The organism is Kitasatospora sp. NPDC058444, from assembly GCF_042721415.1.
Classification (GTDB): Bacteria; Actinomycetota; Actinomycetes; order Streptomycetales; family Streptomycetaceae; genus Kitasatospora.
Genome location: NZ_JBHXLL010000017.1, coordinates 1 through 54,291, shown reverse-complemented (window position 1 = coordinate 54,291; position 54,291 = coordinate 1). Strand labels below are relative to the sequence as shown.

Below are 54,291 nucleotides of genomic sequence, written 5' to 3'. Positions count from 1 at the left end.
GGCGTTCGGCCTGGCGCCACACCGACTCGCTCTGCGGCTCGACGCCGGCGACCGCGTCGAACACCGCCACCGCGCCGTCGAGCACGCGCAGGGAGCGTTCGACCTCGTCGGCGAAGTCGACGTGGCCGGGGGTGTCGATCAGGTTGATCCGGTGTCCGGCCCAGGCGCAGCTGACGGCGGCGGCGAAGATGGTGATGCCGCGGGCGCGTTCCTGGGGGTCGAAGTCGGTGACGGTGGTGCCGTCGTGGACCTCGCCGCGCTTGTGGGTGGTGCCGGTGAGGTAGAGGATCCGCTCGGTGACGGTGGTCTTTCCGGCGTCGACGTGGGCGAGGATGCCGAGGTTGCGGACGGCGGCGATCGCGGTGGTGCTGTTCGCGGCGGTGGCGGCGTTCGCGGTGGCGGCGGTGTTCGCGGTGGTGGTGTGGGTGCGCATGGCCCGGGTGCCTTTCGAGGCGGTTCGGCTCTGGGGTGGGCGCGCGATCGTGCAGTGCTGCCGACGGTCCGTCGGACCGGGTGCCGTGGAAGGCCGTGGTGCGGGGCGCAGCGGGGCGCCGGTGGGGTCAGACGGTGGCGGCACTGCTCCGGTGCCGGCCGCGCAGCGGGCACCGGGAGAGCGAGGACACCAGGATCACCTCGTACCGCGACGCGGGAGAGGGGGCGGCGGCGCTGTGCTTCGGCATGGCCGCTCGCCCTCCTCTCCTGGTCTCGTCCGTCGTCGCGGTCGTCGCGGTCGTCGTGTCCGGGCCGCGCTCGGGGCGCGGCCGCGTGGCGAGTGTAGGGAAGGCGGGGCGGGTGGGGCGAGGGGTTTTACGGTGTGCGGTTCACGGTGTCCGGAAGCGCAGCACCGGGTCGGACCAGCCGTCGTCGCTCACCCCGGCGTCCAGGGCGGCGGCGATGGCCCGTTCCTCGTAGGCGAAGTGGGATTCCATGATGGCGGCGAGTCCGTCGAGTTCGCGTCCGATGGCTTCCGGGCCGGCGTGGGGGGCGGCGTCGGGGGCGGTGTGGGCGGTCTGGTCGGCGAGGTGGCGTACCCGGGTGAGGATGTGGGTGATGAAGCCGTGGTCCTCGACGAGTTTGCCGATGGTGGGGGCCAGGTCGGGTCGTTCGCGCAGGAGTTGGGCGAACAGGCCGGTGTCCTCGCCCTGGTGGTGGTTGGTCAGGGCGGTGCAGAAGGCGAGGCAGTGGGTGAGGAGCCCGCCGTCGTCGCCGCTGCCGTCCGGGAGGTCCGGGCCGCCCGGGCCGCCCGGGTCGCGGGGGTGGCGGGGCCGGTCGAGGCCGGCGCGCAGGTCGGTGAGGCGGCGGCGCAGTTCCTGGTGTGCGCGGGCGAGTTGCAGGCTGAGGGCGGCCGTACGGCCGGTGGAGGGGGAGGCCACGGGGGCGGTCCCTTCGGTTGCGCACCTCCATGCCTGACGCGGTCCGTCACCGGCACGCGATGCTCGTGCCATCCGATCACGTGCCGGGGCGGGCGGGCAAGCGCGGTGCCGGTGCCCCGGGTGGGGTCCGGGGGCGCCGTCACTCCGTCACGACGTCATGCCGCCCGCCGCCCGCCGTCACGCTCCGCCGGCGAGGGCGCGAAGTGTCGCCCCGGCCTTCGGGGTCAGGACGAGCGGCCCCTGCCCGTTGGTCCACACGGCCCGCACGTCGAGGCTGCGCAGGCGCCAGCCGTCGGGGGTGCGCACGGCCTCGCCGGTGAAGGTGGCGCCGACGTCGAAGTGGCCGCCGGGTTCCCCGCCGCGTGCCTGCTGGGTCGAGGCGAGGTGGACGTGTGTCATGACGGCGTTCCAGCGCACCTCGGCCCGGTCCCCGTCCAGGTCGATCATGTGGTTGGCGCCCACGTGCTGGGTCCGCTCGAACTTCCCGAGGGTCGCCTGCTCGGACTCGGCCAGCCCGTCGATCCCCTCGTGGTCCCCCACCGGCGTGGTGATCCGCACGTCGGGGGTGAAGTAGCGCCGCGCCCACGCCTCGTCGAACCGCCCGCTGCCGTGGGGCAGTGTGTCGAGGCTGAGCAGGTAGCCGTCGATGAGGCCGGTGATGTCGGCGCGGTCGGTGAGGACCCGGACCTGCTGTTCGAGTGCGGCGAGGTTCGCGGTGGCGGTGGTGCTGGTGCTGGTGCTGGTGCTGGTGGTGGTCATGGCGGTGGTTCCCCGTGGTCGTGGTGGGTGCCGCGGCCGGTCCGGTCGCGCACCACGGAGGCTAGGACTTCAAGTCGACTTGAGATCAAGGTCTCGGTCCGCAGTCCGGCGGACCCCGCGCCGTCCGTTCACGCGGCCCGCCCGCAGGGCAGGCGGGCGGTATCGGGGCCGGGGCCGGAGTCGGGCTCGGTGGCCGGGGGCTGCCCGGCGGCCGTGTCGGCGCGCGGGCGACCGAGCAGGATTCCGGCGGCCACCAGCGCCAGCCCCGCCCCCTGGCGCACCCCGAAGGCGTCGCCGTCCAGTGCGGCGCCCAGCAGTACGCCGGTGAGCGGGTTGAGCAGTCCGAGCAGGCCGACCGTGCCGGCCGGCAGGTGGCGCAGTCCGGCGAACCAGCAGGTGAAGGCGAGCGCGGTGGCGACCACGGCGGAGTAGCCGAAGGCGAGCAGGGTGGGTGCGTCCACGGGCGCCGGCGCGCCCTCGGCGGCGGCGGCCGCCGGCAGCAGCATCAGGCCGCCGGCGGTGAGCTGCCAGGCGGTGGCGGTGAGCGGGTCGGCGCCCTCGCGCCAGCGGGCGGCCAGCACGTAGCCGACGGAGGAGACCAGCATGGCGGCCGCGGAGGCCGCCGGCCCGGCCCAGCCGATCCCCTCCCCCGGTCCGGCCAGCGCGAGGGCGACCCCGGCCAGGCCCACCGCCGACCCGGCCAGGTGGGCGCGGCGCGGGCGCTGCCCGGCCAGCGCCCAGGCGGTGAGCAGCAGGGCCAGCGGGGAGGCGGCCATGAGGGTGGCGGCGGCGCTGGTGGGCAGCAGTTGGGAGGCGAGGTAGAGCAGGACGAAGAAGGCGGCGGTGTTGAGCAGGCCGAGCAGGGCGCTGCGCCACCACCAGGGGCCGTGCGGGCGGCGGCGGGCGAGGGCGAGCAGCAGCAGGCCGGCGGGCAGGGCGCGCAGGGCGGCGCCCCACAGGGGGTGGTCGGCGGGCAGGTGGGCGTGGGTGATCCAGTAGTTGGCGCCCCAGGCGATGGGGGCGAGGGCGGTGAGCAGCACCCATCGCAGGTTGGCTTCCATGGAAGGCAATATAGCTTCCTGGGAAGCTATCGGAGTAGGGTGGCGTCCATGGAGCACGGACAGCACGAGGACCGGTACGAGGAGCAGCGCCAGGACCGGGACCGGGACCGGGACGAGGACCACGTCGCCCGGATCCAGGCCGCGTGGCGGCGCGAGCGCCCGGACCTCGACGTCTCCCCGCTGGGCGTCATCGGGCGCCTGCACCGCCTCGCCGACCGCCTGACCGCCGAGCTGGTCCTCGTGTACCAGCGTTTCGGCCTGGGCGAGGGCGAGTTCGACGTGCTGGCCGCGCTGCGCCGCGCCGGCGCCCCGTACGAGCGGGCCCCGGGCGAGCTGGCCGCGCACACGATGGTGACCACCGGGGCGATGACCAAGCGGATCGACCGGCTGGAGCGCGCCGGGCTGGTCACCCGCCGCCCGGCGGTGGACGACCGGCGCGGGCGCGTGGTCGCCCTCACCGACGCCGGCCTGCGCCTGATCGACGAGGCGTTCACCGCCCACCTGCGCAACGAGCACCGCCTGCTGGCGCACCTGAGCCCCGAGGAGGCCGCCGCCCTGCGGGGGCTGCTCACTGCCTGGCAGCAGCGGCTGGACCACGGCGCCGGGTCCGGCGGCGGGGACGGCACCGGGGACGGCACCGGGTCCGGCGGCCGTACGGGGCGGGGCGGTGACGGCGGGCGGCCGTGAGAAGCTGACGCATGACCAGCGCTCCTCCCCCGCCGGACGCCCCGCGGCCCGGCCACCGGCCCTCCCCCGCTCCCCCGCCCGGCTGGGAGAACCCCGAGGTGCGGGCCGACCGGCGCCTGGTGGAGATGCTCCAGGAGCTGCGGGTGCTCCAGACCGGTGTGCAGATCGTCTTCGCGTTCCTCCTCGGCGTCGCCTTCACCCCGCGCTTCACCCAGCTCACCGACGCCCAGCAGGACATCTACGTCGTCACCCTGCTGCTGTCGGTCGTCGCCGCGGCCGTCCTGGCCACCCCGGTCGCCCTGCACCGCGGCCTGTACCACCACCCCGGCAAACAGCGGATCGTCACCGTCTCCGTGCGCATCGCCCAGGCGGGCCTGCTGCTGCTCGCCTCCGCGCTGAGCGGCGCCGTCCTGCTGGTCCTCGACGTCGTCCTCGGCACGGCGCTCGCGGTGCCGATCACCTGCGCCATCGCGCTGATCTTCACCGTGCTGTGGTTCGTCCTGCCCTGGGCGGTGCGCCGCTCCGCCACCCGCGACCGGGACTGACCCGCCCTTCCCTTCCCCGCCCGCTGCCGGTGCCGGGCGCCGGCGGCGCCCGGTGCCGCCGGCGCCCCACCCCGCGGAGCCCGCCCGCGCCCCGGACCGTCTACGGTGCCGGTATGCATACCGACGAAAGCCCGTGGGACGTCCTGCTGATCGGCGGCGCCTCCGGCCTCGGCAAGAGCCGTGCCGCCGCCCGCCTGTCGGCCCGGCACGGCGCGTTCGTGGTGGAGTTCGACGACGTCGTGGCCGCGCTGCAGGCCGCCACCACCCCCGCCGGGCACCCCGGCCTGCACCACTTCACCACCGCGGCCGACCCGGACACGCTGGGCGCCGACCGCGTCCTGGAGCTCCAGATCGCCACCGCCCGCGCCCTGGACGACGCGCTGCTCGGCGTCGTGCGCAACCGGCTCACCGTGGACGTGCCCGCGATCGTGGAGGGCGACTACCTCACCCCGGCCGCCGCCGCCCGCGCCGTGGCCGAGGCCGCCGGGCAGGGCCGGCGCGTGCGCGCGGTCTTCCTGCACGAGGACGACCCGCGGCGCATCGGCGCCAACTACGCCGACCGCGAGCCCGGTTCGGGCCCGCAGCCCGAGCGCGCCGCCGTCAGCGCCCGCTACAGCGCCTGGCTCGCCGACCAGGCCCGCGCCCACGCGCTGCCCGTGGTCGACTGCCGCCCGTACGCCACCCTGCCCGAGCGCCTGGCCGCCGCCCTGGCCTGACGGCGGACGGAACCCCGACGGCAGACGGAACCCCGACGGCAGACGGGACAGGGGGCCGGGTGGCGGGACAGCGGGCCGGGCGACGGCCGGTCAGGCGTCCTCGATGTCCGAGATCAGCCTGGTGCTCAGGTCGCTCTGCACGGCCAGCCGGGTGTGCCCGGCGTCGGGGCCGGTGCCCCAGGTCAGGGTGACGGTGGTGAACAGGTGCCCGGCGCCCGCGTCGTGGTAGCGCACCTCCCAGCGGGTGGGCACGTCCTGGGCGCGCAGCACGCCGTCGGCGTGGTTGGCCTCCTCCCAGGCCGCCAGCCGCCGGCGGAAGTCCTCGGTGAGGTAGTGGGCGCGCAGTTCGCCGCTCAGGTCGTCGGTGCCGTCGGACACGGCGTCGATGTAGGCGCCGTAGAAGTCGGCCACCCGGTCCGCCGCGGAGTCCGGGCTGCCGCCGCGGACCGCGGAGCCTTCGGCGGTGTCGGTGTCGGTCATTGGCCGCCCTTCCTGTGTCGGGCCGGGGCGCGCGTTCACGCCCCGGCCACTCCCTCGACCTGCCCGGATCAACGAGCCGGCTCCGGGAAGGTTGCGCCCCGGCCGCCGCTTTCTCCCGCGCCGCTCGCGGTGGTCACTCCCGCGCCGGCTGCCCGTCGTCGTACGCGGTGCGCGCCGCCAGCACCTGGGGCATGTGGCACTCGGCCCAGGCCTTGATCTGCCGCACGAGCGGCAGCAGGTCGCGTCCGAGCGCGGTGAGCGCGTAGTCGACGCGGGCCGGCACGGCGGCGGTGACGGTGCGGTGGAGCAGGCCGTCGCGTTCCAGGGCGCGCAGGGTCTGAGTGAGCATCTTCTCGCTCACTCCGGCCAGGCGCCGGCGCAGGTCGCTGTAGCGCAGGGGGCCGTCGGCGAGGGCGTTGACGACGAGGCTGGTCCACTTGTCGCCTATTCGGTCGAGGAGTTGGCGGGCCGGGCATCCGGCGAGGTAGGCGTCGTAGGCGGCCGCCTCGGCGGCGCGGCGCCGGGCGGCGGTCGTGGTGGGCACGGGCCCACTCTCCTTTCCGTGCGGTACGCACTTTCGGGTGTGTCCTTCCCGCTGGAGAGTAACTCTCCTTAGGCTGGGTGGTGTTGCCGATCCGTGAGGAGTGTGGGTGCGATGCGAGCCGTGGTGGTGCGGGAGTTCGGCGGTCCCGAGGTGCTGGAGCTGGCGGAGGTGGCGCTGCCGCAGCCGGGGCGCGGGCAGGTGCGGGTGCGGGTGGCGGCGGCCGCGGTCAACCCGGTGGACGTGGTCACCCGTTCCGGGGTGCTCGCCGGGGCCGGGCTGATGGCGCCGCGGGCGGTGACCGGCATCGGCTGGGACGTGGCCGGGACGGTGGACGCCGTGGGCCCCGATGTGACGCGGTTCGCGCCCGGTGAGCGGGTGGTGGGCCTGCACGACCGCCTGGACACCGACCTCGGCACCTACGCCGAGCAGGTCGTCCTGGACGCGGACGCCCTCGCCCTCGCCCCCGCGGGCGCCACCTTCGCCCAGGCCGCGACGCTGCCCCTGAACGGCCTCACCGCGCTGCAGGCCCTCGACCTGCTCGGCCTGCCGGCCGGCTCCACCGTCCTGGTCACCGGTGCCGCGGGCGCGGTCGGCGGCTTCGCCGTCGAACTGGCCGCCCTGCGCGGCCTGCGGGTGGTCGCGCTCGCCGGGCAGGGCGACGAGCAGCTGGTGCGCGAGCTGGGCGCCGAGTGGTTCGTGCCGCGCACCGCGCCCGATGTGGCCGCCGCCGTACGGGAGTTCGCGCCCGGCGGGGTCGACGGCGCGATCGACGCCGCCCTGCTCGGCGTGCGGGCCCTGGGCGCGGTGCGCGGGCGCGGCGCCTTCGTCGCGGTCGCGGCCGGCAGCGCCCCGGTGGCCCTGCGCGGCATCCGCGTCGCCAACGTGTGGATCACCGCCGACGGCCCCGCCCTGGCCCGCCTGTCCTGCCTCGCCGCCGACGGCCGCCTCACCCTGCGGCTGGCCGACACCCTCCCCCTGGCCCACGCCGCCCACGCCCACCGCCGCCTGGAGGCCGGCGGCCTGCGCGGCCGCCTGGTCCTCACCCCCTGACCCGGCACCCCCCCGGGGGGCGGAAAGAAGGCCTGCCCCGGGACGGGACAGGCCTTCTTCGATGTGATCCGCGTCACTGCGGGGCTGCGGCAACAGCGCTCCGCCTCGGGAGACCGTCCGGGTTGAGGGGAAGGGCTCTCGGGTTGCACTGTCGCAGCCGGCGGGGCCGCGGCCAAGCCGGCCGGACGGCTTCGGACGCTCCCGGACGCTCTCGGACGCCTTCGGACGCCGGATCGCTGTGAGCAGGCGTGATCCCGCGACCGCGCCCGCGGGCGCGCGGAAGGCTTCGGACGAACCCGGACGGGCGAGCGCCGGTGCCGGCGCGGCGGTGTCCGAAGCCGTCCCGAAGGACCGTCACATCCCCTCGCCGGGTGCGCCTTTGCCGCTCACGGCGCCCACCGGCAGGAACTTGCGCGGGTCTTCGCGGCCCGCGCATGATCTGAGCCGGCCGCCCGCCGGGCGGCCCAGGGGACGGCAATCCCCGCGTCCGGGTTGAGGGTTCAGAAGGGACCACCCGTGTTGTTCGAGTTCCGTTGCGCGGTGCGGCGCACGCCGCCGCCCGCCCCGTACGCCGAGGGCCACGGCCTTCGGCGCGCCGCACCGTCCGCGGCATTCCTCGCGATCGCCCTGGCCGGCGTCATCGCCCTGATCGTCCTCGGATACACCGTCGAGGCGCTGGTCACCGTCATCGTCACCGCCGCCACCGAGGCCTGCCGCGCGCCGGGACGCCGGCCCCGGGCGGCCGTCGGCACGGCCGTGCGGGGGCGGCGATGAGCACGCCGGCCCACGTCGAGGACTCGCCCGCCCACCTCCGGTTCTTCTACGAGCTGAGGGAACAGCACCGGCTCGCAGGCCATCCGGACCTGACCGCACTCGCCACGACGAGCGCCCTGCCGGCCACCACCGTGCGCAGGGTGCTCCGGGGGGTCGCCCTTCCCTCGGTGCCGGCACTGCGAGCCCTGCTGGAAGCGATGGACCTGGACGACCACACCAAAGGGCGCCTGCTGCTCCTCCACGAGATGGCGTCCAGGGAAGCGCACGCCGCCGCGGAGCGGGCCGACGAACGCCCCGCCCCCGACTGGCGCGTGCCGGTCCCGGCCGCGGGCGAACCCGACCCCGTGATGTTCTCCACCGTGCAGGAGTTCGTCGCGGGCCTGGAGGCCGTCAGGACCTGGGCCGGCGAGCCGTCGCTGCGCCGGCTGGAGGAGCGCAGCGAGAGGCTGCACCGCCAGCGGAACACGGCCTACGGCAAGGTCCTGCGGCGCAGCACGATCTGCGACATGCTCAACGCCTCGGTGCTTCCGCAGATGGAGAAGGTGCGGCACTACCTGCAGATCTGCGGGGTGCGGGACATCGACGCGTGGGTGTACACGTGGCGGCGGATCCGGACGATGGAGAAGGCCGCGCTGCGCGGGGCGGCCTGAGCCCGTCACGGCCGCGGAGCGGGAAGTCGGCGGGTCCGACTTCCCGCTCCACGGTGTCCTACTCCCGGCTGTCGTCCTCGGGTGTCGTGGCGGGTGTGGTGTGGAGGACTTCGCGGGCCTGGTCGGCGGCGCGCACGATGCTCTCGCTGATGAAGTCGAGGAAGCGGGCGATGTTCTCCAGGCGGACGGCGGCGGGGGTGCCGGGGCCCAGGACGGTGACGCCCTGGCGGGCGGCTTCGACGACGCGGTCGTTGGCGCGGGCGCTGGCGATGACCGACTGGTAGTAGAGCTCGTCGTCGACGATGTAGCGGTCGCGGCGGCGTTCGTCGCGTTCCCGGCGTACCAGGCTCTGGCTTTCCAGGAAGGCGATCGCCTTGGAGATGGAGGCGGGGCTGACCTGGAGGCGCCGGGCGAGTTCGGCGGCGGTGAGGCTGCCGGCGTCGGTGGTGGACAGGCAGGTGATCACGCGGGCCGCCATCCGGTTGAGGCCCGAGGCCATCAGGACGGTGGTGAGCTGTTCCTCGTAGGCGGCGACGGCCTCGCTGTCGCGTCCGTGCGGCTGGGGGCCGGGCTGCGGGCCGCCGGGGGCGGTGGGGCGGCGGCGTTGGGCGCGGTGTTCGGTGGCGCGGTGGGCGAGGTCGGCGCGGTAGGCGAGGGGGCCGCCGTTGCGCGTCACCTCGCGGGTGACGGTCGAGGTGGGGCGTTCCAGGCGCCGGGCGATCTCGGCGTAGGGGAGGCCGTCGGCCAGCCCCAGTGCGATCTGCCGGCGTTCCTGCTGGGTGAGCCTGCCTCCCGGCATCGCGTTCTCCTCGGTGGTCGTCGCCGTGTGGTTCCCGTGCGGTTCCCGGCGCGGGTGCCGGGCCGGGTCGGGTCCACCCTAGCGTTCACCTTCCACCCATTGCAATGATCGCAACGGTCGTCGTTGCATTACCCGGCATGCCCGTTGCAACAGTTTCCCGGCATTCACCTGCAATGATGCTGTTCTGACGCAACGAACTAGTTGCCGGGATCTTGAAAGCAACGTAGCGTTTCCAATGTCGGAAACACCGATGGGGCGGGCCCGGGACCGGGTCCGCGCCCGTGTCCGGGCCTGGGCCCGCACCCGTGGAGGAGCGCACGATGCACACGTTCGACACCGCCGCCCCGATCACCGTCGTCCTGGACGTCCCCGGCGGGAGCGTGCGGCTCATCGCCGCCGAGCGCGGTGACACCACCGTCGAGGTCCGCCCCGCCGTACCCGGCCGCACCCGCGACGTCCAGGCCGCCGAGCAGACCGCCGTCGCCTTCGCCGACGGCGTCCTGCGGATCGCCACCGCCGCGGCCGGGCACCAGCCGCTGGGGCCCACCGGCTCCCTGGAGGTCACCGTCCGGCTGCCGGCCGGCTCCGCCGTCCGGGGCAGGGCCGCCGCCGCCGAACTGCGCGTCGTCGGCCGCCTCGGCGACGTCGCCTTCGACGGCGCGTACCGCACCACCAAGATCGACGAGGCCGCGAGCCTGGAGCTGACCGCCGTCGACGGCGACGTCGAGGTCGGCCGCCTCACCGGCCCCGCCAAGATCAGCACCACCCGGGGCGACATCCGGATCACCGAGGCCCGGCGCGGCACCGTCGAGCTGACCACCCAGTCCGGGAGCATCACCGTCGCCGCCGCCGCCGGCGCCGGCGCCGCCCTGGACGCCGGCACCGGCCACGGCCGCATCGCCGACGCCCTGCGCAACGACGGCACCACCGTGCTCGACATCCGCGCCACCACCTCCCACGGCGACATCACCGCCCGCAGCCTCTGACACCCGCCACCCCACACCCGCCACCCCACACCGGCGTGCGGTCCACGCCACCGAGACCCCAGGGGGACACCATGACCACCGACACCACACCCACCACCACGCCCGCCACCGCCGCGACGGCCTGGACCGGCATGGTGCCGGTCGACGACACCGCCCTGGCCGTCACCGACACCGGCGGCCCCGGCCTGCCCGTGCTCTACCTCAACGGCCAGTTCGCCACCCAGGGCTACTGGCGCCGCGTCCTCGCCGAACTCGGCCCGCACCTGCGGCACATCACCTACGACGAGCGGGCCCGCGGCCGCAGGTCGAAGCGCTCCGCCGACTACTCCTTCGAGGCCGCCCTGCGGGACGTCGACGCCGTCCTCGCCGCCCGCGGCGTGCAGCGGGCCCTGCTCGTGGGCTGGTCCTACGGGGCGTTCCTCGCCGCACACTGGGCCTCGCGCAACCCGCAGCGCACCGTCGGCGCCGTCCTGGTCGACGGCGCGCAGCCCTACGACTGGCTCACCGAGGAGATGGAACAGCGCATCCGCCGGCAGTTCCGGCGGTGGGCCCCGCTCATGGCGCTGGCGCGCCCCACCGGGCTGACCCCGCGGATGACCCCCGAGCAGATGGCGGACTGCAACATCGAGCTCGGCCGGATCGGCGGCGCCCGCGAACTGGGCCCGGTACTGGACGCCGTCACCGTCCCGACCCGCTACGTGCTCGCCTCCGGATCGTCCCTGGGCAGCAAGGGCGACGAGCAGGAGACCATCCGCGCGGCCCTGCCCGCGGTGACCGCACGCAACCCGCACATCGAGGTCTTCGCGAAGGTCCCCAGCAACCACGGCGCGATCCTGAAGAAGGACTTCCGCACCGTCGCCGACGCCGTGCGCGCGGTCGCCGCCCTCGACCACCCCACCGGGCCCACCCACTGACACCCCACCACCCCCGCACCCACCACCCGCCACCCCCGGGCGGCCCGCCGCGGCCGCGCGGCCGCCCGACACCGCACCCGACACCGCGCCCCACGAGCGGCCCGGCCGAAGCCGCGCGGACGGCGCCGCTGTCAGTGGTGTGGCGCATGATCGGCACGCCGGTTCCACCGCACGGACGCAGACGGGAAAGCGCCATGCCGATCACCCACCAGCAGGTCGCGGACCGCGCGTTCCTGCGGCGAATGTACGAGGACCCGTACTTCCCCGACCACATCGTCGAACGGGGCGAGGCGATCCTGCTTCGGCTGTGCGAGCGGATCGAGACCGAGCAGCCGCCGGACCCGGCGGCCCTGTGTGTGCTCACCCGGGCCGCGACCGAGCAGTTCAATCTCCTGGACAGGGAGTTCGCGGCCGCCGGGAGCGGGATCGAGACGGCCGCGCGCGAGTGGATCGCCGAGGACTTCGAGTTCGTAGCGTCAGCCTACGGGTTCACGGATGTGGAAGCCCGGGATCTGATCGCCGGCCGCGACTGGTGAGCGGGAGCGCGGGGCTGTGGACGGCCCTGCGCCCCGTCACCACCGGGCGGCCCACCGCCCCGCCACGCCGGGTCGGGTCGGGTCGGGCACCGTACTGCCGGGCGCCCGATCAGGGTGTGGGTGAGGGTTCCGGCGGCCGGGGTCGCGGCCGACGCCAGCAGGACGGCGAGCGGGCCGGGCAGGTGCGATCGCCGAAGACCAGCGGGCGGCCGTGGAAAGAACCGAACCCTGGCACAGGGGTGGAAGCCGTAGGAGACACCGCCCGACCACTGGACCAGGCGGCGCGGCGCGGGATTTGTGGCGCCACTGCGCAGGTCGTGCCGGGCGGCGGCGCAGATGACCGGGGAGAGCGACAGCGCTATCGGCAGGACGAGGCCGTAGGGCGAGAGGACGACGAGGGTGAGCGCGCAGGCTGCCGCGACGAGGAGGGCGGCGGAGCAGCGCCGGAAGGTGAGGGTGGGCAGGCGACGCGGGGGTGGTGATTCTCCGACGAGCCGAGCACCAGTTCATACACTCATCGCATGGCCACAGGTGACTGTGCGTCACGTTTGTTCACCGGCCGGTGTCGCCCGGGAGGCGGAAATGGCGGTGCGGGCCGTGCGCCCGCTGGGCACACTGGTTCGGTGATCGTCGACCACTGGCCCCTGCGGGGGCTGCGCGTGACCTCCCCGCGCCTGGAGCTGCGCCCGCCCACCGAGGACGAGCTCGCCGAGGTGGCGGACGTCGCCGCGCGCGGCGTCCACCGCCCCCAGGACCGTCCCTTCCTGACGCCGTGGGGCGAACTTCCGCCGACCGAGCGCGCCCGGCACGTGGTGCAGTCGCACTGGATCCGGCTGGGCCGCTGGAGCCCGCGGGACTGGGCGCTGGACCTGGTCGCCTTCCACGAGGGACGCCCGGTGGGGATCCAGGACATGCGGGCCAAGGAGTTCGGCGTGCGGCGCGAGATCGTCTCCGGCTCGTGGCTCGGCCTGGAACACCAGGGCAAGGGCCTGGGCACCGAGATGCGAGCCGCGATGCTCCACCTCGCCTTCGCCGAGCTCGGCGCACGGTCGGCGACCTCGCTCTCCTTCACCGACAACCACTCCTCCCTCGCCGTCTCCCGCAGGCTCGGCTACCGCGCCGACGGCATCGAACGCGACGTCCTGGACGGGCGGGTCGTGGCCTCGAAGCGCCTGCGCCTGAGCCCCGAGGACTGGGCCGAACACGCCCGCACCCCGGTCACCGTCACCGGCCTGAACGACGACTGCCGCACCCTGTTCGGCCTCACCGACTGACCGACCCGCCGACCCGCCGCGCCCCGGGTGGGCCGCGCCCCGGGCGACGGGCACGACCCACCCGCACACGCCGACGACACACGCGCCCGCACCCCGCCCCGCCCGGACCGCTCCCGCTCCCGCTCCCGCTCCCGCTCCCCGCAACGACGCCCTGACGAACGAGTGCCGTGCCGAACCGGTCCGCGCCGAACGGCCAGTGCCGAACGGGCCTGTACCGAACGGGTGTTGCGGCGGCCGGGCGGTCTCGCGGGCCTCAGGCGGCGGACAGGGCGGCGGGCAGGTCCGTGAGGGTGTGCAGGACGCGGATGCCGTCGCCGGCCGCGGTGGCGGTGGCGGTGGCGGTGCGGTCGAGCCAGAAGGGGTGCAGGCCGGCGGCGCGGGCACCGAGGGCGTCGAGGGCGTGGTCGTCGCCGACGTAGGCCACCTCGTGCGGAGGCAGGCCCAGGCGGGCGCAGCCGGCCAGGAAGATGCCGGGGGCGGGTTTGGCTTCGCCGTGTTCGTCGGAGCAGACGAGGGCGGTGTCGTCGAAGTGGTGGAGCAGGCCGGTGGCGTGGAGTTTGCGGCGCTGGTGGGCGGTGGCGGAGTTGGAGACGATGCCGAGGCGGTGGGTGGGGGCGAGGGCGGCGAGGGTGGGGGCGGCGTCGGGGAAGGCGGCCTGGGCGGCGTCGCGGTGGGCGCTGTAGCCGGCGAACCAGGCGGCGGCCGTCTCGTCGGGCATGGCGGTGGTGTCCTCGCCGAGGCGGGCGAGGAAGCGGCGGGTGCGCTCGTGCTGCTGCGCGGCGAAGGTGAGTTCGCCGGCGAGGAAGCGGGCGTAGCTCTCCTGCATGACCTCGCGCCACAGCGCCACCGCGGCCTGCGGGGTGGGGAGGCGGTGCAGGAGGCCGAGGTGGTGCAGGTGGGCGAGGATGCCGGCCCGTTCGGAGCCGGAGTAGTCGAGCAGGGTGTCGTCGACATCGAAGAGCACGCCTGTGATCGGCACGCGGGGGTCCTTTCGTCCTGTCGTGCTGGGCTCGGGTCCGTGGCCGTCCTACGCGGGATCCGGCGCCCCGTCCCCTGCGGCCGGGGCGGCCTCACCGACCAGGGCAGGCGGGGCGGCCGGGGCGGCCTCGCCGACCGGGGCGGCCAGGCGGTGGCGGGCGGCGGCCAGGAACTCCCCGGACAGCGCGGCGTCGTCGCTGGCGCGGGCGAGCAGCAGTGCCCCGACCAGGGTGGACAGGTCGGCCAGCGTCTCCTGCCGGCCGGCGCCCTCGGGCAGGGCGGCCAGGGCGTCGAGGAGTTCGCGCAGTCCGGCGGTGTAGGCGGTGCGCAGCGGGGAGCCGGGTTCGGTGCGGGCGGCGTCGGCGGCCAGTGCTGCGGCGGCGCAGCCGTGGCCGGGGTGGTCGCGGTGGGGTTCGGAGAGGTAGCGGTGGAGGAACTCGGCGCGGGGGGTGCGTTCGGCGGGGGGCTGGTCGGCGAGGTGGTCCATGGCTTCGCGGCGTTCGGTGAAGGCGGCGGCGAGGGCGTGGGCGAGGAGGTCGTCCTTGGAGGTGAAGTGCCGGTAGAAGCCGCCGTGGGTGAGTCCGGCGGCGGCCATCGCCTCGGGGACGCTGACCTGGTCGGGGCCTTTCTCCCGGATCAGGCGGGCGGTGTGGTCGATGACGCGGCGGCGGCTGCGTTCGGCCTCGGCGCGTGAGACGCGGGGCATGCCGCGGCTCCTTCCCTCTCGATGCGACACGTGGTGCTCCGACTGTGCGACACGTGGTGTTCCCACTTTCCCATCCCCTTTAGATGATGGTAATAATCTAAATGCTGCGGTGCCGCCCCGCCACACCCGCGCAGGGGCCTGCCGCCCGAAGAGCGAGGAGATGCACCATGACCGTGATCGAAGGCTCCACCGCCCTGGTCACCGGAGGCCGCCGGGGCCTGGGACGGGCGTTCACCGCGGAACTGCTGGCCCGCGGCGCGCGGAAGGTCTACGCCACCGCCCGGGTCCCCGACACCGCCGGGGACCCGCGGGTGGACGTCCTCGCGCTGGACGTCACCGACGACGCCTCGGTGGCCGCCGCGGCCGCCCGGGCCGACGACGTCGACATCGTCTTCAACAACGCCGGCGTCCTGTACCCGGCACCGCTGCTGACCGGCGACCTCCAGGACGTCCGGGCCACCTTCGAGACCAACGTCCTCGGCCCGCTGCGCGTGGCCCGGGCGTTCGCGCCGGTACTGGCCGCGCGCGGCGGCGGCGCGCTCGTGGACATCCACTCGGTACTGTCCTGGGGCGCGGGCGCCGGCGCCTACGGGGCGTCCAAGGCGGCACTGTGGTCGCTGACCAACTCCCTGCGCCTGGAACTCGCCGGCCAGCGCACCCAGGTCCTCGGCGTGCACCTGGGCTTCGCGGACACCGACATGGTCGCGGCGCTCCCGGTCGGGAAGGTCCCGCCGGCCGAGGTCGCCCGCACCGTGCTGGACGCCCTGGCACGCGGCGACAGCGAGGTACTCGTCGACGACGTCACCCGGGCCCTGAAGGCCGCCCTGTCGGGGCCGGTGGAAAACCTGAACATCCTCGGCACCCACTGAAGCACCCCGACCCCCGGCCCCCGCCCACCGCCCACCGCCCACCCGGACCGTCCGCGAAGCCCCCCGCAACCACCGACCAGGAGGAACCGCCATGCCCCTGTGGCACGTCTACCACCCGCCCGGCGCCTACGACCCCGGCCACAAGCAGCGGCTGTCCGCCGACGTCACCGGGTTCTACACCCGCGTCGGACTGCCGAAGTTCTACGTGATCGTCCTCTTCCACGAGGTCGCCGCCGACTCCTTCCACGTCGGCGGCGAGCCCCACGGGCAGGCCGTGCGCGTCGTGGTCGAACACATCGCCCGCCACACCCAGGACCCACGGCACCGGCGCCACACCCGCGAGACACTCGCCGCCCTCCTCGCACCCCACACCACCGAACGCGGCCTGTACTGCGAACTCCACATCGACGAGACCCCCCAGGACCTGTGGATGATCGACGGCCTCACCCCGCCCCCACCCGACAGCGAAACCGAACGCGCATGGGCCCGCGACAACCGCCCCACCCCCTACTGACCCCTCCCCGCCCCGCCCCGCGGCGCGCCACCCGCGAGGCGGACAACCCGCCACCACGGCAACCCACCCCACACCCCACCACCCACCGCACCCGCAGCACCCGCAGCGCCCGCGCGGGCATCTGACGGCCCGCCATGACGGCCTCCCACCCGCACCACCCACCGCGCCCCCGGCGGGCGGGAGACCCGCCACCACGGCCGCCCACCCCGCACCCCACCACCCGCACCACCCACCGCACCCGCACCACCCACGCCCACACCGCACCCGCCGCACCCGCAGCGCCCGCGCGGGCATCTGACGGCCCGCCTGTTGTCCGTGGCGGGCGCTATGGTCCGTTCCGGGATCGCACGACGGCACGGAGGGGTTCGCCATGGGCAGCAGACACGAGGGGTTCTCCGCCGAGGAGCGGGCCGCGATGAAGGACCACGCACAGGAGCTCAAGAAGGCCGCGCGCAGGGCCTCGCAGGAGGACAAGGCCGCCGAGGCGCTGCGGGACGTGCTCGCGAAGATCGCCGAGATGCCGCAGGAGGACCGGGCGCCGGCCGAGCGGGTCCACGCCGTGGTCACCTCCGCCGCCCCCGCGCTCGCGCCCAGGCTCTGGTACGGGATGCCCGCCTACGCGCTGGAGGGCAAGGTGGTGTGCTTCTTCCAGAGCGCGGAGAAGTTCAAGTCCCGCTACGCCATGCTGGGTTTCAGCGACCAGGCGCAGCTGGACGAGGGACCGATGTGGCCGGCGTACTTCGCGTTGGCGCAGGTCACGGCCGAGGTGGAGGAACGGATCGCCGAGCTGGTGAAGCGCGCGGTCGGCTGAACCGGCCCGGCCAGACCCGGCCAGGCCCGGCCCGGGGCGGCCGGGCCCGGGTGACAGAGCCGGCACCGCGGGACGGGGCGCCGAAGCCGGCACGGCACGGCAGCCCCAGGACGGCCAGGACCGGGCGTCGGACCCGGGCGTCGGCGTACAGGTGAGTGTGCTCAGCCGGTACACGTGAAAGCGCTCATGCTTCGGTTCGATCGGGCGCGGGGTGGCACGTCATCAGGACGCCCAGGACAGTCGTACCGCCTCGATCCCGGGGTCGCTCAGCAGCGCTTCGACGAGAGCCGGGGCCCGGCGACCTTGGTGCCCCACAGGTCGTAGTCGGTGCACAGGACCCATGAGCGGTCCTCCGCCCACAGGTTGGACGGGCTGAAGCCGGCCTCCGGGTTGTCATAGACAATCACGGCATCGCCAAGGCGGCCAGCCCGCACACGGAGGTCGCCGAAGTCGACGGCCGTGACCATCAGCGGGTTGTAGTAGGCCAGGCAGGGAGTGCCCGGACCCGCAGGGCTGTACTCGGTGAGGACGGCGATCAGCCGGTCCCAGGTCCCACGGTCCACGCTCCCCTCCGTGGGCGGAACGATACCCAGCGGCCAACTCCCCTCCTTCTTGACCGAGGGAAAACAACGGTGGAAGGGCAGCCGCCCGTCGGGCACCACCGGATCGCCGATGCGCCCGGCGAGTTCCGCCCAACGCAGCCGCCGCCAACCACGGCCCGGGTGCTCGGCACGGCCCAGCCCGCCACCCGTGACGATACCCGCTTCAAGATCGATACCCGCCAACGCGGCGAGCTGAATGCTCCCGCCCGCCACACACACCTGACGGTACTCGTGGTACGACACCCCGACCGGCCCCTACTCGTGTTCGTACACCGCGTTGAACACCCAAACGGCATCGGGCACCACAGGCAGCATGAACCCACGGAGCCGCCTACGCCGCACAGCTCCAGCAACCAGTCGGTCGCATCGGACGGCGCGAGCGGCCACAGGCCTGACAGCAGGTTCGATTCCTCGGGCATGCGTTCATGATCCCAGTCGCGGCCACGGCCCCCAAGGGACCGGCACCATGCAGCCGCCCCGCCGTGTGGGCACATTCCCGTGTACCTGGCTGGGTACCGGGAGGCGTACCCCGACACCAGGCATCGGGCCCAGGCATCGGGGACGGGGCGTCGGGGGCGGGGTTCAGGCGTCGAAGCGGATCTCGGGCCAGCGGGGTGTGGGGGCGTCCAGCAGGGGGGCGGGGACGGCGCGCAGGTGGAGGCCGAAGTAGGCGGTGAGGTAGGCGCGTTGGGCGGCGACGGCGCGGTGGGGGTCGCCGGTGCCGAGGAAGTGTTCGAGTTGGTCGGCGGGCCAGGCGAAGGCGCTCTGGCCCTGGGGGACGAGGAGTTGGAGGTCGCAGTAGGACAGGTGTCCCGAGCGGGTGAGGGTCAGGCGCCGGCGCCAGCCGGTCAGGTGCGGCCACAGGGTGTCCCACATGGCGTCGCGGGCGGGGCTGTCCCAGGCGGAGGCCATCAGCAGCAGGGGGCGGTCCTGGTCGGCGGTGGCGCCGGTGCCGAACAGGGGGCCGTCCAGGACGGCGCCGGCGCGGATACGCGGGTCCTCGTGCAGGGCCTGGGCGGTGGTCGCACCGCCCATGGAGTGGCCGAACATGCCGACGGCGTCGAGGTCGAGGGCGGCGTGCAGGCCCGCGGGCAGCGGGCCGCTCCCGAGGCGGTCGAGCAGGCAGCGGACGTCGGCGGCACGGTAGGCGACGATCTCGGCGTCGGTCATCGCCTGAACACGGGCCTTGTCGCGCACTACGAGGCGGTGGCCCGGGAATTCGACCTCGCCGGCGTCGTAGGTGTGGTCGACCGCGGCGACGACGTGGCCGTGGGAGGCGAGTTCCTCGGCGAGGGCGGTGTTGAAGGCGCTGTCGGCGCCGGAGCCGTGGGAGTTCAGGACCACGGGGTGGCGCCGGCCGCGGTCGACGGGCGCGTTCGGGCGGGCGTGGGCGGTGGGCCAGGCCAGGCGGGCGTCGGGGACGCCGAAGTAGGCGGCCTGCAGGTGGGCGGTCTCAGCGGGGCTCATCCACGGCGCGTACGGACCGCAGGCACCGGACGCGGCCGGGTACCACAGGCGGGCACGCAGTTCACGCGGACGCGGCACGGGAGCCCAGACGTCGGCGCGGGTGACATCGGTCAGGTACAGCAGGACGGTGCCCACGGGGTGCGGGCCGGTGGGCGCGGGCAGGCTCAACCGCGGCTCCCCCACTGCGCCCGCCGAAGCGCCACCGGCACCTGCCGCGGCATCGGCACCCGAAGCGGTACCCGGCCCGGCATCGGCACGGGCGGGCCCGGCACCGACACCGGCGGCGCCGGCCGCGCCCAGGGCCAGCGCCCCGAGCACGCCGCGGCGGGTGAGCGGACGGCCAGGCGAGCGGCCGGGCGAGCGGCCGGGCGAGCGGCCGGGCCGGTGTGTGGTCATGTGCGACTCCTGCGGCAGGTCGGGCGGCGGCGCGCACGCCCACCGCGGCAACGGTGCACGCACGCCCACCGCGGCGGCGGGGTGCCCGTCCACCGTGCCGACCCGGCCCGCCCGGGCGCGTCCGCCCGCGGCAGGACCCGCCCCGGACGCCGTGCGACCGCAGGCCTACGCCCGCGGCGCCATCCCCGGCGCCCGGCCCCCTAGGGGGCCGACCCGCGCCTACGGCACGGGAGTCGCCGAGGCCGTCAGGATCGCGTCGAGCAGGCCGGGGAAACGGGTGTCGAGGTCGGCGCGGCGCAGGCTGACGAAGCGGTTGCGGCCGGCGACGCGGGTGGTGGTGACGCCGGCCTCGCGCAGCACCCGCATGTGGTGGGAGACGGTCGACTTGTGGAGGTGCTCCAGGCCCAGGCCGCGCGGGTCGCAGGAGTGCTCGCCGCCGTCGGCGTAGCTGAGCAGCAGGGTCATCCGCACGGGGTCGCCGAGGGCGTGCAGGACCGTGACGAGGTCGATGTCGGCGGTGGCGGGCTGGGGAAGCCGATCGTCGTCGCTCATGGCGCACGCTCCTCGGGGCCGCGGGCGGGGAAAGGAATGGTTTGACAATCATCCACCAATCCCCGAGTGTTTGACGAGTGTCAAACTGTTGCACGGATATCCAACAATTCCGTCCGGCAGTCACGCCCGACAATCGCGCCCGCGACCGTGTCCGGCGATCCACCCGTCCGTTCCGTCAGTCCGTCCGCTCCACGCGCCCCGGGGGGCTCTCCCGTGCCCGTACCTCTGCTCCTGCTCGCCCTCGGCACCTTCGCCATGGGCACCGATTCGATGGTCGTCGCCGGCATCCTCGGCCCGATCTCCGCCGACCTGGGGGTGTCGGTGCCGGCCGCCGGCCAGCTGGTCACCGTCTTCGCGCTCGGCTACGCGCTGCTGGCCCCGGTGCTGGCCACCCTCACCGCCCGCTGGCCGCGCCGGCGCCTGCTGCTGACCGCGCTCGCCGTGTTCACCGCGGCCAACGCCCTCAGCGCGCTCGCCCCCACCTACGGGCTGCTGCTGGCCACCCGCGTCCTGGCCGCGGCCGGCGCCGCCCTCTACACGCCGACCGCCAACGCGGCCGCCACCACCCTGGTCGCCCCCGAACGGCGCGGACGGGCACTGGCGACCGTGCTCGGCGGGATGACCGTCGCCACCGCCCTCGGCGTGCCGCTGGGCACCTGGGTGGGACGCACCGACTGGCGGATGACGATGTGGCTGGTCACCGCACTGGGCCTGGCCGCCCTCGCCGGACTCGCCCTGCTGCTGCGCGACCTGCCCGCCCCCGCCGCTGCCCCCACCCTCACCGCACGCCTGGCACCGCTGGCCCGCGGCCGGGTCCTGGGCGCCGCCGCCACCACACTGGTGTTCTTCCTCGCCTTCCAGAGCGTCTACATCTACCTCGCCACCGCCGTCGCGGGCGCCACCGGCGGCGACGCCCACCGGCTCAGCCTGATCCTGCTGACCTGCGGCGTCATGTCGGTGGCCGGCAGCTGGCTGGGCGGCCGCCTGGTCGACCGCCTCGGCGTGCGGCGCGTGCTGCTGACCGGCTCCGCCGTGGCCGTGGCCGCCTTCACCGCCCTGCCGTGGCTGGGACGCACCATGCCCGGCGCCCTCGGCTACGCGACGGTCGTACCACTCGCAGGATGGGCCGTCTCGGTCGCCCTGCCCCACCGCCTCGCATCCATCGACCCCGACAACGCACCCCTGCTGATCTCACTGAACAGCAGCGCCCTGTACCTGGGCACCGCAGCCGGCGGCGCGGCCGGATCCGCCGCCATCGCACTCCTGGGCGAACAATGGTTCCCCTTCGCAGCAGCCGTCCTCGCACTGGCCGCATACACCGTCGCGGCGGCCACCACCCGCGACGAACACCGCACGACGAAGCACCGCACACCACAACCCACACAGCCGACACGCACCTGAGAAACCACCAACCGACCGACCGGGCGACGCCCGGGCCCACACCCCGACACCACCCGACCGGCCACACACAGCCACACCCCACACGAACATCCAGCACCCCCACCCGCCCGGGCAGCGGCCCTGGGACAGCCCAGGGGCAGCCCGGGGGACGGCCCGGCGAAGCCGCCCCACACGGCTCACGGCACCCGAGCCGGCCCGCACTCGCGCTCGGACTCGGACGCCGACCCGGGCACTGGCCCGGGCTCGGGCACTGGCCCGGGCTCGGGCGCCGACCCGGGCTCGGGTTCGAGCTCAGGCTCAGGCTAGGGCTCGGGTTCGGGTTCAGGTTCGGGCTCCTGCCACTGCGCCATCTGCCGACGGAACTTGGGGCATTCGACGATGTCCTCCTCGCCGCACCCGAGGGCATGGGTCAGAAGCTCGTGGGCGTGGTCGAGATCGACCCTGCGCCGGCGGATCTCGGCGATCTTGGCGCGGATCACCGTCTCCCGACGCGGCTGCTCCCGCTGGAACTCCCTGATCTCCTCCAGACTCAGCCCGGCCTGCTGGAACGTGCGCAGCACCGTGATCCGCTCGGCGGCCCCGGGCGGGTAGCGCCGCTGCCCGCTCTCGCGCTCGGGTACGGGCAGCAGGCCGTGGCGCTCCCAGTAGCGGATGGCCGAGGCGGGCACCCCGGTGATCTCGGCGAGTCGGCCGATCGTCATGCGCACGTCGTGCTGCTCCCGCTCCTCGTCGGCCCGGGCGTCCGAACCGGGCATTTGACTTGAACCTTAGTTCAAGCCGGAGAGTGGTCGGCACGTGGACGGCGGCGAACGAGAGCCGCCGGCAGCACACTTGGAGACACGTCATGAGCGACATGGACGACATCCGCGCACAACGGGCCGGCGAGCTGGTCCAAGCCGCGCGGGAACTCTTCGCGGCCGGGGTGATGTCCCACTCGGGACACGCCAACCTGAGCGCCAGGCTCGACGGCGAGCGCCTCCTGCTGACACCGGGGTTCGTACGCCACCTGGAGCCCGGACAGCTGGCGACCGTCGGCTTCGACGGACGGGTCCTGGAAGGCGAACTGCGCTCCGTCAGCGCCGAGATCACCGCCATGCACAGCGCCGTGTACCAGGCCCGCCCCCACACGGGCGCGATCATCCACACCCACTCCCCCGCCGCGACCGCCTTCGCCGTCGCCCACCGGCCGCTGCCCTGCCGCACGGAACCGATGCTGCGCTTCGGACAGGCCGAGGACGTCCCCGTGGTCCCCTGGGGACCACGCGGATCGGACGCATCGGTACGCGGCATCACCGACGTACTGCACCGACGCCCCACGACCTCCGCCGTCCTGCTCGCCAACCACGGCCTCCTGGTGTTCGGCCCCGACCCCGCGGCCACCGCCCACCTCGTAGTGGCGATCGAGGAAAGCGCCGAAGCCGAAATCGCCGCCACCGCGATCGGCGGAGCCGTGGACTTCCCCCCAGGCGCCCAAGAAGCCGTACGCGCCGCGATCGCACAGGCCGCGTCATGACCCACCACACCCCCCACACCCCCGACGCCCCCGGCATGACCGACGACGCCGTTGACGCTCTCGACGCCCGTGCGGAAGCCGTCCGCGAGCGCTACCGCGCCACCCTCGCCGACGTTCCCGCCGGCGTGCAGGAACGGCTGCGCCTGGCACGGCAGTTCGGCCGCCTGCCCACCGAGGAGGCCATCGCACAGCTGCGCCACATCGTGCTGACCGACAGCCCGCTCGGAGCACGGGTGCAGCAGCTCGTCCACTTCGGGCAGCTGCTGGCCCTCGGCCGCGAGCACCCCGCCCGCATCCACGCCCGCGGCGCCCTCCACGCCGGAGCCACCCTCGCCGACCTCGTCGGCGTCACCGAGACCGCACTCATCACCGCGGGCGTGCCCGCCTACGCACTCGGCACCGACATCATCGCCGAACTCCTGCCCCACACCGACAGCGACGACAGCGACGGCGACGGCGACGGCGACGAGCGGGCCAGGGACGACACCTGAACAAGACACCCGAGCACGACCCCCCGGGCAGGACGCCCCGGAAAACGGCGCGGTCCCGGCCCCGACGGAAGCCGGGCTGGGACCACACCCGCACCGCGACCGGACCGGGCCGCGCCCCGGCCGCCGGCGCCGGGTTCAGCCCCGCAGGACCTCGCCGACCAGCGCGCGCGCCTCCTCCTGGACCCGGGCCAGGTGCTCGTCACCGCGGAAGGACTCGGCATAGATCTTGTAGACGTCCTCGGTACCCGAGGGACGGGCGGCGAACCAGGCGTTCTCCGTACAGACCTTGATACCGCCGATACGCGCACCGTTGCCCGGGGCCTCGGCCAGGACCGCGGTGATCTCCTCCCCCGCAATCTCACCGGCACCGACCCGCTCCGGAGACAACCGGGCCAGACGCGCCTTCTGCTCCCGATCCGCCGGAGCATCCACACGCGCGTACGACGGCGCACCATGGCGCCCGGTCAGCTCCCGGTAATGGGCACTGGGAGTCGCCCCGGTGACAGCGGTGATCTCGGAAGCCAGCAGCGCCAGCAGGATGCCGTCCTTGTCGGTCGTCCACACCCCCCCGTCCCGGCGCAGGAACGACGCCCCGGCACTCTCCTCCCCACCGAAACCGATCGACCCCTCCAACAGACCGTCGACGAACCACTTGAAACCGACCGGGACCTCCACCAGCGGACGGCCGAGGTCGGCGGCGACGCGGTCGATCATCGAGGAGGACACCAGCGTCTTGCCGATACCCGCATCACCGGGCCAGTCGCCGCGGTGCCGGTACAGGTAGTCGACAGCCACCGCCAGATAATGATTCGGGTTCATCAGACCGCCGTCGGGAGTGACGATCCCGTGCCGGTCGGCATCCGCGTCGTTGCCCGTGGCGATCGCGTACTCGTCCTTGCGACCGATCAACGAAGCCATCGCAGCCGGCGACGAACAATCCATACGGATCTTCCCGTCCCAGTCCAACGTCATGAACCGCCACGTCGGATCGGTCACCGGATTGACGACCGTCACATCCAGACCATGGACCTCCGCGATACGCCCCCAATACGCCACCGACGCACCACCCAACGGATCCGCACCGATACGCAGACCCGCCCCACGCACCGCATCCAGATCCAGAACCGACGGCAGATCCTCGACATAAGCCGTCAGATAGTCATAACGCCCCGTCGTGGCCGCCGCCAACGCCCGCGCATACGGAACCCTCTTCACACCCCGCAGGCCCTCGCGGATCAGCTCGTTCGCACGGTCCTGGATCCAACCGGTGGCCTGGGAGCCGGCCGGACCACCACTCGGCGGGTTGTACTTGAAACCCCCGTCACGCGGCGGATTGTGCGACGGCGTGACCACGATCCCGTCAGCCAACGCCCGAGGACTACGCCGATTGTGCGCCAGAATCGCATGCGACACCGCCGGCGTCGGCGTGTAACCATCAGCGGCATCGACCAACACCCGCACACCATTGGCAGCCAACACCTCCAAAGCCGTCGCCCGCGCCGGCTCCGACAACGCATGCGTATCCACACCCAGGAACAACGGCCCCCCCACGCCCTGCTCCGCCCGATACTCACAGATCGCCTGCGTCGTCGCCGCGATGTGATCCTCGTTGAAAGCCCCGTCCAACGACGAACCCCGATGCCCCGACGTCCCGAACGCCACCCGCTGCCCCGGCTCCTGAGGATCCGGACTCAACGCGTAGTACGCCGTCACCAACCGCGCCACATCCACCAGATCACCCGGCTCCGCCAGCAACCCAGCCCGTGCGTGTGCCATCCGTCTTCTCCCGCCGAAAGTCAGAACCCGCGAAACACCCTCACACCGCTCACCGATCGTAACCACAACACAACCCCACCCCGAACCACCCCAGGCACCACGAACCGACGCCCCCGGACCGGGAACCGACGCCCACGGACGGGCCCGGACGGGGCCGGGAGCCGTCAGGCGGGCAACTGCCGGCGGTGGGCCGCCAGCTCCGGGCCCGTGGTCGTCGCGACGAACTCCGTCACCCGGTACTCGGTCAACCCCGCCCGCACGAACGGGTCAGTGGCCACCAACGCCTCGACACCGGCCCGGTCCTCCCCCACCGCGAGGATCACCCCGCCGTCACGCGGCACCTTGCGGCCCGAGGCGAGGAAGGTACCCGCCGCATAGTGCTCCTCCAGCCACGCGATGTGCTGCGGCAACACGGCATCGATCGACTCCAGACCGGCGGTGTACGTCAACTCCAGTACGAACATGGCAACCAGGCTAACCCCCACTACCCGCCCGACCCCGGCGGGCCTTGACCCTCCCACGCCGCCCGACCGTCCCTGGCGGGCCCCGACCAGGAGCCCGGCGTGGTCACGCACCGGCATGTCCTCCAGGCGCAGCCGCTTGCCGACGGCGAGCGCGAGGTTGCGCGGGGCGGCCAGCGCGGCGGTGTCGTCGTCCGGCGATCGCACCGCAGAAGACTCCGACCGGGCCCCGCCCGGAGGGTGTAGGCCCCGTCCTGCCGGCCCGGGCAAGGCTGCGGTAGGACGCGGCACACCCGACTCGCGCCGTGCCCCGCACCGCCGCACGCCCGCAGACTCGTGCGCATCCCGTTGCACGCCCCGCGCCGGGCGCCCCGCCCGGGGCGCCCGGCGCGCACGGCGTGCTGCCCGCGGACGGCAGGAGAGCGACGAACCACGAAAGGGGGCGGGCCGATGTGCGTACACGAGGAAACGGTGCCGAAGGCACGGGTGCGGCTGCCGAGCCACAACGAGCGGATCCTGCACGGCGAACAGGACCTGCGGGTGCACCGCACGCTGTTCACCGCCGGCCCGGCCGCCCACGCCCACACGCTGGCGATCGTCCTGCGGCAGGCCGCCGAGGGGCCGCGGGCGGCCCGCCTGCCCGAGGCGCGGCGGGCCCTGCCCGAGCAGGCCCGCACCACCGGCGCGCACATCCCCTCCCACACCCCCGCCCACCAGGCACGGACGCGGGAGCACCCGACGGCCGAACCGCACCCCCTCGAACAGCAGATCGGCCGTGCCGCGCGAGGACAAGAAGGGCCGACGCGTGAACGTCCTCGGGGCGCTGTGCGTGGGAGCGCACTCCGATCCGGTCTGGAAGAGGACCTGCGGCAAGATCGACGCGGTCATGCTGCTGGAGTCCGTGTGGACGAGCCCGGCCCGCCTGCCCGGCGGGGCAGCCGCACCGGACAGGCCTCCCACGGGCTTCACACGGGAACGGCCGAGTGCACGGTCGTCCTGGACAACGCCTCCGCACACGTGGCCCGGGTCTTCAAGGGGCGCCGCGAGGAACTGGCCTCCATCGGCGTCGAACTCTTCCGCCTCCCGCCTCGCAGCCCCGAGCTGAACGACATCGAGCGGGTGTGGCGCTCGGCGAAGTACGAGGACTACCCCGAGCGTGTCCACACCACCGCTGAAGCGGTCGGCACCGCAGTCGACCGAGCCCTGAAACCGTCAACGGACACGCATCAGGGGATCAGCAGCCGACTCCACCAGGGCCGCGTCAGTCGCGCTTGGGCCAGATCGGGCCCTGGTCGGTCCAGACGACGCCCTTGTTGCGGCACAGGCAGAAGGGGTGGCCGATCGGGTCGGTGTAGACCTGCCAGCCGTAGCCGTTGGGGCCGATGAAGTCCTGCCTCAGCGTCGCACCGAGGTCGAGGACGCGGCGCTGCTCGGACTCGATCTCGTCCACTTCGAAGTCGAGGTGGAACTGCTTGGGATGCTCGCTGTCGGGCCACTGCGGAGCGCGGTAGTCGTCCACCCGGATGAATGCCAGCTCGATCTCGCCGAACTGGATGCCGGCCCAGTCCTCGGAACTGCCTTCCTTGACCGGACGGCCCGTCACCTCGGAGTAGAAAGCCGCCAGCTTCATCGTGTCCGGGCAGTCGATAATGAAATCGGTGAGTCGCAGCATCCCGTGATCTTGCCACACGCTCACACCCGACTTCGAGACAGGCCCTGAGCAGTTCCGCCGAGGTGCGGGAACAGAGAGTTCCTGGGGGCTTCGCCCCCAGACCCCGCTCACCAGGGGCAGCCAGGCTCGTACCGCAGGTACGGATCAGCAACGGACCTCGGCGCAACCGCTCAGCCCCCACCACCCGACCAACCCCAACCGGCGCCGGCTTGCCCCGGCCCGATCCCGGCGGGCCCCGGCCCGGTTCCGACCGGGCCCCGGCCGCAGGGTGCCGACCCCCATCCTGCCAGCTCAGACAAGGTTGCGGTAGGACACAGCACACCTCTCTTCCGCCTTGCCGCGCACCGCCGCACGCCCGCAGACTCGTGCACATCCCGTTCCGCGCCCCGCGCCGGACGCCCCGCCCGGGGCGCCCGGCGCGCACGGCGTGCTGCCCGCGGACGGGAGAAGAGCGACGAACGACGAAGGGGGACGGGTCGATGCGCGTACACGAGGACATGGTGCTGAAGGCACGGGTGCGGCTGCTGAGCCACAACGAGCGGATCCTGCACGGCGAGGAGGGCCTGTGGGTGTACCGCACACTGTTCACCGTCAGCCCGGCCGCCCACGCCTACAAGCTGGCGTTCGTCCTGCGGGAGGCCGCCGAGGGGCCGCGGGTGGCCCGCCTGCCCGAGGCGCGGCGGGCCCTGCTGGAGGAGGCCCGCGCCGCCTGCGCGCACATCCCCTCCCAGGCCCCCGCCCACCAGGTGAGGATGTGGGAGTACCCGATGGCCGAACTGCGCCGCGTCGAGCAGCAGATCGGCGGTGCACGGCAGTAGGTGATCACCCGATAGTTGCGGTACAACAATCCCTATTTGACGACCGATCGGAGAACTTCTGATATGAGCAGACCAGGACTGTCGCGCCGCTCCCTCCTCACCTCGGCCGGCGCCGGGGCCCTCACCACCGTCATCGGCTGGAACACCGCCACCGCCGCCTGGGCCACCGAACCCGACACCCCCACCGGCACCGCCGGCGGCTCCTCGGGCGCCGACATCGCCCGGCTGCCCGCCCTCGACGGCACCGTGACCCTCCACGGCGAAGGCCTGGAACGCTTCTCCGGCGACTTCGGACACCTCGTCACCACCCCGCCCCGGGCGGTACTGCGCCCCGGCTCGGTACGCGACGTACAACAGCTCGTCGCCTTCGCCCGCCGCCACCACATCCCCGTCGCCGTCAACGGGCAGAGCGGCGACCTCGCGCAACTCGGCGAGGCCGCCCTGGAGTCCCACTCCAGCTACGGCCAGGCCAACCCCCGCGGCGGCGTCGCCATCGACGCCCGCGGCCTGTCCAGGATCCTCTCCCTGCACCCCGGACGCGCCGTCGTCGAAGCCGGGGCCACCTGGGCGCAGGTGACCGAGGCGGGCCTGGCGGCCGGCTGGGTACCGCCGGTACTCACCGACTACCTCCACCTGTCGGTGGGCGGCACCCTGAGCGTCGGCGGCATCGGCGGCGGCGTCCAACGCCACGGCATGCAGGTCGACAACGTCCTGGAACTCGACGTCGTGACCGGCACCGGCGAACTGCTCACCGCCTCCCCCACCCGCAACCGGGACCTGTTCGAAGCGGTCCTGGCCGGCGGCGGCCAGGCCGGCATCATCGTGCGCGTCACCCTCGCCCTCCACCCCGTGCGCGAACGCGCCCACGTCTTCTCGCTGTACTACGACGACCTCGACACCTACCTCACCGACCAGGAGAAGGTACTGGCCCGGCGCCGCTTCGACCTCCAGGTCGGCGACGTGGTGCGCAGCGAGGACGGTTCACGCTGGCGCTACAAGGCCGAACTCGTCGCATTCACCGACACCGGGCAGACCGTGGACCAGGCGGCACTACTGGCGGGACTCACGCCGGCGGACGTCCAGGTGGTCGAGCAGAGCTGGCGCGAGTACGCCTACCGGGTGGACGGCTTCTCCGCATACCTGCGCGCCGCCGGATACTGGGCACTGCCCAAACCGTGGCTCAGCGTCTTCCTGCCCGCGACCACCACCCGGACATTCATGGCACGAGCCGCCGAGATACTGACCGCGGACGACCTGGGAGCGGGCCTGCTCCTGTTCTACCCCTACCTGCGCTCCAAGGTCCGGGCACCGCTCGCGGTACTGCCCGAACAGGAAATCGGCTGGCACTTCGACCTGCTGGCGTTCCCGGGGCCGGGGGCGGACACGGCGGCCATGCTGCAACGCAACCGGGTGCTGTACGACCTGGCGGTGGAGCTGGGCGGCAAACGCTACCTGATCGGAGCGGTGCCGGGGATGACACACACCGACTGGCAACACCACTACGGACAACTCTGGCAGCGGGTGGTGGCGGCCAAGCGGCGCTGGGACCCGGCGGGGATCCTCACGCCGGGGCAGGGCATCCACGCGTCCTGACGTGTGGTCGGGCCGCCCGCCGGCCGCGGGCGGCCCGACAGGCGGGCGGCGGGGGTGCCGGCAGGGGGCCGCCCAGGAGGGTGCCGACAGGGCGGCGCCCGGTGGGAGTGTCGGGGTCCGGTCAGTCGTCGTCACCCACACCAACAGAGCCGACGCCGACGCCGCCCCCGTTGACGGCGCCCGTGTTAAGGCGGGCGGCCCGCAGGGCCGGGCCGCCGTGTTGCGAAGACCCAGGGGTCGTCCGGGTGTCGAGGGATGGCCCGTGCGCCCCGCAGCGCCACGGGCGGCACCCCCACGGACCGCCCGAACTCCCCCGACCAAGCGGTGAGTTCGGGCACGGGCGGGCGGAGGCCGACGGGCAGGCGCGGGCCGGGCGGGGCGGGCGGGGCGGGTTCGGTAGCCTGCGGGGATGGTCTCCTCTCCCCGTGCCGTCCGGCCCGTCACCCGGCTCGTCGACGGGCTCGTCCGCGCCTACCTCCCGCACCCCGACGCCGTGGGTGTGCTGTCGCCGGCGGTGACCTTCCGGCCGCCGCCGGACGACGACGTCGTCAGCCACACCGCCGCCACCGACCTGCGCCACGCCTACTGCACCACCCTGGACGCGGCGCTGTGCGTGACGGCGGACGGCACGCTGCTGTGGCGCTCGCCGTTCGAACCGCCGGCAAACGAGGTCTTCGGGCACCGGCCCGGCTGTGAACTGTCCACGGACGGACAGGTGTTGTGGGTCTACCGGCCCGACGCCATGGCGGGCCGGGGCCGCCCGGACCAGTGGATCGCCCTGGACGCGGCGACCGGCGAGGTCCTCGCCCGGGCCGACCTGGAGACGGTCGGCCACGGCGGCGTGCAGCTGGCCCACCCGGCCGGCGCCCAGATGCTCCTCAACGTGGGCGAGGGACAGGACGGCAGCGTCGTCCACCGCGCGTCGGTGACCGGCGGGCGGATCGAACTCGTCACCTACCCGTGGGACGACCGGTGCCTGATCGACCTGTCACCCGACGGCCACCGGTTCCTGACCGTCGACCACGCGCAGAACGACCTCGCCGTCCACGCCTTCCCCGGCGGCGAGGTACTGTTCACCCTCACCGCCGCCGACTTCGGGCACGACCCGGACACCGTCTTCCTGGAGTGGAGCGGCGGCCACCTGACCGAGGACACCCTCCTCGCCACCCTCGTCGGCCAGGACGAGGACGAGGAGGACTGGTTCCGCCACTACCTCCTCGACGCCCGCACCGGCCACGTCCACGGCGAGTTCGACACCCGCACCACGGACCCCTACGACCTCCACCCGCTCGGCGACGGCTCCTGGCTCACCACCGGCCCCGGCGGCCACCCCGTACGCCACACCGACTCCCCATACCCCGGCGCGACTTCGTGATCCATCCCGTTGAGGGACTGGCGAGTCGCCACCGGTAGCAGCTGCGGCAGGCGGTTGCCCGGTGGTGTCAGCGCCAGTTCGACCGGTGCAACAGCCTGCGGGGGCAGCTGTCCGTCGGGTTCGGCAGAGCGACGAGCAGCCGGCGGATCTTCGGGACGGCCAGGTCGATCGCCAACAGCGACCCCGAGGCGGCAGGAAAGCGACAACGCCGGGGGACCCGATACGAGCAGGCCTCGCTGCCAGCGCCTGGCTAGTACCGGAAGAGTACTTCCGGATTGTTCGGCGAGGGGCCGTCCAGCAGCGGACGGTCGATCCCCTTCAGCGTCTGGTCGAAGAACGCCGTCACGTACTCACGGGTGATCGCCACCCCGCGTTCAGGGGAGAGGGGCGGCGTCGGGAACCCGGCCTGCTCGTGAAGCAGGTCCAGGTCGCTGAAGCTGAAGTGGTCGGCGCCGGCGACCGTCAGCCACTTCTTGTAGCCGCCGAGGGCGGCCCAGGGGTGCTCCCAATCGGTGTTGGCGGCCGTACCCAGCATGAGGAACGGCCGGTTGATCTGGCCGGGCGCCGGGTCCGGGTGGAAGGTGCCGTCCATGTTCACTCCGGCCCGTACTCGCGGGTCGGCGATCATCGTGGTGGCGGCCGCCGCTCCGCCGAGGGAGTGTCCGGCCATGCCGATCTCGTGCTTGTCGATGAGGTGTGCCAGGCGCCACGCGGTATGGCCATGCGTCAACTGGTCGATCAAGAAGGACACGTCCAGCGCGCGGCTGGCGGGGATGGAGTCGATCCGCGCCGGGTCACCGCAGATCGCGCACGGCGGCGTCTGGCCGTTCGCCAGCGTCTCGCCGCTGTCCTCGTAGGTGTCGCCGACGAGCGCGACGACGTAGCCGTGACTGGCCAGGTCGGTCGCGAGCGAGGTGAGCGTGATGCGCGGGTCCTCGTACGCGGGTGAGAGGACCACCAGCGGATACTTGCCGCGCTGCGGCCGCGCGCCGTCGAAGGCGTGAGTGGTGACGCTGGAAAGGGTCTGTGGGGTGACGCCGGAGCTCGCCGGCAAATTCTGCCGCTGGACGATTCCGGCTGCCTCGCCGAGGGTCATGTAAGGGGCCGGGGTCCCGGTCCCGGGGACGGCCGGGTAGACCATCGTGACGGCCAGTTGGCGGGGGCCGGATGACGGCACCCACGGGTCGGGACGGCTCGCGTCGGTGAGGTGGATGACCTCCTCGCCGGCGGCGTAGGGGCCGGTCGGCGCGGGGAGCGTGCCCTGGAAGGACCGCGCGGGCGCGGCGGCAGCTGTGGCGGCGGTCGCGCGCACGGCGGACGACGGGGTCGTGGCAGCAAGTCCGGTGCCGGTCGCGGCCACTGATGCGGCGAGACCCAGGATTGCGACAGCGCTGATACGGCGCTTGCGGTTCGACGTAGTGTTCACGGGCACGATCCTGCCCGGCCCCGCCCTGACGATCGATCATGCGGGCATCCGTCTTGAGGGTGGTACTGACTACACCCTGAGATCCCCAGCGGCGCGAGGTTCCCTTCGCCGGCATCGTCGAGCGCCACCTTCGTCCTGGCCGAGGCGTTCTGCCAGGCGTGCGTGCGCTCGCTGTGTCACCGGTGGGTGGCCTGGACCGGCGCTCTGATCCCCTTGCGGGCGATCCGCCGTGCAGACCGCGTTCGGCGAGCACAGCGCGGGAGGTGGCCGAGTCGTGGCCGGCGTCGAGATGAACGGTGATCTTGTCGGGCAGGGGCCCGGGTTCGTGCGGAAGACCGAGAGTCGGAGCCGGCAGCGGGGAGTCGTGGCGGTTGGCGCCGGCCAGGACGCGACCGAGTGGGATGCCGTAGCCGTCGGTCATGCCGGAGCGCTTCCTGCCGTGCTTGCCCCGGTCGACTGGTGAGCGTCCTGCCGCATCGCCGCCGCCGGGGGTCTTGGTGACGGCGCCGTCCACGGTGCTCTGGTCGAGGGCGAGAGCGGCGACGCGGTCATGAGCACCGAGCGCGATCTGCTTCAACCGCGTGAACACGCCCATGGTTATTCACTCGTCGCGGCGGTTGCGGATCGTGGTGGCCGAGCGGGTGGAGTCCGCGATCGCTTCGTAGCAGCAGCCGAACCGGAGGACCTGGAGCAGTTCGTCGAAGAAGAGCCGGTCACCGATCCGGCGCCGGTGGCAGCCCAACGGGTGGCTCTGACCGAACTCGGGCCGCTGCGGCAACAGGCCGGCAACTTGGTCCCTGAGCGGTTCGACCGGCCATGACGGCAGGACAGGCGCAGGTCTCCTCGGTGATCACAGAGCGTCGCAACTCCATGATCGCGGATCTGTGCCTGTGCCGTCTGCCAACTGGCCCCGCCTGCTGAGGATCTGCGCGGCCTCCAGAGTTGCGCCTCCAGAGTCGCGATGCCACAACGAGCGGCTCATCACTCGTCCTCGATTCCCTCGACGTCGACAGGCTGCGTGCCGTTGAAGGTCACCAGGATTCCGTAGGGGTCCGCCAGCCGGAACCTGCTCTCTGTGAACCGGATGGCCCAGGTCTGGTCGGCCCACACCACTGCTTCAGGAACGGCCAACGGCAACTCTGGAAGATCCAGCCAGCTCAGTTCCTCGGATGTGAGTTCGAAGTGCCGCTCCCGGAGCCGGGTCCGGCAGTACCGCTCGGCTCGGTCGACGAAGACGTCGAAACGGCTCACAACGTCGTGAGCGAGTTGGAGGGTGACCTCTTCAGGCAGCGCGGCCGGCTCAATCACCAGACTGACAACCGCCGCGTTGCCGCCTGCCGACTCCGGGAAGGAGCTGGTCCAGCAGGCCAAAGACGGGGGGCTCTCCGTCCGTTTCCATGCAAGCCCGGCGATATGCAGCGTTGCGGGCAGGTCCGCACCGATGCCCGAGATACTTGGCAGTTCACTGTCGTCCGACATCGGCTCAGCATAGGCCAAGCCCCCTCACGCCGATGATTCGCCGGCCGAGACACACGGTGACCATGCGACCGATTTCCACTCCCGAACCGAGCCTCATCCGCTCGACCTCTGAGCCCCCGACCGGACCCGGCCGGACCGACCGGGGCGCCGGTGGCTCCTTCGCCCCCGGGGGCGCTCCTCGACGGCCGCCCGCCCGGCCGGCCTGGCGGGCGCTGCCGGCAGGCCCGCTCACCCGGCCCGGCGGGCGGCGCCGCGCTCGTAGACGGTTCCGCCGGGGATGTACCAGCCCGACTTCTTGCGCACCGCCGGGCTCGGGTCCCGGTCGTGGGCGGCCCGCAGAGCGGCCACCGCCCGGGGCTCGGTGTGCGCGAACCGGCCGGCGAGCTCGGCGGCCCGCGCCCGCACCTGCGGATCGGGATCCTCAGCCAGGTGGCGCAGCGCGGGTTCCAGGACCCGGTCCGCGCCCGGTGCGCAGGTGTCGCCCTTGCACCGGTCGCAGGCCAGGGCATGGAAGGCGGCGGTCCTGACCCCGGCGTCGGGGTCGTCGGCCATGGCGATGAGCAGGCCCATGGAGGCGGTGTCGACCAGGTGGTCCAGCAGCCGGCAGCAGCCCTCGCGCACGGCCGCGTCCTCGTGTTCCAGGCCCGCACGGACGGCTGCGAGGGCCGACCGTCCGCGGCGCAGCAGTTCGCGGTAGGCGGCCACCATGCGCTGCGGGTCGCCCAGACAGGTGACGAGGGCTTCGTTGTCGGTCCTGACGAATCCGAGCATGTGCCCAGTGTCGGACCGCAAACCGGTGGCGGGCAAAGGGATTTCACCCCGTTGGCCCGTCCACCGCCGGTACGGTCCGCGGCTCCGGCCGCCGCATCCGGCCACCGGGTCGGGTCTCCGGGTCCGGCCTCCGCCGCGCCGGGCCGGGACGCCGCCCCCGCGGGGACGATATGCCATATTGCGGACACAACCCCGACGAAAGGCATGTCATGAAGTTCGCGGTCATCGGCGGCACCGGGCTGATCGGGTCACAGGTCGTCAGGATGCTGAACGCCGCCGGGCACGAGGCGGTGGCGCACTCCCAGTCCACCGGGATCGACGTCGTCAGCGGCCGGGGGCTGGAGGAGGCGATGGCGGGAGCCGACGTCGTCGTCAACCTGACGAACTCCCCGACCTTCGACGAGGCCTCCCTCGCCTTCTTCCGGACCTCGATGGACAACCTTCTGGCCGCGGCCCGAAAAAGTGGCGTCGGCCACTTCGTCATCCTGTCGATCGTCGGCGCGGACCGGGTGCCGGAACTGGACTACTACCGGGCCAAGGTGCTCCAGGAGGAGATCCTCGCCGCCGGTCCGATCCCCTACTCGATCGTCCGGGCGACGCAGTTCATGGAGTTCATGGACGCCGTCCTGTCCTGGACCACCGACGGCGACACCGTCCGACTGCCCGCCACGCCGATCCAGCCGATCGCCTCCAAGGACGTGGCCCAGGCGGTGGCGCGGGTCGCGGCGGGCGCCCCGCTGGACGGCATCCGCAACGTCGCCGGCCCCGAGGTCTTCCCCCTGGACGAGCTGGGCCGGATCACCCTGTCCCGCAAGGGCGAGAGCCGCACCGTCGTCACCGACCCCGACGCGGGCATGTTCGCCGTCGTCCGGGGCGACGTCCTCACCGACCCCCACGCCGAGCTCGCCCCTACCCGCTACACGGACTGGCTCTCCTGAGCCCGGCAACCCCGCCGTGGCGTCCTCCAGCCCCCGAACACCGGGGATACGACGCCGCACCGCCCGGCGGGCCCGCTCCACCGTCAGGCGACGGGCCCGCTCCACGGTCGGGTAGCGGGCCGCTCCGCGGTCAGATGACGGGCCGGGCGGCGGACAGGCGCAGCGTGAAGGGCGACCCGTCGGCGGTGGGCGTCCAGCCCCCGGCACGGGCGCGGCGGATGCCCTCGGCGACCTCCCGCGGCATGATCACGTGTGCCGGCACCGGGTGCGGGGTGTGCCGGGTGGGCCGGCCGGTGTCCACGACGAGGGTCGTTCCGGGGCGGGCGGCGTCCTCCACCGCGTAGCCCAGGGTGGTGCCCTCGAAGTCGCAGCACCAGTGCTGCCTGCTGACGCGCCAGCGGTAGGCGACGCCGTCGACGACGATGCGCCGCGAGCCCTTCCTGGCCAGTGCCACGGTGCTGCCTCCCAGCCTGCCGGTCTGTCGGTCCGTCGGTCCGTCGGTCCGTCGGTCCGTCGAGAGGAAGTCTCCCGGTGCGGCGCACGCCTGTCATCGGGTTTCCCGGTGCCGTGGCCGGGACACCCGCCGGTGCGCGGGTCCGTGGGGCGCGGGCCCTTCGGGAATCCTTTCCCGCCTGGAGGTCAAGTGGCGCGCAGGCCGCTGCCGGGACGTCACCGAGCCCGGTACTGCGCCGGAAAACGTCAATCAGCAGCTCCGGGGGCGGCGGGTCAGACCGGGATCTGGTGGACGTACAGCAGGTGCCGGCTGATGTCGGAGAGGGTCCGGTCGTCGAGTGCCGCGTCGCAGACGACGGCGGTGGCCAGCAGGCCCTTGAAGATCTCCAGGCCCTGGTCGCGCCTGCCGAGTTCCGGCGCGTCCCAGGCGAGCGGGCGCAGGGAGTCGAGCCTGCGCAGCTCGTAGGGGTGGCCGTTGACGAAGCTCTGGAGCAGTCGTCTGGGGCCGCCGGTGCAGCGGACGGCGTACAGGGCCCACTCGGTGTCGGATTCGGCGCTGAGCACCTGGAGGCGTTCGCCCAGGATCCATCCGGAGCCGAAGGTGTGGAGCGAGTCGATCAGGGCGGGTCCGGTGTCGAACACGGGAAGTCGCTTGCCGACCAGGAGGACCGTCGCGGCGCCCGTGGTGCCGCGCATGGCGGGGAAGGTGTACCAGCCGCCGGTGAAGCGCAGCGCGGGGAGGCCGTTGATCGCCGAGGCCTCGTAGACGGCGAGGTTGCCGACGGCCGTGCCGTCGTTGTGCGCGGGGCTCAGGTCGAGCAGCTGCACCACGGGCATTCCGTCCGCGAGGGCGCGGTTCGGGTCGGCCTTCACGGAGGAGACGTCGGCGCGGTAGTAGCCGATCAGGCCGTCGAGCCGCAGGACGGGATCGTCGGCCCCGGCCGCGAGCAGGGGCGGCGCGGAGCGGGCCGGCGGAACGGTGTCCGTGCCGATCCTGGCCGAGGCTCCCGGGGTGGCCGTGTTGACGACCAGCGGCGGGTAGGGCTTCGGCACTCCTTCGAAGAGCCCGCGCCACACCGGCCCGTCGACCGCCACCACCGCCTGCATCCCGGGGGCCAGGTAGGTGTTGAACGACCGCTCGATCTTGCACCAGCCCGCACCGCGGGAGGAGTCGCCGAGCCCCGCGCCGCGGTCGCTGCTGTCCAGCCGGACCGCGGCCGTGCGGGGGCCGCCGTTGACGCCCACGCAGTCCCTGATGACCAGTTGCGTCCCCCCGACGTTGTCCTGGAGGCTGGCCCACACGTAGCTGTCGCTGGGGCCCGAGTGCTCGAAGTCGAGGCTCCAGTTGTCGAGTTGGGCGGCCCCGCACTCGAAGAGCCGCACGGCCGACACGCAGTCCTCCACACCGGTGACGAACACGTTGCGGTAGGAGGGGTTCGATCGCAACGCCTTGAACGCGGACCGTCCGAAGTAGGCGAGCTTGAGCCGCTCGCCCCGGCCCATCTGGAACCAGGAGTAGATCGCGCAGTCGCTCTGGTGGCCGAATTCGCTGTCCGTGACGTCCACCGGGTAGCTGGCGTCCAGGTGGTACGCGCTCAGGCCCTGCGCACCGAAGGTGACCTTCGTGTCGGCGAGCGAGAACATGACCACCGATCCGAGCCCGATCGCCTGGCCGTAGTCGCTGCCCGCCCGGCCGCCCACCGCCAGGGCGGTGACCGCCAGCCTCTCGGCCCTGTTGCGTTCGAAGGTCTGCCTGGGCCCGATCGGCATGAACAGCCCGTACCCGGTCAGCCCGTCCGCCACGTACCGCGCGTGGAGGTCGGGGACACCGTCGGCGCTCTTGTGGACCGCCTCGTCCATGGGCAGCACGCAGAAGACGCCCGCCTCGTCGGTCAGGAACGTCAGATCGGTCACGGGGCCGTGCGCGTCCTGCTGTGCCGTGCCGGCGCCGAGGTCCCGGTAGCGTGTCACGTCGGAGAGCCTGAGGGCGCCGAACGTGAGCGGAACCGGGGTGTCCTTGTCACCCGGGATGCGGTAGGTGCCGCCGCCCCATCCGCTGGACAGCAGGCCCAGCTGGCCCATGTTGAACGGTGCGTACCAGTTGGGCGAGAAGGCGACCTCGCGTTCCCCCCAACCGTCGTTGATCATGGCCAGATCGGGCTCGACCTGGACCAGGTCCGTCCAGGCCGTCACCGTGGACGCGTCGAGATCGATCTGCAGCGAGCAGCGCAGGACGGGCTTCTCGTCGTCGAAGGGCACCCGGATCTCCCGGATCAGTCCGTCCGCCGTCTGGAAGACGAACAGCACCCGAGGCGGCACGACCCCCGGGGCCACCTCCGTCTGGGCGTAGAACGGCGACGGGCGGTTGTACGCGTCGGCCAGACCGAAGAGCGGTCGCCCCACCCAGGGCATCGCGTCGTTGCGCACCACGAAGTCGAGGGTCAGTTTTCTGACGTCGGACCAGAAGGCGCCACGCCTGGGCCCGAACTGGAACGGCGAGCACGCGAAGGTGAGCGTCGCGTCGCTGAACGGCTGCTCCTCGACGCCGGTGGGGACCCTCGTGCGAAAGCCCCACCGCTGCCCCGCGCTCGGAGCGGCATGGGTGTCGAGCAGGCCGAAGAGGTCCGCCCAGTGCCCGTCGCTGACCGGCTGCCCCAGCACCTTGCGGTCCACGCCGAAGACCAGCGGCGGCGTGTACGCCAGCCCCTGGAGCACGGTGGCCTCGGGCCCCTCGCCGACGAACCGCACATTGTGCCGGTCGACCATCACCGAGCGGGAGAACAGGTAGGGAAGCGTGCTGCCCGGCACCAGTACGGTGCCGCCTGTATGGAAGTCCAGTGAGTCGACAGCCTTCTGGAAGGCTTCCGAACAGTCCTCGCCCGGCACGGCGTCGAAGTCGAGGACGACGTTCACGATGGCGCTCATGACACGAGCGTAACGACGCCGCTTCGCCGGGAATCGGCGATCGGGGCACTCCCGCAATAGTCATACCGGTGGAGGCCTTCGGGGGCCGCCCGGGTCCACCCCCGCCTCCGACGGGCGTTTCGCCGGAAACCGGCGTGGCCGACGGACGACAGGGTTCTCCGTGAGCATCGGTGCGGGTCGCACGAGGGCGTTCACGGCCTCGCACACGCCCGTGCTCGACCACTCGACCAGCGGCGTTGCGCGGCCCCGGCTTGGCGTTGGTCCGCGCCGGTCACCCGGCCTGCCGAGGCATCCGGGAGCCGGACGCACGTGACACGGCCGTTCCGCACGCTTCGGGCCCGGAGTGGGAAGTCGGACCCGCTGACTTCCCACTCCCCCGCCCGGCCCTGCCGAGGCCTGCGCCGCTACCGGGCGAGTTCCTGGCGGAGCGTGGCGAGGACGTCGGGGTCCAGGGCCCCGGTGCCCTGGGCGAGGAGCCAGCGTTCCAGGGCCCGCCCGGGGTCGTGCAGGCGGCGCGGCGAGCCGTCGGGGGCGTGCAGAGTGACCAGGCCCGCGGAGACGGTGATCGCGGGGCTGGTGTCGTGCGGGCCGGGCAGGACGCGCAGGCCCCGGTAGCCGAGGCCGTCGTACGGCTTCGCGTCCCCGGCCGCGGGGGCGAGTGCCGCGATCCGGTGCGTCAGCTCGTCGGCGGTGGCGGGCCGCAGGGGGAAGCGCGGGTTGGGGCGCCCGCTGTAGAGGTCGACCTCGACGACCATCGACGACCCGCCGGGGCCGGTCAGTTGATCCTCTGCCGCTGGCTGTTACAGCCGTAGAAGTAGCCGCAGAAGATCGTGTAGGGGCCGCGGTCGGCGGTCTCCGGGTCGTAGATCACGTTGCCGCTGTTGTCGTAGTTGCGGGCCGCGGTCCCGCCCGGCTTGTGGCCCCAGAAGCCTTCCTTCTGCTTGCGGTACCAGTGGTAGTCGCCGCCGCCGGGGATGACGACCAGGGCGACCAGGGGGCGCGGGGCCTCGTTGTCGGGGAAGCAGTCGAAGCGGTGGTGCATGCCGTCGCACAGCGCCGCGCGGGCCACCTCGTCGCAGGTGATCTGGGTGTACATGCTGCCGCAGCCGCGGCCGGGCTGGGCGAAGGTGTTGGTACGCCAGTTGCTGGCGTAGTTGTAGCAGTTGTTGTTGTACAGGACGTTCGAGTCGTTGTTCCAGAATCCGGGGTTGAACGCCCCGACCTCGATCGTGCAGGTGACCGCGGCGTTCTCCTCCTGCTTCACGCCGCCGGCCGGCTCGGTCCGGTCCTGCAGGGAGGTCCGGCCGCTGCTCGCCAGCTGTGTGCGCAGGAACTCCCGGAAGGAGGCGTCCAGGGGCAGCGTGGGCCCGGCGAACGCGGCCGGGGGCGGGCTCCACTCCGCGAGGGTGACCAGCTGCTCGGCGACCTCGGCGGCGCGCCCGCCGGGCGCCTGCGCACCGGCCGGGAGGTAGAGGCGGGAGTCCACGTCGAGGTCGTGCGCGAGCTCGTCGTCGAAGGTCTCCAGCCAGAACCCCCGCAGCCCCAGCGGGCCGGCCGGCGGTTCGGGGGAGCGGGGATCCGCGAACAGTGTCCGGTCCCGTGTCAGTTCCCGCAGGGTGGTGCGTGCCTGTGCCGTGTCGGTGATCTCCGCGACCGGGTTGGGCCGGCCGGAGTAGACGTCCGCGGTGATTCTCAGCATGGGTCCCGGTCTCCTTGGACGAGCAGGGGGGGCTTCGGGGGGTCGGGCGCCGGCGGGCTGCTCCGCCACCGGATGCGACCGCCCCGGGCACGGGGCCGGTGGCGACGGCGACGGCGACGGCGGCCAGGTACGGCGTCCGCCTGCCCGCCCGGCCCGGTGCGGCCGTTTCTACACGTCCCCTCACAGGCCGCGGACCCGCCGCGCGACGACCGCGGCCCGATGTCGTCCCAGCGGTTCAATCCCGCGCCGGCGCACACACCGCGGCCGGCGGCGCGGGCCCGGCGCGACAGGGCAAGGGCCGCCGGCGCAGGAAGCGAAGGCGTGGGTGCGGGAGCGAGTGCGGGGGCGGGGGCGGGGTGTTCGGGGAGAGGTTCCCGGTGTCCGCGCGGGCGGGGCCGGGTCGGCGGGCGCGCGGCCTTGGGGACGCGTTCGACGGCCGGCAGGCCTGCTTCAGCCGCTGAGTGGGAAGTCGGACTCGCCGACTTCCCACTCCCCCGCCCGGCCCGGAAGCCGTCGCGGGCGGCCCGGCGGGGGCGGAGTCCGGCGGGGGCGGGGGCGGTCGCGGGAGGGCCGCCCCTACAGGCCCGCCCGGGTCAGCAGCCGCTCCATGTGCCCGGCGGGCAGGAACGGGGAGGCGGCAGCGGCGTGGGCGACGTGTTCGCAGGGGTCGGCGAGGAGGCGGAACAGGGCCGGGAGGGGAAGGTTGCGGTGGGCGGCGACCGCGCGGCGCACGCGCTCCTCGGGGTCCGCGGCGAGCCGCTCGGCGAGGCCGGCGGGCAGGTCCGGGTCGCGGGGTGCGAGGGAGCGCAGCCGGGGCGCGGGGTCGGTGGCGAATCGGCGCAGGGCCTGCGGGGGAAGCGTCAGGACGGGCTTCCTGTCCCACCAACGGGTGAACTTGCCGCGTCCGCTGTAGCGGCGCTCGATGTCCTCGGCCCTCGCCGGGTCGACCAGGTGCGGGGCGGTGCGGGCCATGGTGAGGCGGACGATCTCCTCCTCGTCGGCCAGCAGTCGGGCCACCGCGTCGGCGGGCAGGGACTTGCTCGCGGCCGCGGAGAGGCGGAAGGCGGCGTAGGGCGAGTCGATGTACGGCAGGGGGTCTTCGGTCACCCAGTCCAGGTGCAGGGTCCGTAGCTCAGTGGGGGCGAAGGTGTTCTCGAGCCACTGCAGGAGCGCCTCGTCGCCGGCGTCGGGGTCCGGCTCGGGCGTCGACCGCGCGTGCTCGTGGACCGAGGCGTGGATTCGTGCGCGCGTGTGGTCCGGTGTGTCGGGCCGGGCGAAGACCTTCACCCGCACGCGCAGGACCGGGTCGGTGGCCAGGGCCTCGCGCAGCGGGGCGGCAGATCGCGGTGACGGGCGAGCGCGGCGCGCACGTCACTGTCCGGATCCTCGGCCAACCGCCGGGCGGTGTCCGCGTCCAGGACCGCGTGGACCACCGCTGCGGCCCGGGTCACCGGATCCGCCAGCAGCGCCGGCAGCAGATCCGCGGGCGGCACCGGATGCGGCGGGCGTGCGACCCAGGCGGAGCAGGCGGCGGCGCGCACCCGCGGCTCGGGATCGGTGAGCAGGGCCCGGCGTACCGCCTCGGGTGCCTACGTCCAGTGCTGGGCCAGCGCGGCGCGCACCTGCGGCTCGGGGTCGGCGGCGAGGCGGACCCCCAGGTCGGGCGCCAGGCCGTCGACCTGGGCCAGGTGTTCGCGGACCGTCACGTCGGGATCGTCGACGAGCAGTTCCAGCATCCGCCGCGGCGCGCTCGCGGCGCGGGTGGCGAGCGCGGCCCGTACGCCCTCGTCCGGGTGGGCGGCCAGGCGCAGGCGCGAGCGCTCCGGCAGCCGGTCGTTGCGGGCCAGGCCGTGCAGGAGCCACCGGTCGTCGGTCGCGATGATCTCCTCGATCATGTCCTCGGTGAGATCCGCGCGGCCGGCCACCTTCCCGAAGCCGTCCCGCCAGGCGAACAGCGGCCGCACGGCGGGAGCGGGCAGAGCGGGATTCACCCCCAGCCCGTCCATCACGTGATCGAGATGGACCGGGGTCGGGTCGTCGGCATCCATGCGGCCAGGCACCCCCGCCCGGACGCGCCCGGGCCCACCCCACACCCCAGGACGCGCCCAACTCCCCGGGAGCGGCGGCACCCTGACGACCATCAGGGGGAAACCGGTACCGCGGGCAGCGTCGCGGTGCGGGAGGGCGAGCGGCCGGCCGACGACACGGCGGCGGGCGAGCTGTTCGACGACCCCTACCGGCCCTACGCCGACACCGACACCGGCCGTCCCCCGCCGCCGGCGGCGCGCAGGGCCCGATCGGCGGTCTCCCCGTTCTCACCGACCGGCGCCACGTAGTCGAGGACGGCACGCGCAGCGTCCTCGCCGAGGGTGCGGGTGATCACCCAGGTCGCGAGGTACTGGGAGGCCAGACAGCCGCCCGCCGTGGCGATGTTCCCCTCGGCGTGGAAGGGCGCGTCCAGCACCCTCACACCCCGCGCCTCGACGAACGGGCGACTCGTCAGATCCGTACAGACCGGCATCGCGCCCAGCAGACCGAGATGGGCCAGCACCAGCGCCCCGGAACACTGCGAACCGATCAACTGCCGCGCCGGGTCTAGCGACAACCGGGCCAGCAACGGGCTGTCCGCGACCACGTCCCGCGTCCGCACCCCGCTGCCGATCAGCACGACATCAGCCTCGGCCGCGAACCCGAGCGGCCGCTGCCCGCCGACCTCCACCCCGTTCATCGACGTCACCGTCGGCGCCGGCGTCGTGATGAACGCCTCCAGCCCGTCCCCACGGCAGCGGTTGATCAACGCCGAAGCGATGAAACTGTCGAGCTCGTTGAACCCGTCGAAGGTGACCACGGCTACCTGCACCATCACAACTCCCTCATGCAGCATCAAACATCCGGCGCCGCCCAGTGTCCCGCGCGCCCCCCACTCGCGCCCGCGGACGCGGGCAGGCGCGGGCGCCGGGCGCGGGTGACACCCCGGGGCCTCGGGCCCCGCCCGGCCTCCCCGGCGAGCGGGACGCGTAAGCGCCGCCATCCGGGCCGGTGTCCACGACATGCTGGGAACCGGGCCGCGCCCGGGCTAGAGACCGCCGCCGCAGCCCCCGCCGCAGCCTCCCCCGCAACTCGCCCCGCCACAGCCCCCGCCCAAACCCACACCGCCACTGCCGCCGCCACCGCCACCGCCCTGGGAGGCGGTGGTGCGCTTCGCCGCCGCGGCGACCCGGGCACGGATCAGGGCGCTCGCGCGGGCGCGGGACGCTTCCCGGCAGACCTGCAGATCGTGGCCGACCGGCAGCACCGACAACCCGCCCAGGGCCACCGACGCCGGCCCCGGCCCGCGGTGCTCGGCCTCCCGCGCATCGGCGAGCACACGGGAGCCGAGCACGGTGAGGGAACCCACCGTGCGTACGGGCGGCTGCACCCGGCGACCGACCCACCACGCGACCGCGAACAACACGGCGAACCCCACCACCGGCACCAACCAGTCCCCGTGCCGCACCAACGTCCACACCACAGCCGCCACACCCGCCACACCCACCGCCACCAGCACCACCGACATCCACCCGGCAGCCCTGCACACCCGCTCCACCAGCACCTCGTCGTCGACCAGGCCCGAGGCCGCCAACCGCCCGCGCAACGCCTTCGCCTCCCGCGACCGCTCCACCGCCGCGACCAGCGTCCCGAAGTCGCCGGTGCGGGTGGGCCCGAGCACGCGCACGACCACCGCCTCGAACCCGCCCCCGGCCCCGGCCGCGTCTTCGGCCCCGTCTCCAGCCGCCGTGGTCAGCGTGACATCCCCCGAGCGGGAGGCGACAATCCCGCCCCTGTCGTACATCTCCACCAGCCACAGCTCCGCCAGATTCCCGGCCAGACAGGCGAGTTCCTCCGGGTCGAGGTCGAAGTCCCCGCCCGCCGCGAGCCGTTCGGCCCGGCCCAGCTCACGCAACGCCCGCCAGCAACCCACCCACACCACGGCCAGACCCACCGCCGGCCCCGCCAAGAGCACCAGTACCACCCACACGACGCCCCCTCCCCCCACAGGTCAGCCCAGTGTGAACACCCCCGAACCCCACGGCAAGCCCCACGACCCGAACCGCCCGGACCCGTACCGGCATCAACCAAACACACCAGGGCCCGGGGGCCAGATTCAGAGAGCGACGGCAACCGCCGACAGCAACGACGCAGCCCAAACACACACCCAACAGGAGGGCGAATACGAGGAGTTGGCGGCCCAGCTAGCCTCCGGCGGGCCGGGCGCACCAGAGCGGCTGAGGGGGTTCAGACGGCGACGAAGCGGCGGGGGCCATCGGTGGCGAGGATGCGGCCGAAGCGCATGCCGGGGAAGTGGGCGGCGGTGAGGAGGGTGTCGGTGTCGGCGGCCTGGTCGGCGATGCGGTTGCGCACGGCGGAGGCGGCGGCGGGGTCGACGTCCCAGATGACCTGCCAGTCGCGTTCGGTGAACTGGACGACGGAGTGGACGACGTCGCCGAGGAGCAGGGCCCGCCGGCCGCCGGAGGACAGGACGTAGACGGTGGTGCCGGGGGTATGGCCGGGCTGGTGGAGGGCGTCGATGCCGGGGGCGAGGGTGAAGTCGGTGTCGAACAGCTCGAGTTGCTCCTCGACGGGAGTGAGTTTGGCAACGGCCTCGGGAGTCGCGGCGGGTCCGGTGACGAAGTGCTGCCAGTCGGCCCGGTGGGCCCGGTAGGTGGCGTGCGGGAAGACGGGCCGGCCGTCGACCGAGGCCCAGCCGACATGGTCGAAGTGCAAGTGGGTGAAGACGACGTCGGTGATGTCGGCAGGGGCGAGGCCGTGGACGGCGAGCGACTCCAGGAGCGCGCCCCCACGGTAGGTACCGTCGTCGTGAGGGCCGACGCCGGCATCGACGAGGACGATGCGCTCACGGCTGCGGACCAGGAAACCGCCCAACGGCAGGGACAGGGTGCCATCCGGCTCGTGGTGGTGCCGGTGGCAGGCCCACGGATCGTCGATGCCGGGACGGGTGAGGATGCCGGCGGCCTTCTCGGTACCCGTCCCGTCCATGACCGCCAGGACCTCGATATCACCGATCCTCATACGTGCCCCCTCCTGTGACCGTCCATCGGTTCCCACCCCCGGGTGCGGACCAGGGATCCGCTCGCGGGCTGCCGACTGCAACCCGCACAGGCAGCAGAGGATTCCCGAAGCCACACACCAGGCATCGACGCACGAGGACCGGCGTACCCGGGGGCCGGCGCACCGGGAGGCGGGCGACGACGACACCTGCACGATGGGGACGACGGGGCCTTCCTTCCACCCCCACCCACGCGGCCTGGTGGGCCCCGGCCCCGACTCAGGCAGGGGGCGACGCGGCCATGCCCGTGGCAGCGGCCCGTGGCGGCGGCGGGTGTACCTCACCCTGCCGCGCACCCCTTTCACGCCGGCCCCGACAGCGGTGGCGGCATGGGCGGTGAACCCGATACTGATCAGCATCTTCGAACCCCTGGCGCCGGCCCGCCCGGCCCCGGCACGGCACGGGCCACCTGAACACCAGGCCCTCCCCCCTTCCACTTCCTCGCCCCGCCCCCACGTCCCACCGCCCCGCCACTCCCCCGACGGGACACCCATCCGCCACCACGCCCGCCGACGTGGGGCGGGCGACGACGCCCGCGCCCCGGGACCGCCCGGGGCGCGGGCACACCTGCCCGGCCGTCCGCCCGGGCCCGCCCTGCCGTGTGAGCGGGCCGCCGGGATACCTGTCCCCCGGCCCGCCCCGTCCTTCCACGTCCCGGCACCCGACCACCCCCTACCACCACAGTCCCGCCATTACCACACGGCCTGGCGCGGTGTCTGTTCCCGGGGCGCGGGGGCGTGTTGTGCAGGTGTTGCGGTGAGCGTGGCGGCCGGGTCGGGCATAGTAGCGTCGTGTACGTGAAGTCGCGCCCACAGCGCGGTCTTTGGCCATCGAACAGACGGGGGTCGAGTGTTGGGAAGGGGTGGTGGGTGTGGGACGGGCACGCGTGGCGGCGCGGGTGATCGTGCACCCTGGCGTGGAGGACGTGAGCGTCCAGCAGGTACTGGAGGCGCTCGCTGATCCGGCCCGCAGGACGGTGGTGCGCACACTCGCGCACTCGGGAGCCGATCTGAGCTGCGGTTCCTTTGACCTCCCGGTAGGACGATCGACCTCCAGCCACCACTTCAGCGTCCTACGCGAGGCGGGGCTGCTACGCCAGTACTACGTCGGCACCACCAAGATGAACGCGCTACGCAGCGAGGAACTGGAACAACGGTTCCCGGGTCTCTTGACGGCGGTGGTAGCCGCCGCCGACGCGGAAGCCGCGCACACCCCCACCATACGGGGCGCGTGAGGCGCGCGGGGGTGTGGGGGCGGGCCGGCCGCCGGCAGGGAGGACGGGCACGCCGACCCAGACCCGGGCGGGCAACCCGGAGGCAGCCGCAGGCCTCGGCAACAGTGCGGAGGCCCCAGGCAGCACGCCCCGGTGTCGGGGGCCGGCGATCCCGCCGACCAGACCCACGGTGGTGAACGCACGGACACGGCGCAGGCGTCCACCGATCCCGGGCACACCTGCGCCGCCGAACCTCGACGGCTGCCGGCACAGGGCGGGGCAAGCGGGCCCGGGGGCGGGGCGTAGGCTTGCCGTCCGTGATCGACAGTGGGGACCTGGGCCAGGGGTGGGGCGGCACGCGCCGGTGGGTGGAGGGGCATCTCGCACCCGGTGAGCGCATCATCGCGGTGAACGCGCTCAAGGGCGGGTGGACGTCACAGATGCGCCGCCTGGACGTCGAACGCCCCGGCGGCGATGGCCCGTTCACGCCGTACGCGCTGGTGCTGCGTTCCTTCGTCAAGCCGTTCTACCGCCGCCACGCGCCGGGGCTGCTGGCCCGCGAGGCGGCGGTGCTGCGCTTGCTGGAGGGCAGCTGTGTCCCGGCGGCGCGGCTGGTCGCGGTGGACGCGACGGGGGCGGTGTGCGAGCACCCGTCGCTGGTGATGACCCACCTGCCCGGCCGTGTGCGCCTGGCCGAGGACGGCGACGCCGCCGCGCGCGCCGGCCTGCTGGCCGCGCAGCTGGCCGCCGTGCACGCCCTGCACATCGACGAGGAGGACCGGCCGCGCGCCTGGCAGGCGTGGACGGCCCCCGACCGGGTCGCGGTGCCCGAGGACACCGCCCGCAGGGGGCTGTGGGAACGGGCCGTGGAGGTCATCGGCGGCGAGGTGCCCGCGTACCGCGGGTGCTTCCTGCACCGCGACTTCCACCCCGGCAACGTGCTGTTCACCGGCACGGGCACCGGCCTGGCGGTGACCGGCCTGGTCGACTGGGTGGAGACTTCCTGGGGCCCGGCCGACCTGGACGTCGCCCACTGCGCCACCGCCCTGGCCCTGCTGCACGGCCCCGAGGCGGGCCTGGCCTTCGCCGACCGCTACACCGCCGCCGGCGGCCGCGAACTCGCGACGGGCCGCGCGCACCTGTACTGGCGGCTGCTGGACGCCCTCGCTTTCGCCCCCGACGCGCAGAAAGTCGCCGAGCCCTGGCGCGAACTGGGCCGCACCGACCTGACACCCGCCGTACTGACCGGGCGCCTGGAGGACTACCTGCAGGCCCTGTTCGACCGCTACGCCTGACCACCCGCCGGGGAACAGCGGGCGCAAGGCGCCTGGCCGCCCGGCGCGGGACGGCCAGCGGGACTGCCAGCGGTACTGCCAGCAGGACGGCGTCCCACCTCAACAATGACGATCGAACAGCACGCGACGCTCGGCTCGACCCGGGCCGTGCCGGCGGTCGGCCCCGACCGGAATCGGTACGACACCGCCACGCAGGAGACCTGAGCGAACGCCCGGGCCCGGCTGCGGCGGGATCCTCCCGCCGCAGCCGGGCCCGATGCTGTGGGGCGGCCGGTCAGCTCGCCGGGGCGGACTTCCCGTGCCGGGCGAGGGTGCCGAACCACATGAACGCGAAGCGGGCCGGCAGCGGCAGCGCGATCCGGGTGACGTCCAGCGGCTGCGAGGTGGTCTTCTTCCCGGGCAGGGCGAAGACGACCACGATCGTGAACAGCAGGCCGCAGCAGGCCGTACAGGGCGCAGGGGCCGATCCGCGGCAGCGCCTTCGCCTCGTAGCGCTCGCTGCCGGGCTTCTGCTCGCCGATGCCGCGCCTGGGAAGCCCGGTGGTCAAGGGGGGATCCCGAGGAAGACGGCGACGTTGAGGGCGGTGGGGGCCGACGGCGGGTCAGGGGGCGAGGGGCGTGGACGCGGGGGCGGGGTGGGACTGGTCCGGCCGGTCCTGCTGGGGCAGGGGCTGGGGCTGGGGCTGGGGCTTATCGGGGTCGAGGCGGCGGCGCAGGAGGACGGCGGTGAGGGCGGCTGCGGCGAGGGCGGCGCCGACCAGGGGCAGGTGGCGGGGGCCGGTGGTGGCGACGACGGTTCCGCCGAGGGTGGTGCCGAGGGTGATGCCGAGATTGGAGAAGGAGATGAAGAGGCTGTTGCCGAACTCGGGGGCGTCGGTGGCGTCGCGGGCGAGCCAGGCCTGGGTGACGGCCAGGCCGCCGGAGTGGACGGCGCCCCAGATCAGGACGGTGGCGAGCATGAGTGCCGGGTGGGGGCCGGCGGCGTCGAGGAGGAGGTAGAGGGCGAGGTAGAGGAGCGGGTACGCGGTGGCGGTGCGCACGGGGGCGCGTTCCAGCAGGCGGCCGAAGGCGGGGTTGCCGGCGGTCATGACGACGCCGAAGGCCATCAGGGCGGGGCCGGTGAGGGAGGTGTCGAGGCCCGTGACGTTCTGCAGGTACTCGGCGATGTAACCGTAGCCGCTGAACATCGCGGCGAACACCAGGGTGACGGCGGCGACGGCCAGCCACAGCCGGCCCCGGCGCAGGATGCCCAACTGCCCCCTGTAGGTGGGGCGTTCGGTGTCGGGAAGGTCGGGGAAGAAGGCGAGGACGCCGGCGCAGGCGAGAAGGTTGAGGGCGGCGGCGCTCCAGAACGCGGCGGGCAGTGAGAGGTGGTCGGCGAGGTAGGAGGTGAGGGGGACGCCGAACGCGAAGCCGGCGCTGACACCGGCGAAGACGGTGGTGGCGGCGCGTGCGGCCTTGGCGGGCGGGGCGAGGCGGGTGGCGGCGGTGAGGGCGAGGGCGAAGAAGACGGGGTGGAACAGCGCGGGAAGGATCCGCAGCGCGAGGACGAGGGGGAAGCGGTCGCTGAGCGCGTAGAGCGCGTTGGAGGCGGCGAAGACGGCGAGCGCCGTGGCCAGGACGGTTTTCCGGCGCAGGCGGGAGGCGAGCAGGACGCCGGCGGGCCCGGTGACGGCAACGGTGAGGGCGAAGGATCCGACGAGCCATCCGGCGGTGGCGGGGGCCACGTGCAGGCGTTCGGCCAGGGCGGGCAGGACGCCGACGACGCCCATCTCGGTGGTGATGATGCCGAACACGCCCAGGGCCAGGACCGGGACGGCCAGGGTGTTTCGGGTGGGAGCGGTGCGGGGCACGACGACCTCCATTGGATACACAAATCTAGATAGTTGGATATGTATGGGCCGAAGAAAAGGGGGCGCCGGGGCGCCCCCGCACGCAGGGGTGTCGATGGGTGGACGGGCGGTGCGGCAGGCGGGTGCGCGCCGGTCAGAGTTCGTCGCGCACGTACGCGGCGAAGGCGGCGATGGTCTCCTCGTTGCGCCGGTAGAAGGTCCACTTGCCGACGCGTTCGGACTCCAGCAGCCCGGCCTCGCGCAGGATCTGGAGGTAGCCGGAGACCACCGACTGGGCCAGTCCCGAACGTTCCCGGATGTCGGTGACACACACGCCGATGTGGAAGCCGACACCGCGCTCGCGGTAGTACGCCTCGTCGAAGTAGCGCTCGGGGGTCTTGAGCCAGCGCAGGAAGTCCGCGCGCGCCGGGTTGGCGAGCGCCTTGTGCACGGCCAGCGGATCCAGGTCCACCGCACACCCTCCTCACCGACGATCCGACACCGCACCGGACGCATCTAATATTCTGGATACGATCCGAGGTGTCAAGGCGAACCAGGACAGGCCCCGCACCGATCCCCCGCCCCGGACGCGCCGGTCGGGGTGGCGGGCGGGGCCGGTGCGCGCCGGGTGGCGCGCGACTTTAGGGCGTGGCCGCGCGGGTGGCGCGGTGACGCGCCGGTGGTTCACTCCCACGAGTGATTGTGACGCTGTGCGAAGCAGCGGACACTCTGGGTATCCGGAGGGCTCATGGGGCCCTCCCGGCGCGAGGAGAACCGTCATGACCGCAAACGAACCCACCGCCTCCCAGGTCCCGCAGATCACGGGCAGTCTGCAGTCCGCCGGTCAGGAGCAGCACCTCGCGGACATCGGCGGCAACGTCGGCGCCGTGTGGCGGGGCTGGGTGACGTGGAGCCCGGGCAACGGGACGTTCAACCTGCAGATCTCGTGGAACGTCATCGGGATCGACTCGACGGTCGTCATCACGGCCTCCGAGATCGACTCCAACGGGAACCGGTTCGTCGGTGCCGCGCCGTTCCAGGTGTCGAGCATCGCCCCGGGCAACGGCGTGGTGACCTTCAAGATCAGCATCGGCTGGAACAGCCCGCTGCCGATGCGCACCGACATCCTGGTGTTCAACTGACCGCCCCTGCCGAGCCCGCCGGCCCGGCGGCCGCACCCCCGCGGTGACGGCCGGCGTCCCGCTCACCCCGTCGCGTCCCGCGGGTCCGCCCGCGCACGCGACGGGGTGAGCGCCGTATGCGGACACCCCACACGCGCGCGGGGGCCGGGGCCGCGCGCGGCGGTTGGCGAGGCCGGGGGCCGGGGCCGGATGGACTGACGGTGGGTCAGTCGTCGGCGGCGACCAGCAGGGAGACGACGGCCGCGGCCCGGTCGATGAGGACGAGCTCGTGGAAGTCGGTGTGGACGGGGCCGTAGTCGTGGCGGGCGTCCTCGGGAGGATGCACGAGCAGGTAGCGGGCGTCGGCCCGGAGCAGCGGGGCGTGGACCTCCCGTTCCAGCCGTGCGCGCAGCGCGGGCGGGACGGGGCCGTGCTGCAGCGTCCACGCCTCGACGAGATCCACCGCCGCGGGCGCCGACACGGACGTGTAGGCGTCGGGGGTGATCCGTTCCAGCCACCACTGGCCGTGCCGCGGCCGGTCCAGGGGCCCGGCCCCGTCGTAGGTGTCCCGGAACTGCGGGTGCGCGATCAGCGCGGCCAGCACGTCCCGGTCGCGCGCCTCCGCGGCCAGCGCGAAGCGCTTGATGTCGACCCACCGGAAAGCGTGCCGCTGCCCCTCGAAGCCGAAGTCCCCGAAATCGAGCAACGTCCGCTCCAGGTGGACGAGTTCCGCCGTGGTCTCCATGCACCGCATCGTAAGCGCCCCCCACCGCGCACCTCCACCCCCACCCCCCGCACACACCACCCACCCGTCCCCGGACCCGCAGCCCCGACAGCCACAGGACACGTGACACGGGACACAGCGGATCCGAAGCAGGGCGGGTTCAGGCCTGGGTGGGGGCCCCGTGCGGGGCGGGGGTGCGCACGACGGCGTCCAGAGCCGGGGCGATGACGGCGAAACAGTTCTCCGTCAGCACCGCGATGTCCACCGCACCACCCCCCGCGCCCGCGCCGGCGTCCGTGTCGGCGGTGCTCCAGCGCTGCAGGACCGTGTGGAACGCCGCCAGCGCCATGTCCGCGGCCAGCCGCGGATACAGCTCACTCCCGGCATCCATCCCCAGGCGCTCGGCGAGCCGCTCGGCGAGCCCGTCACGCCACTGCGCCTGGCGCTCCAGGAAACGGGCGAGCAGGGCCGGGGTCGACAGGACCAGCCGCACCACCTTGCGGGCCCGCTCCTCGTGCCCGGCGCAGTCCTCGACGCACCGCCACACCGCGTGCCGCAGCGCGAGCGAGGGCGCCTCCCCCACCGGGCGGGCGGCCAGCTCCTCGCACATCACCGCGCCGAGCGTGGCCAGGAACTGGACGACCACGTCCTCCTTGGACGCGAAGTAGCGGAAGAACGTCCGCTTCGACACACCCGCCGCAGCGGCGATCTCGTCCACCGTGACGGCGTCGAACCCGCCGTCCGCCAGAAGGTCCAGCGCCGCCCGGGTCAGTTCATCGGCGACGAGCTGGCGCTTGCGCTGGGCCAAGGAGGCGGCGGGTCGGGAAGTCACCACCCCATCCTAGGCCCCACGCCATACTCGCTACCAAACGCCACTCTTGACACTTGGTGACATCAAGGGCAGCGTGAGCCACATGACACCGCGCAACCGCACCCCCGACCAACCCCAACCCGACCTCAACGGACGGGTCTTCGTCGTCACCGGTGCCACCAGCGGCCTCGGCCTGGCCACCACCGCCGCCCTCGCCCGCCGCGGCGCCCACGTCGTCCTCGCCGTCCGCGACGAAGCCAAAGGCCACCGCACCACCGCCCACCTCAAGACCCACCAACCCGACGCCCGACTGGACGTCCGCCACCTCGACCTCGCCGACCCCCACTCCATCCACGCCTTCGCCCAACACCTCCGCGACCACGGCCCCCACCCCGACGTCCTCATCAACAACGCCGGCGTCATGGCACCCCCACACACCCTCACCCCCCACGGCCACGAACTGCAGTTCGCCGTCAACCACCTCGGCCACTTCGCCCTCACCGCCCACCTCATCGACCTCCTCACCCACGCCCACGACCCCCGCGTCGTCACCGTCACCTCCGCCAACCACCGCCGCGCCCGCATCGACTTCGACAACCTCACCGGCCGCCACGACTACTCGCCCATGCGCCACTACAACCAGTCCAAGCTCGCAAACGCCGTCTTCGCCCTCGAACTCCACCGCCGCCTCACCGCCGCCCACAACCCCGTCCGGAGCCTCCTCGCCCACCCCGGCTACGCCGCCACCCACCTCCCCCACACCGCCGCGGTCGGCCCCGTCCGCCTCCTCTACGGCCACCTCCTGCGTCCCCTCGCCCAAACCCCCGCCTACGGCGCCCTGCCCCAACTCCACGCCGCCACCGCCCCCGACGCACAGAGCGGCGAACTCTACGCACCCCACGGCATCGCCGAACTCCGCGGACAACCCGCACGCACCGCCCCCGCAGCCCACGCGCTCGACCGAGCAGTAGGAGAACGACTCTGGGACGTCTCCCAAGACCTCACCGGAGTGCCCTTCACCATCCCCACCGCCACCCACACCTGACCGCCCATCCCGACCGGACAAGCCGGACCAGGCCGGACTGGACTGGACGGGCCGAGCAAGGCCGAGCAGAGCAGGGCAGGGCAGGGGGACGAGAGGCCTCCACCGCACAACCCCTGCCCCGCAGCGCGAACGGACACATCCCGCACACCCCTGTCCACACACACCGGGTGACGGCCGAGCCGTCGCCGGTCCGGCAGCCACCCCCCGACAGGCGCCGGGCGGGCAGTAGGATCAACGGCGTCGCATCCCGTACACCGCCGGTAGGAGGCTTTTCATGGCTCAGGTCACGCTGAAGGGGAACCCGGTACA

General features: G+C 73.5%; 56 protein-coding genes and 3 pseudogenes (1 of these 59 only partly in view). 25 read left to right on the top strand and 34 right to left on the bottom strand.

What is annotated here, in order from left to right:
- The 4 genes from fusA to ACFWP2_RS19395 form a co-directional block, all read right to left on the bottom strand.
- A protein-coding gene (gene fusA / locus ACFWP2_RS19410) for an elongation factor G (protein WP_380452852.1) crosses the window boundary here: on the bottom strand, positions 1 to 433 show its 5' end (the start). Its footprint begins 1,664 nt before the window's first position; only the first 433 of its 2,097 coding nucleotides appear in the window; its start codon is at positions 431 to 433; its stop codon lies beyond the left edge, outside the window.
- Between the two features lie 388 nt (positions 434 to 821).
- Positions 822 to 1,373 (bottom strand): hemerythrin domain-containing protein, encoded by a 552-nt coding sequence (locus ACFWP2_RS19405; protein WP_380452850.1) that lies wholly within the window; start codon positions 1,371 to 1,373, stop codon positions 822 to 824.
- 177 nt (positions 1,374 to 1,550) lie between these two features.
- Positions 1,551 to 2,132, bottom strand: a complete 582-nt coding sequence (locus ACFWP2_RS19400) for a nuclear transport factor 2 family protein (protein WP_380452848.1) — start codon at positions 2,130 to 2,132, stop codon at positions 1,551 to 1,553.
- A gap of 128 nt (positions 2,133 to 2,260) precedes the next feature.
- Positions 2,261 to 3,193, bottom strand: a complete 933-nt coding sequence (locus tag ACFWP2_RS19395; RefSeq protein ID WP_380452846.1) for a DMT family transporter — start codon at positions 3,191 to 3,193, stop codon at positions 2,261 to 2,263.
- Between the two features lie 48 nt (positions 3,194 to 3,241).
- Between ACFWP2_RS19395 and ACFWP2_RS19390 the strand changes: the two genes are divergently transcribed.
- From ACFWP2_RS19390 to ACFWP2_RS19380, 3 genes are all read left to right on the top strand, one after another.
- Positions 3,242 to 3,880: a MarR family winged helix-turn-helix transcriptional regulator gene (locus ACFWP2_RS19390; protein ID WP_380452843.1), complete on the top strand. Its 639-nt coding sequence runs from the start codon at positions 3,242 to 3,244 to the stop codon at positions 3,878 to 3,880.
- An 11-nt stretch (positions 3,881 to 3,891) separates the two neighbouring features.
- A complete protein-coding gene (locus ACFWP2_RS19385) occupies positions 3,892 to 4,425 on the top strand; it encodes a DUF6328 family protein (RefSeq protein WP_380452841.1) in 534 nt (177 codons plus the stop codon).
- Between the two features lie 113 nt (positions 4,426 to 4,538).
- Positions 4,539 to 5,141 (top strand): AAA family ATPase, encoded by a 603-nt coding sequence (locus tag ACFWP2_RS19380; protein WP_380452839.1) that lies wholly within the window; start codon positions 4,539 to 4,541, stop codon positions 5,139 to 5,141.
- A 90-nt stretch (positions 5,142 to 5,231) separates the two neighbouring features.
- Here ACFWP2_RS19380 and ACFWP2_RS19375 read toward each other — a convergent pair whose 3' ends face one another.
- Positions 5,232 to 5,621 carry a hypothetical protein gene (locus ACFWP2_RS19375; protein ID WP_380452837.1) on the bottom strand — a complete coding sequence of 130 codons (390 nt, stop codon included), beginning with the start codon at positions 5,619 to 5,621 and terminating at the stop codon, positions 5,232 to 5,234.
- A 133-nt stretch (positions 5,622 to 5,754) separates the two neighbouring features.
- A complete protein-coding gene (locus ACFWP2_RS19370) occupies positions 5,755 to 6,165 on the bottom strand; it encodes a winged helix-turn-helix transcriptional regulator (protein ID WP_380452835.1) in 411 nt (136 codons plus the stop codon).
- A gap of 111 nt (positions 6,166 to 6,276) precedes the next feature.
- Here ACFWP2_RS19370 and ACFWP2_RS19365 point away from each other — a divergent pair, with 111 nt between their 5' ends.
- The 3 genes from ACFWP2_RS19365 (at position 6,277) to ACFWP2_RS19355 (ending at position 8,639) form a co-directional block, all read left to right on the top strand.
- The gene (locus tag ACFWP2_RS19365) at positions 6,277 to 7,215 is read left to right on the top strand and encodes an NADP-dependent oxidoreductase (RefSeq protein WP_380452832.1); all 939 of its coding nucleotides are present in this window, start codon (positions 6,277 to 6,279) and stop codon (positions 7,213 to 7,215) included.
- Between the two features lie 516 nt (positions 7,216 to 7,731).
- On the top strand, positions 7,732 to 7,989 hold the full coding sequence (locus ACFWP2_RS19360) for a hypothetical protein (protein ID WP_380452830.1): 258 nt from the start codon (positions 7,732 to 7,734) through the stop codon (positions 7,987 to 7,989).
- Complete coding sequence (locus ACFWP2_RS19355) at positions 7,986 to 8,639, top strand: hypothetical protein (RefSeq protein ID WP_380452828.1); 654 nt, start codon at positions 7,986 to 7,988, stop codon at positions 8,637 to 8,639. Before ACFWP2_RS19360 ends, ACFWP2_RS19355 begins: the two co-directional genes overlap by 4 nt.
- A gap of 58 nt (positions 8,640 to 8,697) precedes the next feature.
- Here the strand turns inward: ACFWP2_RS19355 and ACFWP2_RS19350 are convergent, their stop codons facing one another.
- Entirely contained in the window at positions 8,698 to 9,438 is a 741-nt protein-coding gene (locus ACFWP2_RS19350) for a helix-turn-helix domain-containing protein (protein WP_380452826.1), read from the bottom strand.
- Positions 9,439 to 9,758: 320 nt separating this feature from the next.
- On the opposite strand from ACFWP2_RS19350, the gene ACFWP2_RS19345 reads away from it, so the two are divergent.
- The 4 genes from ACFWP2_RS19345 to ACFWP2_RS19330 all read left to right on the top strand — a co-directional run bounded on the left by ACFWP2_RS19345 (position 9,759) and on the right by ACFWP2_RS19330 (position 13,148).
- Positions 9,759 to 10,424, top strand: coding sequence for a DUF4097 family beta strand repeat-containing protein (locus ACFWP2_RS19345; RefSeq protein ID WP_380452824.1), 666 nt, complete (start codon positions 9,759 to 9,761; stop codon positions 10,422 to 10,424).
- A gap of 71 nt (positions 10,425 to 10,495) precedes the next feature.
- Positions 10,496 to 11,338, top strand: a complete 843-nt coding sequence (locus tag ACFWP2_RS19340) for an alpha/beta fold hydrolase (protein ID WP_380452823.1) — start codon at positions 10,496 to 10,498, stop codon at positions 11,336 to 11,338.
- A 194-nt stretch (positions 11,339 to 11,532) separates the two neighbouring features.
- On the top strand, positions 11,533 to 11,874 hold the full coding sequence (locus tag ACFWP2_RS19335) for a DUF5713 family protein (protein ID WP_380453044.1): 342 nt from the start codon (positions 11,533 to 11,535) through the stop codon (positions 11,872 to 11,874).
- Between the two features lie 623 nt (positions 11,875 to 12,497).
- Positions 12,498 to 13,148 (top strand): GNAT family N-acetyltransferase, encoded by a 651-nt coding sequence (locus ACFWP2_RS19330; RefSeq protein WP_380452821.1) that lies wholly within the window; start codon positions 12,498 to 12,500, stop codon positions 13,146 to 13,148.
- Positions 13,149 to 13,401: 253 nt separating this feature from the next.
- On the opposite strand, the gene ACFWP2_RS19325 is transcribed toward ACFWP2_RS19330, so the two are convergent.
- Positions 13,402 to 14,127, bottom strand: coding sequence for an HAD family hydrolase (locus tag ACFWP2_RS19325; protein ID WP_380452819.1), 726 nt, complete (start codon positions 14,125 to 14,127; stop codon positions 13,402 to 13,404).
- A gap of 48 nt (positions 14,128 to 14,175) precedes the next feature.
- Complete coding sequence (locus ACFWP2_RS19320; RefSeq protein WP_380452817.1) at positions 14,176 to 14,832, bottom strand: TetR/AcrR family transcriptional regulator; 657 nt, start codon at positions 14,830 to 14,832, stop codon at positions 14,176 to 14,178.
- Between the two features lie 167 nt (positions 14,833 to 14,999).
- On the opposite strand from ACFWP2_RS19320, the gene ACFWP2_RS19315 reads away from it, so the two are divergent.
- The 3 genes from ACFWP2_RS19315 to ACFWP2_RS19305 all read left to right on the top strand — a co-directional run bounded on the left by ACFWP2_RS19315 (position 15,000) and on the right by ACFWP2_RS19305 (position 17,026).
- Positions 15,000 to 15,701 carry an SDR family oxidoreductase gene (locus ACFWP2_RS19315; protein ID WP_380452815.1) on the top strand — a complete coding sequence of 234 codons (702 nt, stop codon included), beginning with the start codon at positions 15,000 to 15,002 and terminating at the stop codon, positions 15,699 to 15,701.
- A gap of 91 nt (positions 15,702 to 15,792) precedes the next feature.
- A complete protein-coding gene (locus ACFWP2_RS19310; protein ID WP_380452813.1) occupies positions 15,793 to 16,215 on the top strand; it encodes a tautomerase family protein in 423 nt (140 codons plus the stop codon).
- Between the two features lie 370 nt (positions 16,216 to 16,585).
- Positions 16,586 to 17,026 carry an iron chaperone gene (locus ACFWP2_RS19305; protein ID WP_380452811.1) on the top strand — a complete coding sequence of 147 codons (441 nt, stop codon included), beginning with the start codon at positions 16,586 to 16,588 and terminating at the stop codon, positions 17,024 to 17,026.
- Between the two features lie 266 nt (positions 17,027 to 17,292).
- Here the strand turns inward: ACFWP2_RS19305 and ACFWP2_RS19300 are convergent, their stop codons facing one another.
- The 3 genes from ACFWP2_RS19300 to ACFWP2_RS19290 form a co-directional block, all read right to left on the bottom strand.
- Positions 17,293 to 17,871 carry a hypothetical protein gene (locus tag ACFWP2_RS19300; RefSeq protein ID WP_380452809.1) on the bottom strand — a complete coding sequence of 193 codons (579 nt, stop codon included), beginning with the start codon at positions 17,869 to 17,871 and terminating at the stop codon, positions 17,293 to 17,295.
- 339 nt (positions 17,872 to 18,210) lie between these two features.
- Complete coding sequence (locus ACFWP2_RS19295; RefSeq protein WP_380452807.1) at positions 18,211 to 19,263, bottom strand: alpha/beta hydrolase family protein; 1,053 nt, start codon at positions 19,261 to 19,263, stop codon at positions 18,211 to 18,213.
- Between the two features lie 447 nt (positions 19,264 to 19,710).
- Positions 19,711 to 20,043 (bottom strand): ArsR/SmtB family transcription factor, encoded by a 333-nt coding sequence (locus ACFWP2_RS19290; RefSeq protein ID WP_380452805.1) that lies wholly within the window; start codon positions 20,041 to 20,043, stop codon positions 19,711 to 19,713.
- 213 nt (positions 20,044 to 20,256) lie between these two features.
- Here ACFWP2_RS19290 and ACFWP2_RS19285 point away from each other — a divergent pair, with 213 nt between their 5' ends.
- A complete protein-coding gene (locus ACFWP2_RS19285; protein ID WP_380452803.1) occupies positions 20,257 to 21,444 on the top strand; it encodes an MFS transporter in 1,188 nt (395 codons plus the stop codon).
- A gap of 302 nt (positions 21,445 to 21,746) precedes the next feature.
- Here the strand turns inward: ACFWP2_RS19285 and ACFWP2_RS19280 are convergent, their stop codons facing one another.
- The gene (locus ACFWP2_RS19280; protein ID WP_380452801.1) at positions 21,747 to 22,199 is read right to left on the bottom strand and encodes a MerR family transcriptional regulator; all 453 of its coding nucleotides are present in this window, start codon (positions 22,197 to 22,199) and stop codon (positions 21,747 to 21,749) included.
- Between the two features lie 89 nt (positions 22,200 to 22,288).
- Here ACFWP2_RS19280 and ACFWP2_RS19275 point away from each other — a divergent pair, with 89 nt between their 5' ends.
- The gene (locus tag ACFWP2_RS19275; protein ID WP_380452799.1) at positions 22,289 to 22,957 is read left to right on the top strand and encodes a class II aldolase/adducin family protein; all 669 of its coding nucleotides are present in this window, start codon (positions 22,289 to 22,291) and stop codon (positions 22,955 to 22,957) included.
- Positions 22,954 to 23,448: a carboxymuconolactone decarboxylase family protein gene (locus ACFWP2_RS19270; RefSeq protein ID WP_380452797.1), complete on the top strand. Its 495-nt coding sequence runs from the start codon at positions 22,954 to 22,956 to the stop codon at positions 23,446 to 23,448. Before ACFWP2_RS19275 ends, ACFWP2_RS19270 begins: the two co-directional genes overlap by 4 nt.
- A 135-nt stretch (positions 23,449 to 23,583) precedes the next feature.
- Here the strand turns inward: ACFWP2_RS19270 and pgm are convergent, their stop codons facing one another.
- Both pgm and ACFWP2_RS19260 read right to left on the bottom strand, forming a co-directional pair.
- The gene (gene pgm, locus ACFWP2_RS19265) at positions 23,584 to 25,224 is read right to left on the bottom strand and encodes a phosphoglucomutase (alpha-D-glucose-1,6-bisphosphate-dependent) (protein ID WP_380452795.1); all 1,641 of its coding nucleotides are present in this window, start codon (positions 25,222 to 25,224) and stop codon (positions 23,584 to 23,586) included.
- A 164-nt stretch (positions 25,225 to 25,388) separates the two neighbouring features.
- A complete protein-coding gene (locus ACFWP2_RS19260; protein ID WP_380453042.1) occupies positions 25,389 to 25,688 on the bottom strand; it encodes a YciI family protein in 300 nt (99 codons plus the stop codon).
- 447 nt (positions 25,689 to 26,135) lie between these two features.
- Here ACFWP2_RS19260 and ACFWP2_RS19255 point away from each other — a divergent pair.
- A pseudogene (locus ACFWP2_RS19255) lies at positions 26,136 to 26,816 on the top strand (transposase); the annotation flags it as partial.
- Between the two features lie 130 nt (positions 26,817 to 26,946).
- Here ACFWP2_RS19255 and ACFWP2_RS19250 read toward each other — a convergent pair.
- The gene (locus tag ACFWP2_RS19250) at positions 26,947 to 27,357 is read right to left on the bottom strand and encodes a VOC family protein (protein ID WP_380452793.1); all 411 of its coding nucleotides are present in this window, start codon (positions 27,355 to 27,357) and stop codon (positions 26,947 to 26,949) included.
- 479 nt (positions 27,358 to 27,836) lie between these two features.
- On the opposite strand from ACFWP2_RS19250, the gene ACFWP2_RS19245 reads away from it, so the two are divergent.
- The 3 genes from ACFWP2_RS19245 to ACFWP2_RS19235 all read left to right on the top strand — a co-directional run bounded on the left by ACFWP2_RS19245 (position 27,837) and on the right by ACFWP2_RS19235 (position 31,143).
- A complete protein-coding gene (locus ACFWP2_RS19245; RefSeq protein WP_380452791.1) occupies positions 27,837 to 28,175 on the top strand; it encodes a hypothetical protein in 339 nt (112 codons plus the stop codon).
- Between the two features lie 63 nt (positions 28,176 to 28,238).
- Entirely contained in the window at positions 28,239 to 29,768 is a 1,530-nt protein-coding gene (locus tag ACFWP2_RS19240; RefSeq protein WP_380452789.1) for an FAD-binding protein, read from the top strand.
- 409 nt (positions 29,769 to 30,177) lie between these two features.
- A complete protein-coding gene (locus tag ACFWP2_RS19235) occupies positions 30,178 to 31,143 on the top strand; it encodes a hypothetical protein (RefSeq protein WP_380452787.1) in 966 nt (321 codons plus the stop codon).
- A 250-nt stretch (positions 31,144 to 31,393) separates the two neighbouring features.
- Here the strand turns inward: ACFWP2_RS19235 and ACFWP2_RS19230 are convergent, their stop codons facing one another.
- From ACFWP2_RS19230 to ACFWP2_RS19215, 4 genes and pseudogenes are all read right to left on the bottom strand, one after another.
- The gene (locus ACFWP2_RS19230) at positions 31,394 to 32,575 is read right to left on the bottom strand and encodes an alpha/beta hydrolase family protein (protein ID WP_380452785.1); all 1,182 of its coding nucleotides are present in this window, start codon (positions 32,573 to 32,575) and stop codon (positions 31,394 to 31,396) included.
- Positions 32,576 to 32,748: 173 nt separating this feature from the next.
- Positions 32,749 to 33,395, bottom strand: a pseudogene (locus tag ACFWP2_RS19225) (IS5/IS1182 family transposase); the annotation flags it as partial.
- Between the two features lie 155 nt (positions 33,396 to 33,550).
- Complete coding sequence (locus tag ACFWP2_RS19220; protein WP_380452783.1) at positions 33,551 to 34,048, bottom strand: hypothetical protein; 498 nt, start codon at positions 34,046 to 34,048, stop codon at positions 33,551 to 33,553.
- 228 nt (positions 34,049 to 34,276) lie between these two features.
- Complete coding sequence (locus ACFWP2_RS19215; protein WP_380452781.1) at positions 34,277 to 34,819, bottom strand: HEAT repeat domain-containing protein; 543 nt, start codon at positions 34,817 to 34,819, stop codon at positions 34,277 to 34,279.
- Positions 34,820 to 35,028: 209 nt separating this feature from the next.
- Here ACFWP2_RS19215 and ACFWP2_RS19210 point away from each other — a divergent pair, with 209 nt between their 5' ends.
- Positions 35,029 to 35,757, top strand: coding sequence for an SDR family oxidoreductase (locus ACFWP2_RS19210; protein WP_380452779.1), 729 nt, complete (start codon positions 35,029 to 35,031; stop codon positions 35,755 to 35,757).
- 130 nt (positions 35,758 to 35,887) lie between these two features.
- Here the strand turns inward: ACFWP2_RS19210 and ACFWP2_RS19205 are convergent, their stop codons facing one another.
- The 9 genes from ACFWP2_RS19205 to ACFWP2_RS19165 form a co-directional block, all read right to left on the bottom strand.
- Positions 35,888 to 36,211 (bottom strand): hypothetical protein, encoded by a 324-nt coding sequence (locus ACFWP2_RS19205; RefSeq protein ID WP_380452777.1) that lies wholly within the window; start codon positions 36,209 to 36,211, stop codon positions 35,888 to 35,890.
- A gap of 272 nt (positions 36,212 to 36,483) precedes the next feature.
- The gene (locus tag ACFWP2_RS19200) at positions 36,484 to 39,135 is read right to left on the bottom strand and encodes a hypothetical protein (protein ID WP_380452775.1); all 2,652 of its coding nucleotides are present in this window, start codon (positions 39,133 to 39,135) and stop codon (positions 36,484 to 36,486) included.
- 404 nt (positions 39,136 to 39,539) lie between these two features.
- Positions 39,540 to 39,890 (bottom strand): hypothetical protein, encoded by a 351-nt coding sequence (locus ACFWP2_RS19195; RefSeq protein WP_380452773.1) that lies wholly within the window; start codon positions 39,888 to 39,890, stop codon positions 39,540 to 39,542.
- A 20-nt stretch (positions 39,891 to 39,910) separates the two neighbouring features.
- On the bottom strand, positions 39,911 to 40,834 hold the full coding sequence (locus tag ACFWP2_RS19190) for a hypothetical protein (RefSeq protein ID WP_380452771.1): 924 nt from the start codon (positions 40,832 to 40,834) through the stop codon (positions 39,911 to 39,913).
- 576 nt (positions 40,835 to 41,410) lie between these two features.
- Entirely contained in the window at positions 41,411 to 42,127 is a 717-nt protein-coding gene (locus ACFWP2_RS19185; RefSeq protein WP_380452769.1) for a hypothetical protein, read from the bottom strand.
- Positions 42,128 to 42,423: 296 nt separating this feature from the next.
- On the bottom strand, positions 42,424 to 42,882 hold the full coding sequence (locus ACFWP2_RS19180; protein ID WP_380452767.1) for a hypothetical protein: 459 nt from the start codon (positions 42,880 to 42,882) through the stop codon (positions 42,424 to 42,426).
- 194 nt (positions 42,883 to 43,076) lie between these two features.
- A complete protein-coding gene (locus ACFWP2_RS19175) occupies positions 43,077 to 43,697 on the bottom strand; it encodes an AraC family transcriptional regulator (protein WP_380453040.1) in 621 nt (206 codons plus the stop codon).
- A 213-nt stretch (positions 43,698 to 43,910) separates the two neighbouring features.
- Positions 43,911 to 44,852: a TIGR04222 domain-containing membrane protein gene (locus tag ACFWP2_RS19170; protein ID WP_380452765.1), complete on the bottom strand. Its 942-nt coding sequence runs from the start codon at positions 44,850 to 44,852 to the stop codon at positions 43,911 to 43,913.
- A gap of 257 nt (positions 44,853 to 45,109) precedes the next feature.
- On the bottom strand, positions 45,110 to 45,904 hold the full coding sequence (locus ACFWP2_RS19165) for an MBL fold metallo-hydrolase (protein WP_380452763.1): 795 nt from the start codon (positions 45,902 to 45,904) through the stop codon (positions 45,110 to 45,112).
- A gap of 860 nt (positions 45,905 to 46,764) precedes the next feature.
- Between ACFWP2_RS19165 and ACFWP2_RS19160 the strand changes: the two genes are divergently transcribed.
- Together ACFWP2_RS19160 and ACFWP2_RS19155 are read left to right on the top strand one after the other, a co-directional pair.
- Positions 46,765 to 47,175, top strand: a complete 411-nt coding sequence (locus ACFWP2_RS19160; protein ID WP_380452761.1) for an ArsR/SmtB family transcription factor — start codon at positions 46,765 to 46,767, stop codon at positions 47,173 to 47,175.
- A 299-nt stretch (positions 47,176 to 47,474) separates the two neighbouring features.
- Positions 47,475 to 48,449: a phosphotransferase family protein gene (locus tag ACFWP2_RS19155; protein ID WP_380453038.1), complete on the top strand. Its 975-nt coding sequence runs from the start codon at positions 47,475 to 47,477 to the stop codon at positions 48,447 to 48,449.
- Positions 48,450 to 48,759: 310 nt separating this feature from the next.
- Here the strand turns inward: ACFWP2_RS19155 and ACFWP2_RS19150 are convergent.
- The 3 genes and pseudogenes from ACFWP2_RS19150 to ACFWP2_RS19140 form a co-directional block, all read right to left on the bottom strand.
- A pseudogene (locus ACFWP2_RS19150) lies at positions 48,760 to 49,032 on the bottom strand (arsenical-resistance protein); the annotation flags it as partial.
- Positions 49,033 to 49,051: 19 nt separating this feature from the next.
- Positions 49,052 to 50,302 carry an MFS transporter gene (locus ACFWP2_RS19145; protein WP_380452759.1) on the bottom strand — a complete coding sequence of 417 codons (1,251 nt, stop codon included), beginning with the start codon at positions 50,300 to 50,302 and terminating at the stop codon, positions 49,052 to 49,054.
- Between the two features lie 133 nt (positions 50,303 to 50,435).
- Positions 50,436 to 50,753, bottom strand: a complete 318-nt coding sequence (locus ACFWP2_RS19140) for a helix-turn-helix transcriptional regulator (protein WP_360355966.1) — start codon at positions 50,751 to 50,753, stop codon at positions 50,436 to 50,438.
- Positions 50,754 to 51,060: 307 nt separating this feature from the next.
- Here ACFWP2_RS19140 and ACFWP2_RS19135 point away from each other — a divergent pair, with 307 nt between their 5' ends.
- Positions 51,061 to 51,423 carry a hypothetical protein gene (locus ACFWP2_RS19135; protein WP_380452757.1) on the top strand — a complete coding sequence of 121 codons (363 nt, stop codon included), beginning with the start codon at positions 51,061 to 51,063 and terminating at the stop codon, positions 51,421 to 51,423.
- Positions 51,424 to 51,628: 205 nt separating this feature from the next.
- On the opposite strand, the gene ACFWP2_RS19130 is transcribed toward ACFWP2_RS19135, so the two are convergent.
- The gene (locus tag ACFWP2_RS19130) at positions 51,629 to 52,147 is read right to left on the bottom strand and encodes a hypothetical protein (RefSeq protein WP_380452755.1); all 519 of its coding nucleotides are present in this window, start codon (positions 52,145 to 52,147) and stop codon (positions 51,629 to 51,631) included.
- 139 nt (positions 52,148 to 52,286) lie between these two features.
- On the bottom strand, positions 52,287 to 52,958 hold the full coding sequence (locus tag ACFWP2_RS19125; protein ID WP_380452753.1) for a TetR family transcriptional regulator: 672 nt from the start codon (positions 52,956 to 52,958) through the stop codon (positions 52,287 to 52,289).
- Between the two features lie 82 nt (positions 52,959 to 53,040).
- Between ACFWP2_RS19125 and ACFWP2_RS19120 the strand changes: the two genes are divergently transcribed.
- Positions 53,041 to 53,982, top strand: a complete 942-nt coding sequence (locus ACFWP2_RS19120; RefSeq protein WP_380452751.1) for an oxidoreductase — start codon at positions 53,041 to 53,043, stop codon at positions 53,980 to 53,982.
- Positions 53,983 to 54,291: the final 309 nt, after the last annotated feature.

Excerpts from the sequence above, each read along its gene's own strand:
- ACFWP2_RS19400 (WP_380452848.1), bottom strand. The coding sequence starts at position 2,132 with ATGACCACCACCAGCACCAGCACCAGCACCAGCACCACCGCCACCGCG.
- ACFWP2_RS19395 (WP_380452846.1), bottom strand. The coding sequence starts at position 3,193 with ATGGAAGCCAACCTGCGATGGGTGCTGCTCACCGCCCTCGCCCCCATC.
- ACFWP2_RS19390 (WP_380452843.1), top strand. The coding sequence starts at position 3,242 with ATGGAGCACGGACAGCACGAGGACCGGTACGAGGAGCAGCGCCAGGAC.
- ACFWP2_RS19385 (WP_380452841.1), top strand. The coding sequence starts at position 3,892 with ATGACCAGCGCTCCTCCCCCGCCGGACGCCCCGCGGCCCGGCCACCGG.
- ACFWP2_RS19380 (WP_380452839.1), top strand. The coding sequence starts at position 4,539 with ATGCATACCGACGAAAGCCCGTGGGACGTCCTGCTGATCGGCGGCGCC.
- ACFWP2_RS19375 (WP_380452837.1), bottom strand. The coding sequence starts at position 5,621 with ATGACCGACACCGACACCGCCGAAGGCTCCGCGGTCCGCGGCGGCAGC.
- ACFWP2_RS19365 (WP_380452832.1), top strand. The coding sequence starts at position 6,277 with ATGCGAGCCGTGGTGGTGCGGGAGTTCGGCGGTCCCGAGGTGCTGGAG.
- ACFWP2_RS19355 (WP_380452828.1), top strand. The coding sequence starts at position 7,986 with ATGAGCACGCCGGCCCACGTCGAGGACTCGCCCGCCCACCTCCGGTTC.
- ACFWP2_RS19350 (WP_380452826.1), bottom strand. The coding sequence starts at position 9,438 with ATGCCGGGAGGCAGGCTCACCCAGCAGGAACGCCGGCAGATCGCACTG.
- ACFWP2_RS19345 (WP_380452824.1), top strand. The coding sequence starts at position 9,759 with ATGCACACGTTCGACACCGCCGCCCCGATCACCGTCGTCCTGGACGTC.
- ACFWP2_RS19340 (WP_380452823.1), top strand. The coding sequence starts at position 10,496 with ATGACCACCGACACCACACCCACCACCACGCCCGCCACCGCCGCGACG.
- ACFWP2_RS19335 (WP_380453044.1), top strand. The coding sequence starts at position 11,533 with ATGCCGATCACCCACCAGCAGGTCGCGGACCGCGCGTTCCTGCGGCGA.
- ACFWP2_RS19320 (WP_380452817.1), bottom strand. The coding sequence starts at position 14,832 with ATGCCCCGCGTCTCACGCGCCGAGGCCGAACGCAGCCGCCGCCGCGTC.
- ACFWP2_RS19315 (WP_380452815.1), top strand. The coding sequence starts at position 15,000 with ATGACCGTGATCGAAGGCTCCACCGCCCTGGTCACCGGAGGCCGCCGG.
- ACFWP2_RS19310 (WP_380452813.1), top strand. The coding sequence starts at position 15,793 with ATGCCCCTGTGGCACGTCTACCACCCGCCCGGCGCCTACGACCCCGGC.
- ACFWP2_RS19305 (WP_380452811.1), top strand. The coding sequence starts at position 16,586 with ATGGGCAGCAGACACGAGGGGTTCTCCGCCGAGGAGCGGGCCGCGATG.
- ACFWP2_RS19290 (WP_380452805.1), bottom strand. The coding sequence starts at position 20,043 with ATGAGCGACGACGATCGGCTTCCCCAGCCCGCCACCGCCGACATCGAC.
- ACFWP2_RS19280 (WP_380452801.1), bottom strand. The coding sequence starts at position 22,199 with ATGCCCGGTTCGGACGCCCGGGCCGACGAGGAGCGGGAGCAGCACGAC.
- ACFWP2_RS19275 (WP_380452799.1), top strand. The coding sequence starts at position 22,289 with ATGAGCGACATGGACGACATCCGCGCACAACGGGCCGGCGAGCTGGTC.
- ACFWP2_RS19270 (WP_380452797.1), top strand. The coding sequence starts at position 22,954 with ATGACCCACCACACCCCCCACACCCCCGACGCCCCCGGCATGACCGAC.
- pgm (WP_380452795.1), bottom strand. The coding sequence starts at position 25,224 with ATGGCACACGCACGGGCTGGGTTGCTGGCGGAGCCGGGTGATCTGGTG.
- ACFWP2_RS19260 (WP_380453042.1), bottom strand. The coding sequence starts at position 25,688 with ATGTTCGTACTGGAGTTGACGTACACCGCCGGTCTGGAGTCGATCGAT.
- ACFWP2_RS19250 (WP_380452793.1), bottom strand. The coding sequence starts at position 27,357 with ATGCTGCGACTCACCGATTTCATTATCGACTGCCCGGACACGATGAAG.
- ACFWP2_RS19245 (WP_380452791.1), top strand. The coding sequence starts at position 27,837 with ATGCGCGTACACGAGGACATGGTGCTGAAGGCACGGGTGCGGCTGCTG.
- ACFWP2_RS19240 (WP_380452789.1), top strand. The coding sequence starts at position 28,239 with ATGAGCAGACCAGGACTGTCGCGCCGCTCCCTCCTCACCTCGGCCGGC.
- ACFWP2_RS19235 (WP_380452787.1), top strand. The coding sequence starts at position 30,178 with ATGGTCTCCTCTCCCCGTGCCGTCCGGCCCGTCACCCGGCTCGTCGAC.
- ACFWP2_RS19220 (WP_380452783.1), bottom strand. The coding sequence starts at position 34,048 with ATGTCGGACGACAGTGAACTGCCAAGTATCTCGGGCATCGGTGCGGAC.
- ACFWP2_RS19215 (WP_380452781.1), bottom strand. The coding sequence starts at position 34,819 with ATGCTCGGATTCGTCAGGACCGACAACGAAGCCCTCGTCACCTGTCTG.
- ACFWP2_RS19210 (WP_380452779.1), top strand. The coding sequence starts at position 35,029 with ATGAAGTTCGCGGTCATCGGCGGCACCGGGCTGATCGGGTCACAGGTC.
- ACFWP2_RS19200 (WP_380452775.1), bottom strand. The coding sequence starts at position 39,135 with ATGAGCGCCATCGTGAACGTCGTCCTCGACTTCGACGCCGTGCCGGGC.
- ACFWP2_RS19195 (WP_380452773.1), bottom strand. The coding sequence starts at position 39,890 with ATGGTCGTCGAGGTCGACCTCTACAGCGGGCGCCCCAACCCGCGCTTC.
- ACFWP2_RS19190 (WP_380452771.1), bottom strand. The coding sequence starts at position 40,834 with ATGCTGAGAATCACCGCGGACGTCTACTCCGGCCGGCCCAACCCGGTC.
- ACFWP2_RS19180 (WP_380452767.1), bottom strand. The coding sequence starts at position 42,882 with ATGGATGCCGACGACCCGACCCCGGTCCATCTCGATCACGTGATGGAC.
- ACFWP2_RS19175 (WP_380453040.1), bottom strand. The coding sequence starts at position 43,697 with ATGGTGCAGGTAGCCGTGGTCACCTTCGACGGGTTCAACGAGCTCGAC.
- ACFWP2_RS19165 (WP_380452763.1), bottom strand. The coding sequence starts at position 45,904 with ATGAGGATCGGTGATATCGAGGTCCTGGCGGTCATGGACGGGACGGGT.
- ACFWP2_RS19135 (WP_380452757.1), top strand. The coding sequence starts at position 51,061 with ATGACCGCAAACGAACCCACCGCCTCCCAGGTCCCGCAGATCACGGGC.
- ACFWP2_RS19130 (WP_380452755.1), bottom strand. The coding sequence starts at position 52,147 with ATGGAGACCACGGCGGAACTCGTCCACCTGGAGCGGACGTTGCTCGAT.
- ACFWP2_RS19120 (WP_380452751.1), top strand. The coding sequence starts at position 53,041 with ATGACACCGCGCAACCGCACCCCCGACCAACCCCAACCCGACCTCAAC.